Below are 51153 nucleotides of genomic sequence, written 5' to 3'. Positions count from 1 at the left end.
AGGCGTAGATCTTGCCCTTGTAGTGGTTCATCACGCCGTTGATGTGGTTGATCATCGCCTGGCGCAGCGCGTTGCCCTCCATCGACCGCATCCAGTTCGGCTGCTGGTTGTGCCAGGCCAGCGTGTGGCCGCGCACCCGCTTGCCGTTCTGCACCGCCCAGTTGTAGACCCGGTCGCCGCCGGAGAAGTTGAACTGGTTCTGGTTGGGCTCGGTGGCGTCGATCTTCATCTCGTTCTCGGCCGTGATCATGTCGAACTCACGGTTGGCGATCGTCGTGTACTGCGAGTCGCCGAGCTTGCCGGCGCTGATCGCGGTGCCGAAGTAGCGCCCGCTCTGCTGGGCCGCCGCGCCGAGCGTGGACGCCGCGGCACCGGCGGAAGCGGCACCGGCGGAGACCTGGCCGGTCACCGCCGTGAGCGTGCCGAGCACGAGGGTGCCGAGGGCGCCGGCGACCAGGGCACGGCGAAGGCCGCCGAGAGGTCGCCGGGTGCCGGGCGGGGGTATGGCGTTTGTGCCCATGCCTGAGCCTCCATAACTGCGTCACGGGAAAGCGGGAACGCGGGGGACGGCCCCGCGAACTCGACGCCGCGCCCATTGCCGGGGAGGCACACCACCGGGGCGTCGCAGACGACGGCCCTGCTGCGTACCACCGGCCCGGCCGTAGGAGGACGCCTTGGGGACTCAGTGTGGAAACCTCCCCGAAATACGTCAAGGTCGCCCAGAAACTTTCGGTTGACCCATCGGGGCATGCAAACCCGGCACATGTCCCAACCTTTGTCCCTGCCTCCTGAAACCTTGCGGGATCATCGCACCGGGGCGAGCCATGCCCGATGTAAGTTTCAGCACCGTGCCCGCACCGATCAGGGGGTGGGGATCCCCGACGGCACCGGATGGGCCGTGCTCGGCCGAACGCACTCTCAGCGTCCCGGGCGCCGGAGCCCTGACGGCACCCGCGGCCTCACAGCGGGTCGGGGGAGGCGGGTCAGGAGCGGGTGCCGGCGAGCAGCCGTTCACAGGAGTCGAGCAGGCGCTGCCGCAGCGGCCTCGCCCGCTCGGCGAACCCCCGCTGCTCGGCGGCGTACTCGGCCCGCCCCTCGGGCGTCTCGATCCGGATCGCCCGTTGACCGAGCGAGCTCAGGTCGTACGGGCTGGCTCGCATGTCCACGGCGCGGATGTCGCGGGCCAGCGTGAAGCAGTCGGCGACCAGCTCACCGCTCACCAGCGGTGACAGCTTGTACGCCCACTTGTACAGGTCCATGTTGGCGTGCAGGCAACCCGGCTGTTCCAGCTCCGGCTGCCGCTCCCGCGTCGGCTGCAGCACGTTGAGCGGGCGCGCCTCGGGGGTGAAGAAGCGGAACGCGTCGAAATGGCCGCATCGCACCCCCCGCTGCTCCACGACCTCCGCGATCTCCTCCCCGCTGAGCCGCAGCGGCCAGGCCTCGTGCCGCACCTCCTCGGCCTTGTAGACCATCGCCCACTCGTGCAGGCCGAAGCAGCCGAAATATCCCGGCCGTGCCGCGGTGGCGGCCAGCAACCGCATGATCCACTCGATGGAGGACCCGCGCCTGTCCAACAGCGCCGCGGTGTCGAGCGTGGCCCCCTCCGGAGTGTCGAGGTAGTCGCGGCCGAAGTCGCGCGCCCCTTTCAAGGTCACTCCGGCCCCCGGATGCCACTTCCGCAGCCGCGCCGGCCGGTGCCCGTAGTAGGTGAACAGGAAGTCCTCGATGGGGTGGGCCTCGCCCCGCGCCCTGCGCGCCAGGTGCGGCTCCGCCCACACCTCGACCCGGCGCCGGTGGGCCTCCGCCCGCGCCCGCCACTCCTCCGGTTCCAGAACCTCCACCGCTGAATGGTACGCGCGGGCCGGTGGTGCCCGGCGGGCGGCCCGCACGCCCGCTCCCGGAGGATCGCCTCGGTCCCGCCGCCCTCGGAGGGCCGTCGCCGGATGAGGAAAGGCCGTCGCCGGGCGGGAGGAGGTGAGAGAGCCGTCGGCGAATGTCGAGAACCCGGCGAGGGCTCCGACTCCCGGGTGACAGCGCGCTCCGAGAGCGCGAGAGATCCATAGAGACGGGACGTCATCATGGGCGAGCTCATCCACTTCGTACACCAGTCCCTTGACGGTTTCATCGAGGGGCCGAACGGCGAGTTCGACTGGCCGCGGATGAGTCCGGAGCTGTCCGCCTACTCGCGGGAGCTGACCGGCGGCGACACGGTTTTCCTCTACGGACGTGTGGTGTGGGAGATGATGTCGGACTTCTGGCCGCAGGCCGAGCAGCACACGACGCACGAGCATGACCTGGCCTTCGCCCCGGTATGGCGTGAGGCGTCCAAGATCGTGGTCTCCCGCACGGTGGAGAAGGCCGGCTGGAACACCCGGGTGATCTCCGAGAACGTCGTCGAGGAGCTGACCGCGCTCAAGGAGTCCGGCGCCACGCTGCTGCTGTTCGGCGGGTCCGTGCTGGCCTCCCACCTCACCGAGCACGGCGTGATCGACGAGTACCGGGTCTTCGTCCACCCTGTGATCCTGGGCGGCGGCAAGCCGCTCTTCCAGGAGCAGAGCCACCGGGTCGGTCTCGAACTCGTCGAGTCGCGGACGTTCGACTCCCAGGTTGTGCTGCTCCGGCACCGGCGCGCGGACGCGCGGGGGTGATCGCCGCCCGGCGCGGACGCGGGAAAATCCCCGCGCGTTCGCGGGAGAACTTTCGCGTCGCCTCCGGACCGGCCTCGACGGGTTCCCACCTGGGAGAACGGCGTTCCGGCCGGGCGGAGGACCGGGTCCTCGGGGTCTCCGAACGAACTGGGCGCTTGACTGCACCTTTCTCCGGGCGTAAAAGTGCGAAAAGAGTTGGATAGCGCTTTCCCACCCTTCGTCCCAGAGCGTCGTGACGGGTCTGCTCGGCGTACTCCGCCGCAGGTCAGCCATGCCCACAGTCCCCAGCCAGGGGATCGTGGGCGGGCTCGCACGCCGCCCGACGGACATCGTTCGCCGGGACCCCGGCGACGTCGGCGCGTGACCGCGGAACGCGGCACGCTCGCGTCGCCGGTCCGGTCCCGGCGCGAGGCCATGGCCGACCGGACCGGGAGCACGGCCGGTCGGTACTGACGGAACTTGGAGGTTCCACGGTGCGAAGAAGGAAAGGGCTCGGCGGCTCGCCGTTCACCGCGCTCGCGACGACGCTCGCTCTCGCGGTGATCGGGGCGCTGGTGCTCGTGGCGATGCCCAGCGCGCTCGCCGCGTCGTTGTTCGGCGACAACTTCGAGGACGGCAACTCCAACGGCTGGTCGAAGTCCGGGGGAAGCTGGTCGGTGGTGGCCGACGGCTCCCAGGTGTACCGGCAGTCCGGCACCGGCGCGGACGCCAGGACGGTGGCCGGTACCGGCTGGTCGGGCCAGGCGGTGCAGGCGCGGGTGAAGCCGATCGCGTTCAACGGCGGCGGGCGGTACGTCGCGGTGCTGGCCAGGGCGCAGAGCACCAGCAACTACTACTTCCTCGGGCTGAGCAACTCGGGCTCGGTCGTCCTGGGCAAGCGGACCGGCGGCGCCCCCACGACCCTCGGCTCGGCCGCGGCGACGGTGACCCCGGGCACCTGGTACACCCTCAGGCTCGAGGCGTTCGGCACGACGCTGCGCGGCTTCGTGAACAACGTGGAGGTCGTGTCGGCGACGGACTCCACCTTCTCCTCCGGCAAAGTGGGCCTCGCCGGTTACTACGCGAGCGCGTCGTTCGACGACGTGCAGGTGACCGACGTCGGCGGGCCGAGCGAGCCGCCGGTCACGCCCACGGTCACCCCCACCGTGTCACCGCCCCCGGGCTCCTGCCCCACCTCGGGGACGCCCGTCGGGTTCGCCTCGGTGAACGCCTGGGGCCGTAACGGGACCACGGGCGGGGCGGGCGGGCCGACCGTCGAGGTCGACACCGCGAGCGAGCTGATCTCCGCCATCGGCCAGAGCGGGCCCCTGAACATCTGCGTACGCGGGATGATCACGGTTCCGGCCGGTATGCACAACGTCACCTCGAACAAGTCGATCGTGGGCATCGGCTCCACCGGCGGCATCAGCGGCGGCGGCCTCAACATCGGCCTCCCCCTCGACAACTCGGTCACCTCGCCGCCCGCGAACGCCGTGAACAACGTCATCATCCGCAACCTGTCGTTCCGGAACGCCAGCGACGACTCGATCAACGTGCAGATGTTCTCCCACCACGTCTGGATCGACCACAACGACCTGGCCGACGGGTACGACGGGCTCATCGACATCAAGCGCGGCTCGTCGTACGTCACCGTGTCGTGGAACCACACGCACGACCACACCAAGAACATGCTGCTCGGCCACGACGACGGCAACAGCGCACAGGACGTCGGACGGCTGAAGGTGAGCTATCACCACAACTGGTTCAACCAGACCCCGCAGCGCAACCCGCGGGTGCGGTTCGGCGAGCCGGTGCACGTGTTCAACAACTACTACGTCTACAACACCGACGTCGGGGTGGCCTGCCAGCTGAACGCCGGGTGCCTGATCGAGGGCAACTACTTCGAGCGGGTCGAGGTCCCGGCGACGAACACCTACGCCGGCACCGCCGGCAGGTGCGTCGCGCGGAACAACGTGCTCGACGACTCCGGCCCGCCCGAGTGCAGCGGCAGCGTGCAGGAGGCGAGCTCGTATTACGGCTACACCTTGGACGACCCGAACTCCGTGAAGGCGATCGTCAGCGCGGGGGCCGGGGTCGGCAAGATCGGCGGCTGATCTCCCGGAGTCCCTGGAAAACCCCTGGGCCGGGTTCCGGCGGGCGGCTCACTCCGTCGCCCGCCGGGACCCGGCCCCCGTCCCGTGTGGCGTGCTGGAAATCTCCGCCGGAACGCCGGTGGGAGGCGTCGCTCCTTCCGCCTCCCACCGGCCGGCGTCGAACTCGTGACGTTCACCGGCGGGGGCGCGACCCGCCTCCCGCGTCCCCGCCGCGGAACAGGACCTGGCCGAGGCGTACGGTGACCGTGTTCGAGCCGCCGCCCCGGCCCGCCAGACGTCCGAAGGTGAGCGTGAGGCCCGCGCCGGTCGTGGCGCCCGACAGGAGGGGATGCCCGCGGAGCACCTCGGTCACCGGCCGGTTCCAGGTGACGGTCAGCTCGTCCAGGTCGCGCCGGGGATCCGACACGGTCAACGTGGCCGTACCGTCGCCGCCCTCCCTGACGAGGACCGCGCACGGGGCGGAGGCGGCGAGGTCCCCGGCGGCTCCGTCGTTCCAGAAGTTGACGGCGGTGATCCCGAGTGACGGTACCCGGACACCCTGCTGCCGGGCGGTGTTGGCGAGCACGCGCGCCCAGCCGGGGTCGGCGGCGCGGGCCCGGGTCTCCGCGAGGCTCGCGCCCGGCAGCAGCAGGTAGACGTAGCCCGCCGAGACGGGATCGACACCGTGGTCGAGCCAGAGGGTCACGTAGCTCCGGGTCACCGGGTCCCGTCCGCCGGCGCGTTCCTCGCGCAGCGTGCGCAGGCGGGTGCCGCAGGGCAGGACGTAGCCGCCGTGCCCCTCCAGGTGCGCCCAGCCCTTCCCGTCGTCCACGGTGAGAAGCGCGCCGGTCCTGCGGTTGTCCACGATGGTCTCGACGGGTACGCCGTCCTCGGCGGTGATCCCGGCACCGAGGCAGACCACCGCGTCGTCGAGGAAGAACCACGACTTGAAGGCGTCCAGGGTGCTCTCGAAGCCGTTCAGGTGCTGGCCGGCCGTCGCGTACACGCCGTCGGTGGCGCCACCCACCCAGCGGCACGGCGGGCAGGTGTCGCCCCACGCCTCACCGGCGCCGTCGGCCAGCCGCCGGGTGGAGACGGTCGTGCCCGGCAGGCGGTAGGGGTCGACGGTGGTCCAGAAGGAGTCGGAGTACTGGTCGCCGTGGCCGCCGGCCCACCAGTAGAGCATCCCCGAGCCGGTGTGCCAGCCGCGGAGGTTCTCGCCGTTGCCGTGCTCGTAGTGGCCGACGCGGTGGGAGGCCATGCTGAGGCCCGCGCACCAGCCCGGCCCGCGGTGCACGGCGCGGGCGCTCATCGCCAGCAGCCGGTGCCCGGCGGGTTCCTCGGCCGCGGGTACGGCGTCGTCGTCCAGGATCGCGGCGAGGCGGGCGTGGAATCCCAGGTCGTCGTCCTCGGCCGCGTCGAGCATGGGCCGGTGGGTGTCCCGCAGCGCCCACCCCTTGACCATGCCCTGCCAGCGGGACCGCTCGGCGGCGGAGGCCGTCTCCCCGAGCAGCAGGATCGCGGAGGCGATCGCGCGCCCCCTCCGGTGGTCGCCGTACGGCTGCCTGCCGATCGCCCGGCCGCTGACCAGGTCCATGCAGAAGCCGTCGTGGACGACCGGCGCGAACGTCCTCTCGACGCTGTCGAGGACGACCTGCCGGTTCGGATCGGTGACCTCCCACGGCGAGCCGCGCAACACCGCGAACAGCGTCGCGAGACCGGACAGCAGCGTCGCTCCGTACGTGCCCTGGTAGGGGACGGTCGTGTGCTGGACGAAGGAGCCGTCCCGGTAGAACCCGTCGCCCTCGGAGACATGGGGGAAGACCGGGGAGAGCGCGGAGACGGCCAGCGCGGCCTTCGCCGGGTCGGAGCCGAGGATCGCCCGCAGCAGTGTCACCACGCACAGGTCCACCCGGTTGGCCCCGGTGCTGGTCCCGCTGTAGTCGTCCAGGCGGCACTCGGGCAGGAAGTGGTCCACCGCCTCCCGCAGCGCCCCGCTCTGCCGCTCCGTCAGGTGCGGGCCGATCAGCAGGGCCGCGTCGAGGAGGTTCCTGGGGGTGCCGATCTGCCAGTACCACCAGTTGCCGACCTCGTCGGCGTCCGCGGCGTACACCCGCCGCCGGTAGTGGTCGATGCCACCCGCGACGGCCGCGGCCAGGCTCGCGTCGCCGGTCAGGCCGGTCCCCGGCAGGGCGTACGCGCGGGCCATGGTCCGCAGCCGGGCCGGGGTGGCGCCGAGCGAGGGGAACGCCAGGTCGGGCCAGAGCGACGCGTCGGCCGGCGCCATGGCGTCCCGGTACCCGGCCGCCCTCCTCCCCAGCATCGCCAGCCGGGTCCGGTACGGCTCGGCCGTCGCGTCGAACCCCGACCCCGCCGTCACGTCCCGCCACCGGTGGCGCAGCGGGGCGAGGGGGTCGGCCGGCGTGCGCGGCGTGGTTTCCGGGTGTGCGGTTCCGATGTGCGCCTCCGCCTGCGCGGTCTGCGTATACGCGACATGCGCCGGGATCAGCGCCCCCGTCGCGGCGACACCGCCGAGCTGAAGAAACGATCTCCGGGAATGTCGGTTCACGCCTAGATTGTCAGGTGGAAATCGTCCTCACCGCGGATACCACGCCGCATCGCTCCCGTGTGACCGGCCCGCCGCGGCCGCCGGGGAGGCCGGCTTCCCCGGCCGGGCGGGAGCGGCGACCGTCCTCGGGGATCAGAGATCCACGTCGCGGGAGGCGACCACGCGGACCCCCTCGGGCTCGTGACCCGCCGGGGTGACCACGACCCGCCTTCCCTCGTCCTCGTAGCCGTGCTCGGTCAGCCACAGCAGGGTGTACGGGTCGAGCCGGCTGAAGTCGACCGGGGAGGCGGGCGAGAAGATGTCGTCGCCGGACGAGACGTCATCGGTGTCGCCTTCGACGATCGACAGGGTGTACGCGGTCATGGCAGCCTCCGGGCCGTGGTCTTCCTCGGAGACGTCCATACCCCCGGGGACGACCGCACTCCCCTGACCTGGCGATACCCGCAGGCGCACGCCGTCGCCCGGCCCGGCCTCCGGAACGATCAAGGGGGTCCGGCCTCCCGGGGGCGGGGAGCCGTGCGGGCTCCCGTCCGTCCTCTCCGCGGGCGCCGGCCTCCTCCCCGGGAATCCGGCCGGCACCGCATGTGCCAAAAGTCATTGTGCCGGCGGCAACGTCTTCCTAATCTCGGATGCATGGCTCAGGGCGGCGTGCCGGACGGTCGACGCATTCATGAGATCGACGCGGTGCGCGGATTCGCTCTCGCGGGCATCCTGGCCGTGAACATCGAGTTCTTCGGCGACCCCGGGCTGCTGGCGGCGATGGGCGGCGAGGGCGGGGTCGGGGGCGGGGAGCACGGGCCGGTGCGGTTCGTCGTGCAGGCCCTGCTCGAGCTGAAGTTCTACGTCATCTTCTCCTTCCTCTTCGGTTACTCCTTCACCCTGCAGATGCGCTCGGCGGAACGCGCCGGGGCGAGTGTCAGGGCGAGGACCCTCAGGAGATGCCTGGGCCTGTTCGTGATCGGCGTGCTGCACGGGCTGCTGCTGTGGGTGGGTGACATCCTCACCCTGTACGCCGCGCTGGGCCTGGTGCTGCTGGCGGCACGGAACATCGGCGCGCGGGCCGCCACGATCGCCGCGATCGTGCTCATCTCTCTGACGTCGGCCGTCTTCCTGCTTCTGGCCGGTCTGACCGTCCTCCTCCCCGGGGCACCCGCCGCGGGCACGGGCACGGGTACGGACACCGCGGAGGCCGCGGAGGCCGCGCGGATCCTCGCCGCCACCACCGGCGGTCCTCTCGACTACCTGAGTCTGCACCTGACGCAGTACCCGCGGATAGCGATCATGATCTGGCTGCTGCAGGGGCCGATGGCGATGGCCCTGTTCCTGCTCGGCCTGGCGGCCGGCAAGGCGCGGCTGTTCGAAGAGCCGGACCGGTGGGCCCACCTGCTCGCGAGGGTTCAGTGGATCGGCTTCGGCCTCGGCCTGCCCGCGGGAGTGTTCTACGCGGTGACCTCCGGCCGGCGCAACACGGCGGAGCTGGTGGCGGTGGCGCTCACCATCGCGACCTCGGTGCTTCTCGGCGCCGCCTACGTGGCCACCCTGCTCCGCCTGATCAGGCGGTTTCCCTCGGTGGCGGGCGTGCTCGCTCCCGCCGGCCGGATGGCGGCGTCCAACTACGTCGGCCAGTCCGTGCTGCTCTGCCTGGTCTTCACCGGTTACGGCCTGGGCTTGATGGGCCGGATCCCGCCCCTCGGGGTGATGGGCATCGCCGTCGTGATCTACGCGGCGCTGCTCGCGCTGAGCGCGTGGTGGCTGCGCGGCCACCGTTACGGTCCCGTGGAGTACGGTCTGCGCCGCCTGACGAACTGGAGATGACGACCAGGGGTCGTCCGGGACGCGGCCCGGCCCGTTCACAGGGAACGGCTCGGCGATGCGGGGAAAGGCGCGGTGAGGGCGTACCGGCCGGCGGCTGCCTGTAACACGCATCACACAGAAATACGACGAAAGCCGCATAAGGTATGTAGCGGACAAATCTCCCCAATGAAGGGCTTCCTCCCAAGGCGCGTACGGCCGGTCGCGAAGAGCGGCTCGTCCCCGGCGGAGGCGAGTCCCTCCCCGGTACCGCCCGGAGGCCCCGCCTTCTCTCCGGGCCCCCTCTCCGGCGCGCCCGCCGGCCGACCGGAAAGTCATGCGATGAACCAGGACGGCACCAGCCCGCACACCGACTTCGAGATCGACCTCACCCTTGAGGAGACTCGCCGCCGCGCCGCGGTCATCGCGGCGCTGGAGCCGGGCTGGGACCCGGTGGCGGTCATGCGGGGCGAGGAGGAGGCGTACGACCTCCTCTACTCCGGTCTCGACGAGCGGCAGCAGGAGACCTACGACATGCTCGTGGCCGCCGGCGTGCTCCCCCGGAGGAGGCCCGGCCGTGCTGCCACTTGATCCACACGCCGACCTCGGGCGCAGGGCGTGGGTGCCCTGTCCCTCCTGCCGGGACCACCGCGACTGCGACGACTGCCTCGGCGGGCGCAACTGCGGGGAGCACTGGCGCTACCTCCTGGGCAACGCCGGAAGCCTGCTGCACCTGCAGTGCCCGGGATGCGCCCACCTGTGGAACCACGAGACGGGTTTCGGCGCGGGCGGCGGAGCCGCGCCCCACTGACTTCCCGAAGGCGCCGACCGGGCGCGCCGGCCCGCCGAAGGCGCCGACCGGACGAGTCCCGGCGGGGATCGCCTCGGACGCCCCGCGGCCCCTGGACGGCGGCGTACCCGTTCGTCCTCGTCCCGGGCGATCGCGCGCCCGCACGTCCCGCCGGGCGGCTCCCCGAGGGCGGAAGGCCGCCGTCCGCGCACCCCTGGAAAAGCGGGGGTTCCAATTACCCGAACGCGGGCCGGGAGCCGAACCGCCAAACAGAGGAAACGCATACATATCAAGTTGCTATGACGGCTTGCACCAATCCGGAGTGGGAAACGGTATCGCGATCTTCCTGTGCGCGACGAGGGCGCGGGCGACCGCCGGAAAACCGAACAGGAGACGAACGCCCGGCCCGCGTCAGGGAAATGGCAGTTCAACAAGAAACGTGAAGGATCATCCGAAACCTCGGTGAGGCCGTACTTCTCTAGAGAACCGGTGGCACGGTCCACCCGCAGGATGGCAGCAGGTGGGGGCATTGCCGGTTTCGGACGGGCCGTATATCTACTTAGGTGTTATTTATAATCCAATAACCATAAGTGGCAATTACTGAGCCCTTTACCTTCCAAATAGATCACGGTCAGTCTAATATTTGGACCTATGTCATGGCGTGCATCAGATTTCCCAGATGGACAGGCTGGGTCCTCTGGCCGTGGCAGTGGTTCCTCTAGGCACGATTCCGAACACGCATCCGACTGGCATCCCGAACGCCTCCTGTCATTCGATTGGCGGAAGGTTATTCTGTTCACGGCCGTATTAGCGATCATCGCCGTGGCGGTGTTCTGGCTCGCGACCAGAGCACCCTCCGGTTCGTCCCTGGCGGCGAACCCCACCCCCGACCCTTCGGACACCGGCTGGGAGAAGGCTCCTTCCTCGCCTTCACCGACGCCGACCCCCGCCCGCTCCACTCCCAAATCGACCCCGAAACCCGCCGGAAGCGGCACGGCCACGTCCCCCCGCCCCGAGGCCACCCCCACGAGGCGGCCACGGACCGAGACCAGGACCACCCCGCCGCCCGCCGACCCGCCGGCCGGATCCCGCTCGCCCCAGCTCACCGCCAAGGAGGCGTACGGCATCCACGGCCGCTACCAGCGGGGGTTGTCGGTGGCCCAGGCCAGGAAGGACCAGGCGGCCATGGCGAAGCTGGAGCACGGGCTCGCGCTGGAGATGACGAGGGCGGGTTTCAAGACCGCCGAGATGCAGGGAACCTCACTCGCGACGGGGATATGGCCCAACCCCCAGGTGTGGATCCCGCGTCATGTCGAGGGCGCCGCCGACTGGTTCGTGGCGGTCTCGTACGAGCCCGGCGTCGCGCGGATCGTCGACGTGATGAGCTCGGCCCCCGGCGGCTGGCGGCTCGTCGCCTCGGCCGCCGACACGCGCGCCACCCCGGCGCGGTTCCCCAAGATAGCGACCGACGGCGAGGGGTACGCGACGAGCCTCCCGGAGAACGCCACCGGGCTGAGCTCGACCCCTCGCCAGATCGCCCGCGCGCATCTGGCGAGCCTGGAGAACGCCGAGGTCGACCCGCGGTTCGACGAGGGGCCGTGGACCAGCGAGGCCGCGTTGTTCTGGCAGCAGGAACGCGTCCGGCTTGAGCAGGCCGACTGGAAGATCACGCTGTCGTACCGGCTTGAGGGACCGGTACGCGCGCTCAGAACCAGTGACGGGGGCGCTCTGGTCTGGTACGGAGCCCGATCCACCGAGCTCCGCGAGGCGGTTCGGGAAGGGGCGAAGGTCAAGCTGAAGGGCTCGGCCGCCGTCCGCACCCGCGACAAGGCCTTCGCCCACTCGGTGAGCGCCACATACGGCCGCATGTATGTGACACATGTCCCCCCCGCCGGCTCGAACGAGCCCGCTCGCGTGCTGGGCGAGTGGAGCGACGTCCTGGAGAGCCACGGCGACTGACGTTTTCACCGGAAGAAAAGGAACATTCTAATGACACCCTCACGTAAGCCATCGCGCGCGACGGTGATCACTGCGAGTGTCGCGATCGGTGTCTTCGGCGCCGGCGCCGGGCTGGGAACCGTCATCGCCATGCGCCCCGATCCCGGCGAAGGGCAGGTGATGCGGCTGGCCGCGGGCACGTACCTCCTCGACGACCAGGCGGGAGCCTGGACGTCGAGCGCGGCACCCGGCGGCGACCAGCCGCTCCCGCTCTCCGGCGCCGACGCGGGCAGCACGATCGCGGACGGTGCCAGGCGGGCCGCCGCCGCCGGGGACCAGCGGGTCTGCCTGACCGCCACCACCGACGGGCACGCGCTCGGGGGCTCCGCGGAGGGCTGTGTCGCCCTCCCCGTCCTGGGCGTGGCAGCCGCCGCGGTGGCGCCCCTTCAGCGGCCGGGAAACCCCAAGAGCACGCCGACCCCGCCTTCGGCTCCCAAGACGACCGCGCCGACGAAACCCTCGACGCCCAAGAAGGCCGACCCGCCGCCCAAGCCCGATCCGGCACCGGTGCAGCCCGCTCCCAACCCCGGGCCGGTGCAACCCCCCGCTCAGCCCCCGCCGGCGAACAACCAGCCCGTCCAGCCTCCCCCTCCACCGCCTCCGACCCCGACGAAGAAGATCAGCGGCAACATCTCGGAGAGCGAGAACGAGAGCGGCAGCGTCATCCAGCGCCCCGTGGAGAAGAAGATCGAGCTCGTCCCGCCGCCCAAGCCGGCTCCCGAGTCCGGCGGGACGAGGTCCTCGGGCCCGTCGCGGCCGTCGCAGCCCAACGGGGGGAACGGGCGGTCGCAGCCCCCGGCCACCAACGGCGACAGGCAGCAGCCTCCGGCGACCAACGGCGACAGGCAGCAGCAGCCCCGGCCCACCGGCGGTCTCAAGCCCACGCAGCCCCAGCCCACCGGCGGGAACAGGCAGCAGCCCCAGCCCACCGGTGACGTCAGGCCCCCGCAGCCCGGGGACGACGCCAGGAACCCCCGGCCGACGGGCACCCTGAAGCCGGCGATCCGGTCGGGCCCCGGCCGGCCGCTCGTGCCCTCGGGCGAGATCATCCTCCCCACGGCGCCTCCCGAGATCAGGCCGACCGGCGACGCGCCCTCGGCGCCGCCGGCCTCGGTGGCACCGACCGCGCGCGGCGGCCAGGGTCCGGCCCAGCCGCCCGGTGGCCAGAAGCGCTCGCAGGCGCCCAGCCCGTCGCGGAGACTTCCCTCGGCCGGGCCGTCCCGGCCCGTCCAGCCGCAGCCGTCCGTCGGCCCCGGTGAGAACGCGTCGCAGGGTCCCGACGGGACCGTGCTCATGCCGGCCGACCCGCGGCTTCCCGGCGGCGGCCCGGACGGCGGCGTCTCGCTGCCGGTCTTCGAGAACCCCGAGCTCCTGCGGCGCGCCTACGAGGCCCTCGGGCTGGACAGGGGCATGCGCTACACGGACGAGAACGGCGTGTGGGACCTCAACATCGCCCCGCCCGGCACCCCGCCGTGCCGCAACTACACCACCGAGGAGATCCAGGCGCTCAGCGCGTCCCAGGGCCCGAGCCCGTCCCCGGGCGCCCAGGCGATGATCCCCCGCGACTCGTGCCTGTGGCCCGCCTTCATCCGCTGGCTCTACGCGGAGCCCGCACCCGGTCAGATCAGCAACTGGACCAAGTTCACCGGGCTGCCCCAGCGGAACCTGGAGCTCGTGGTGACCGATGCCCCGCCCGTCCCGCTTCCCAGCCCGATCCCCAGCGAGAGCGTCGTCCCGCAGCCCGACCAGGGACGGCCCGACCAGCGGCAGGGCGTCCCCGGCGAGGAGGAGCCCTGGCAGCCGGACACGGGCGGGCTGGACCCCGCCCAGCCGGGACCCGAGGACGCCGTGGCCCCCAGAGACCCCGGAGACGGCGGAGACGACGTCCCCGAGCAGTGGCCGGGCGAGAACACCGCGCCCTCCCAGTCCGACCAGGGCCGGCCCGACCAAGGCCAGGTCGAGCCGGACCCGGTCGAGTACGACGGCCGATGAGCACACCCACCGGAACCGGGCGTCTCACGCCCGGCCCCGGCCAGGGGGCGGCCTGGGTGCGCGAGCACGGCGCGCACCTGATGGACTACGCCGCCTCCCACCTCGAATCCGGCCGGGCGCGCGCGGCGGTCGTCGCCGCGCTGGCGGCCGGCCGGGTCGAGGCCGCTCCCGGGGACGTCACGGCCCGGGGGCGGCTGCTGGCCGCACTGCGACGTGACTGCCGCACCTCTCCGGGGTACCGGGAGCGGTACGTGCCGGGTTCGGGGCCCGGCATGCCCGACGCCTCGCTGATCGAGCGGGTGTGGACGATCGTCGACCCCCTGGGCACGGAGACGCTCAGGCTGACGTACCGCCACGCGCTCGGCATGGAGGACCTCTCCCATGTGCTGGCGATGCCCGTCGACGAGGTCGGCAGGCTCGCCACCCGCACCCAGGACCTGATCGAGACCCTGGTGAGCGGGCTGGACGCGCTCGCCCACGGGCGGCGTACCTGCCCGGAGCTCGCCCCGCTGGTGGAGACCGTCTTTCCCGGCGTCTTCCCCGCCGGTCTCCCCGAGGGCCCGGCGGGCGGGCGGGCGGCGTCCCCTCCCGCCGACCCGGAGAGCGCCCAGGCGCGCCTGCTCTCCCACATGATCAGGTGTTCCGTGTGCACGCGGCCGATCAACATCCGCTACACGGTGCCGCAGATGATCTCCCATCCCCCGGTCGCGCCGCTCTCCGCGGAGGAGCGGCAGCGGCTCACGGACGCGCTGCCTCCCGAGGTCTCCGCCGAGGCGTCCGCGGAGGCGGCCCCCGAGGCGGCCCCCGAGGCGGCCCCCGAGGTGATCCCGCCCGCGCGTCCGGCCCGGGACGGGTCTCCTCTCCTGTCCGCTCCTCCGGGCGGGGGGCGGTCCCCGGTCCTTCCCGCGCCCCCGCCGGGGGGCCGGACCCCCGCCCCACCCGGGCACCAGTCCATCGCCCCACCCGGGCACCGGTCTCCCGCCTCGCCCGCCTCGCCCGCCTCCCCGCCACCGTCGGCCGCGGCGGCGTCCACGCCCACGCCCAGGGTCCGCATGCCTCCCTACCCGCCGGTGGCCTCGAAGCCGTCCGCGAAGCCACCGGCCGCGACGCCGTCGAGTACGGCGCCGGGTGCGGCGTCACCGGTCACGGCACCGGGAGACGGGCCCGCGACGGGCTCCTCCGATCCCGCCAACCCCTCGGGACTGCCCCCGCTGCCCGCCCTGCCGCCTCGCAGGACCCGGCCGGCCCGCCCGCCGTCCGCGCCACCCGTACCCGGGCACGACACCCCGCTCTACGACGCCCTGCTCACCCAGGCGTGGGCGCGCGAGGTCCTCGCCCAGAGCGAGGAGCTCACCGGCACCATCCCCAGGCAGGCGCCGCCCGCTCCCGAACCCGTCGTCAAGCCCGAACCCGTCGTCATCGCCGGGCAGGCCTCCGTCGAGATGCGCGACACCGCGACACGCGAGATCGCGAGACGCGAGACCGGTGTACGCGAGACCGGCGTACGCGACGCCGCGACACGCGAGATCGGGGTGCGCAACCGCGAGACCGGGCTGCGCGACGACGCCCAGGTTCCCGCGCTGCGCTTCCACACCGAACCCGACGACCGCCCCGACGAGGAGCGGATCGAGATGGGGATCCGCGTGCTGGAGGCGCTCAGCTGGGCGGGCGCCCGGATCAGGAACACCACGATCAAGCTCGTCATCATCGTCGTGGCGGGCGCGGCGGGCACCCTGACCGGGATGAACCTGCTCGGCCCCGCGATCGAGTCCGAGGAGCCCGCGAGCTCGCTGCAGGCGTCCACCAGCCAGGCCACCCGGTCTCCGCCTCCCACGGCCGGCGCGCCGGCGCGGCAGGACGGGCTCGCCTCGCGCCTGCGGGTCCCGCCCGTGGTGACGCTGGACGAGTTCGGCCTGGGAAGCATGGTCCTCACCATCTCGGGAGAGCCGCTGAAATGGCGGATATCGGCTCCCGGCCTGGCGGTGACCCCTTCCAGCGGCACGCTGCGGGAAGGGGTCACGCAGGTGATCAACCTGCGCGCCCACCGGGTCCGCAACTGGTGCGGCGCCCCCGCCTCGGTCACCGCCCCGATGACCGTTCACGGCCTCGACGACTCGGTCAGCACGACGGTGCGCTGGCGGACCTGCTGACCTTCCATCCCCCCAAGATCGCTTTTCGAGAAAGGACCAGGGCAATGACGGATACCTCTCCCCACATCCAGACATCGCCGCCCACCCCGCCCGAGCAGTTCCACGAAACGGTCCCGCTCACCGCGGAGCACCTGCTCACCAACCGCCGCCCCGAGCCCGCCGGAGGATGGCGCCGTCTGGTCTGGCAGCTCTCCGGCAAGCGCATCATCCCCGCGGAGTCGGCGGCGGAACTGGAACGGCGCACGCTGATGGCGCAGGCGCAGACCCCTGTCGCGAGCGGTCACCACCGGATCGCGGTCATGAGCCTCAAGGGCGGGGTCGGCAAGACCACGACGACCGTCGCCCTCGGCAACACGCTCGCCTCCCTGCGCGGCGACCGGGTGATCGCGATCGACGCCAACCCCGACCGCGGGACCCTCGGCATCAAGGTGAAGTCCGAGACGGCCGCGACCATCCGCACCATGCTGGCCGAGGCCCCCCACATCCTGCGCTACGCCGACGCCCGCGCCTTCACCTCCCAGTCGCCGGCCCGGCTGGAGGTCCTCGCCTCCGACACCGACCCGGCCGTGAGCGAGGCGTTCAACGCCGAGGACTACCGCACGGTCGCCGGGCTCATCGAGCGCTACTACTCCATCTGCATCACCGACTGCGGGACCGGCCTGCTCCACGGGGCCATGGGCGCGACGCTCGAACTGGCCGACCAGATCGTGCTGGTCAGCCTGGTCGCGGTGGACGGGGCGAGTTCGGCCGCCGCGACGCTGGACTGGCTGACCGCCCACGGCCACGCCGACCTCGTCAAGAACGCCATCGTCGTGCTGAACGCCGTGGAACCCAAGTCCGACGTGGACCTGGGCCTGCTGGAGCGCCACTTCACCTCCCGCTGCCGCGCGGTGATCCGCATTCCCTACGACCCGCACCTCAAGGAGGGCGCCGAGGTGGACCTGGTCCGCCTGCGGCCCACGACGCGGGGCGCGTATCTCCGCCTGGCCGCGGCGGCCGGGCAGACCTTCGGGCAGCGTCCCGACCGGAGCCACTAGTGCGGCCGGTCGCCGACGATCCCACGTTGAACTGGGATCTGGGCCCGCCGCCGAGCGCCCGGCGGCGGATGCTCATCGTGGTCGTCTCGATCGTGGGGACGATCCTGCTGGCGGCCGGGGCATGGCAGCTCCTTCGAACCGACTCCACCCCCGTGAACGTCTCCGCGCCGAAGGCCGTCGGGGACACCGTTCTCCTCGCCCCGCCCTCCGGCTACGAGGGCGCGGCCGGTTACCCCGTCGGGTTCCCCCGCACCGAGCTGGGCGCGGCCTCGGCCGCCGCCGCGGCGCTGGAGGCGGCGTGGACCCTGGACGCCGAGCAGGCCGAGCAGGCCGCGGTGCTGTACGCGCGGCCCGAGCAGCACGACGCGGCACGGGCCGGCGCCCGCGAGGCCGTCGCGGGATGGCGGGAGATCCTCGGCCTTCCCAAGGACGGGGCACTCCCCGACGGCGCCGCCATGCGGACGCGGACGATCGGCGTCCAGTGGAAAGCCCGCGCCCAGGATCAGGTGCTGGTCTCGGTCCTGGTCCAGGTGACCGCGACCAAGGGCGTCGGCGACACCGATCCCACCTATGCGAGCCCGTACGCCATGAGCCTGCTCATGGTCTGGCAGCCCGGCATGCGCGGTGCGAACCAGGGGGACTGGGTCAACGTCCCCGACCCCCTCGCCACCTCCGTGCCGCAGGTCGCCCTCCCGGGCACCCCGGAATTCACCGCCGCGGGCTGGAAACCCATCTCCGGCCCAGAGCCCACCCCATAGATCCAGGAAGAGCGATCAATGCCCCCACGCAGCTCGTCCCGGCGTGTCACCTTACTCTCCGGCCTTCTGCTGGCCGCGGTATCCGCGACGACAAGCGCGGTCATCGCCCAGCCGTGGGCCGCCCTGGCGGATCCCGGCGTGAGTTCGGGCTCACCGTCGCAGGAGTTCGCCGTCCCCCCCGCTCCCCCCGCCGCCCCGCCCCCCGCACGAGAGGAGTCCCCTCCGGAGACCACCGTCCCCGAGACCGGGAACACCTCCGGGCCGGACGAGAGGCCTCCCTCGAACCACGACTCCGGCTCGACGCCGGACGGGAACCCGCCCGCGGAGGGCGGCTCCCCCTCCGGCCCCGACCGGAGCCCGCCCGCGGAGAACGCGTCACCTCCCGAGACCCGCAGTTCCCCTCCCGCGTCCCGTAGCCGTCCCGGCCAGCGAACCACCGCCCCCCGCACGGAGGAGAACGTTCCCGCCGAACAGTTCTCCGCGCCTTCGCGGGAGAACGTGCGGACCAGGAACGCGGTGCCGACGAACCCGCCGTCGAGGAGGGCACGCCCCACCGAGGAACCGCCCGTGAACACCAGGTCCACCCAGGCCCCACCCGCGGCCCCGAGGAACACCGAGCCCACCGCCGAAGCGCCTCCGGAGACCAGGAGGGCCACCGAGGCACCCCGGAAGAACACGGCGCCCACGAACGCGCCCCCGGAGACCAGGAAGGCCACCCAGGCACCGCCCGAGAACACGGCGCCCGCCCCGGCGCCGCCCGGTAACACGAAGCCGTCGGCGACCTCCGCCCCGAACACCCCGGCGCCGTCGGCCAGCGCCACCGCCTCGTCCACGGCGACCGGGAGGCCGCAACCGCCGAAGGCGACGCCCAAACCCCCCGGCCCCGAACCCTCCGACAGGGCCACCAAGCCCGCGCCGAACCCGGCGCCCACGCACCCGGGTCCCAGGCCCCCGGCCCCCCGCGCGACGGCGACGGCGACCAAGCCGGCGCCGACCACCACCGCCGCGCCCAAGCCCACCCGGTCGACGTCCCAGAGGCCCACCACCCCTCAGAAGGGGACGCCGAAGCCCCCGGCGAGCCCGACCTCCAGCCTCACCGCCCCGCCGCGCACCGGTCCGCCGAGCTGGGCGACCAACGCGCCACGGCCCGCGCCCACGCGGACCGGCGCCTACGAGCCCTCCCTCCTGACCGAACCGGTCCAGAGCACCCGATCCCCGATGGCCGCCCCGTCCCCGGCGCCCTCGATCCCCACCGTCCTGCCCCTGCCCCCGCTCAAGCGCTCCACCTCCGACTTCTGTAAGCCGGAGGACATCGCCTCGTGCTGGAGCCTCGCGCCCTGGCGGGGCCGTACCTCGGAATCCCCCGTCCTGCTGATCGCGAACCAGGAGCCGGCGGGCGCACCGCGCTGGGTGTTCGGGCCGCCGGCCTCACCCGCCCAGCCGCTGCCGAGCCCGACCGCGTCGTCGATCCCCAGCCCGACGAGCACCGGCTGCTGGAGCTTCAGCCCCTCCACACTCTGCGCCAGATCCTGGGAGGAGTAATCATGATCACCAGATCCCACGTGCGGGTGGCCGTACTCAGCATGGTGGCCGCGCTGACGGTGAGCACTCTCAGCGCGGCCCAGGGAGAGGTGGTCTCGGCGGCACCCTGCGCCCCCGCCGCCACCGGCGAGGCCAGCGCCGCGCAAGCCCTCAACTGGGGCGCACCGTCCTGGTGCGCGGAGTTCGACGACTACCTCGACGAGTCCGACTGGGTGTTCTACGACTCGGCCGGGCACGCCGGCAACGGCCGCCGCTCCCCGCAGCAGCTCTACCTCGGCAACGGGGCGCTCTACCTGTACGGCCGCGAGGACGGGACCACGGCCGGTCTGGCCGCCCGTCACGACCAGGCCTACGGGCGCTGGGAGACGCGTATCCGCCTGTACCCGGGCGCCGGGTCGTACCACCCCGTCGCCCTGCTGTGGCCGAAGGAGGGCGGCGGCAACGTGCGGAGCTCCACCGGTGAGGAGATCGACTTCCTCGAGGTCATCGACGATCCGCAGAGGCAGCGGCCGAACTTCTTCCTGCACACCCCTCAGGGGCAGGAGCAGGCCCACGCCAACATCGACATGACCACCTGGCACACCTACGCCGTGGAGGTCACCCCCGACAGCGTCGTCGGCTACATCGACGGGCAGGAGTGGTTCCGCTCCGGCAACGCCACCCGCAGCTCGATGTCGGTCTGCCTGCAGCTGGACTGGTTCCCCGGCCAGGGCAGCTCGGGAGAGGCGTGGATGGAGGTCGACTGGCTCCGCATCTACCCGGCCTCGACGGGCACCGCGGGCTGAGTCCACCCGGCAGGACAGGAGGGTGCGGGATCCGTGGGAACGGGTCCCGCACCCTCCTCGCGTCTCCGGCTTCCGAGGCTTCCTCGGTCGGAGAAATCAGCCTGGGAACCCGGCCTGGGACCTCCTTCAGGCGAGCTGGGCGCCCTGCAGTCCGGCGTAGGCGCCGCGCAGCCGCATCAGCTCCTCGTGGGTGCCCACCTCCTCGATCCCGCCGTCGCGCATGACCACGATGCGGTCGGCGCCTCGGATGGTCGACAGCCTGTGGGCGACGACGAGGACCGTACGCCCGGCGACCAGGCGGGTCAGCGCCTCCTGGATGAGCGCCTCGGAGCGGGTGTCCAGGGCGGAGGTGGCCTCGTCCAGGATCAGCACGCGCGGGTCGCGGATCAGGGCGCGGGCGATGGCCAGGCGCTGGCGCTGCCCGCCCGACAGCCGGGCGCCCCGCTCCCCGACGACCGTGTCGAGGCCGTCGGGGAACCGGTCGATGAACTCCAGCGCGTTGGCGTCCCTGAGCGCCCGCCGTACCCGCTCCTCGGAGACGTCGGCCATGCCGTAGGTGACGTTCTCCCTGATGCTGCCCTCGAACAGGATCGACTCCTGCGGCACGACGGACAGGAACCTGCGGTAGGTCCGCAGGTCCAGCGTCTCCATGTCGCGCCCGTCCAGCAGGATCCGGCCGGAGGTGGGCCGAAGGAAACCGATGACGAGGTTGAGCACGGTCGACTTACCGGCTCCCGAGGGGCCGACCAGCGCGATCGTCTCGCCGGGGGTCACCGTGAGGTCGAACCCGGTGATCGCGGCCTCCTCGCCGTAGGAGAACCCGACGTCGCGGAACGCGATCTCGCCGCGGACGGAGGCGACCTCCTCCTTGCCCGCGTTGTGCTCCAGGTCCGGCGCCTGGAGCACCTCCCCGATGGACCGTACGGACGCCAGCCCCTTGCTGATCATCGGAGTGAGGGTGAGCAGGGAGGTGACGGCGGCGGTGAGGGTGGCGAAGAAACTCGTGAGCATGACCACGTCGCCCGCGGTGATGGGGATGACCTGGTAGTAGGCGACGAGCGCGGAACCGGTGAGGAAGGCGACGCCGAGCGCGTTGAGCAGGATCCAGGCCAGCGAGCCGAAGCTGCCGTTGAGCAGGTCGAGCCGGAGACCCTTGCGCAGGACCTTGGTCAGCGTGCCGTCGACGCGGTGCAGGGCGTCCTGCTCCAGGCCGTGCGCGCGGGTGATCGGGATGAGCGTGGTCATCTCGCTGACCCGGCTGGACAGCTGCTCGACCTCGCGGCGGAAGCTCTCGTTGTCGTCGCGCAGCCGGGTGCGCATGTGCATCACGAGCAGGGCCGCGGCGGGTACGACCACCAGGAAGACGGGGATCGCGGCGGGCACCTGCACGGCGATCACCACCAGACCCCCGGCCAGCATGGTGAGCGCGGACAGTCCCATGTCGGCCGCCTGCTGGCTGGTCTGCTCCACGCTCTCGACGTCCCGGATGACCTTGGTCTGGAGTACGGCGGCGCTGACCCGCGCGTGGTAGCCGATGGAGAGTTGCTGCATGCGGCGGCAGAGCGCGGAACGCAGGTTCGTCCCCATCCGGCGGATGGCGCCGTGCGTGCAGCGGACGTAGAGCAGGTGGAGGGGGTAGTTGAGGAGCAGCAGGGCGAGCAGCACACCCGCGTTGACCCACAGGTGGGCGATCGGGGCGCGGGTGACCACGATGTCGACGACGTTGGCGGTGATCAGCGGCAACAGCCAGGTCGGGCTGTGCTTGACCAGGAAGGCGAGCATCCCCGCGAACAGCCTGAGACGGTCCTCCCGGAAAAGGTAGGCGAGCGTGCGGACCGGGTGCTCACCGCGATAGCGGTGATCGAGAGCGCCAACCACAAATCCCCCAAGCAGCGGCAAATCTCCGGCAATACTCTCGTACCAAGATTTCGCGCGCGTGACGTGCCCCGGTGAATCGACACGTGACGCCCCGCCGCGTGACCGCTCCCGGCACGACCCGCTCGACACGGGCCACGCGGCACGGCACCGCTCGGCACGGGCCGCGTAGCACGGGCCGCCCGGCGCGGATCGTTCAGCCCGTGGCGGCGGGAAGCCTCGCCTCCAGGATCTGGCCCGGCCAGTCTCCGACCTTGAAACTCTCGGTCCTGGTGAAGCCCCGGCTCTCGTAGTACGCCACCAGCCGGCCGTCGTCGCCGGCGTAGCAGTCGACCCGCACCAGCGCGACCCCCAGCCAGGCGGCCTCCGCGCGGGCGCGCTCCAGCAGGACGGCCCCGACCCCCCGGCCGTGGTGCCTCCGGTCGACGACCAGCCCCTGGACGTACAGTTCCGGCTCGGAGGCGGGAGGGACGTAGGGCATCGCGGTCCCCACCACCAGGCAGCCCGCGGGCCGGCCGTCGAGTTCGGCGATGCGCATCCCGCCGGACATCGCCCACGCGGTGATCCCCTCGACGCGGGCCGCGTTGAGGGAGAACGGTTCGCTGCCCCACTGGCCGGTGCGGCCCAGGGAGGACAGCCACGCCACCGCGCCGTCGAACATCGCCAGAACGGCCGGTACGTCGCCGAGATACCCGTGACGGATAATCACCGGCGGATCGTAACAGGGATGCGTACCTCCACACAGGACAGGTGTATGTACCCTCACGCAGGGCAGACCCGCCCCGGACCAGCCGTACCGGGAGGTTAGTAAACTCTGCGACGGCCGGAATACGGCTCCTCGGTCACGGGCGCACGCCGTGGCCGCTTTCCCCCCCGGGAGTCACGTGAGCAGCGGGTTGATCGACGCGTTCCCCGAACCGCCCCCCGAGCCGCCGGCACCGCCCGCCCGGCGCTCGTGGCGGCCGGGCCGCAGGTGGTTGTGGTGGCTGGTGGCCGCCGTCACCGCCGTGGTGCTCGTGGCCGCGGGGACGGTGGCCGGCGCGTACGTCAAGCTGAGCGGCAACGTCAAGCACGTCGAGGTCTCGGCGGAGGACCTCGGGCGGCGCCCGGTCAAGGCGGCGGGCAAGGCGATGAACGTCCTGGTCGTCGGCTCGGACCAGCGGGGCGGCAAGAACGCGCGGTACGGCCGGGTGGCGGGCGAGCGGACCGACACGATCATGCTCGCGCACATCTCGCCGAAGCGGGACAACGCGATGGTCGTCAGCTTCCCGCGCGACTCGATGGTCCAGCTTCCCGCCTGCCGGGCCAAGCAGGGGCTGCCCGGGCAGCGACCGCACGTGGGCATGATCAACGAGTCGTTCAACTCCGGCGGCATCACCTGCACCTGGAAGACCGTCGAGTCGCTCACCGGCATCCACATCGACCACTTCGTGAAGGTCGACTTCACCGGCTTCAAGGGCATGGTCGACGCGGTCGGCGGCGTGGAGGTCTGCGTACCGGAGGCGATCAACGACAAGAAGGCCCTGCTCCACCTGGCCGCCGGGCGCCAGAACCTCGGGGGCGAGCAGGCCCTGGGCTACGTCCGGGCCCGCTACAGCCTGGGCGACGGATCGGACATCGGGCGCATCCAGCGCCAGCAGATGTTCATCGCCTCCATGGTCAAGAAGGTCATGAGCGGCGAGACGCTCACCGACCCCACCCGGCTCTTCGGCTTCCTCGACGCGGCGACGAAGTCGGTCACCACCGATCCCGGCCTCACTCCGGGCGTCATGCGGGACCTGGCGACCAGCGCGCAGGGGCTCGCCGCGGGGCAGATCCACTTCATCACCACCCCGTGGCGCTACTCGCTGGTCCACCCCGGCCGGGTGGAGTGGGTCCAGCCGCAGAGCGGCAGGCTGTTCAAGATCGTCGCGACGGACCGGGCGATCAGCGGCTCCGGGGTCAAGGGCGGCCAGAGCAGGGTGCCCCGGTCGAAGATCCAGGTCGAGGTGCGCAACGGGACCCTGCGATCCGGCCTGGCCACCCTGGTGGCCGTCCAGCTGGAGGAGCGCGGCTACCACGTCGCCAGGATCGGCGACGCGTCGCGCAAGCCGTACCCGACGACCACGATCGCCTACTCGCCGAACGGCGCCGCCAAGGCGCCCACCCTCAGCCGCGACCTGCTCGCCGCCAGGCCGCTGCCCGTCCGCCGGGCGACCACGGGCAGGCTCGTCCTGACGATCGGCGACGACTGGAAAGGTCTGAAGCCGCTTCCCCGCGACGACAACGAGAGCCTGAAGGGATTCGACGCGACCCACGACTCGTGCGCCGGCGCCTGATCGTCCTGCCGGGAGACTTCGCGGCGACCAGCGGGGGAACGGGCGTCCTGCCGCGGGGCCGGAGGCCGCGACGGTACCTTCCCGGCCCCGGGCTCGTGGAAACCATTGCCTTCGCCGCCGAACGGGCATGAGAACTTGGCCGCGTTTTGCTTCGGGATTAATACTTGCCACCTATAAATGGTTAAAAGCGTCTTTAGGGAAGGAAAGCCGCTTTTTTGGGGGGTATACGTATTGCGACGTCCGCGTTCGATCCGGGGTCGGGTGACCCTCATAGCGATCGTCGTGTTCGCCCTGGCCCTGGGAACGGGCGCGTTCGCGACGTGGCAGATCGCGCAGAACAGGCTGGTGGCCGACCTCGTCGGCGCGACGGCCGTGGCGGCCAGGAAGACGGGCCTGGACATCCAGAGGGGACGCCCGAACACCGTCATCCTCCCGATCAACCGCATCGACCGCATCCAGGTCGTCGCGAACGACGGCCGGGTGGTCGCCGCCAGTCCCGCCATGCTCGGCTCGCCCCCGATCAGCCGGATGCGCCCGGTCGGCGGCGACATCCGCGTGGACGGGACGTCGTGCGTGGGCTCCTCGGCGGTGAAACGGGAGTGCTACATCACCGTGGGTCTCCGGATGGCCCACACCGTCTACGGCGACGTCATGGTCTACGCGGCGGCACCGGAGCCCCCGGTCCTCCGCACCAACTCCCTTGAGATCGCGCTGGCACTCTTCTCCCTGGGGCTTCTCGCGCTGCTCGGCTGGGGCGCCTGGCATCTCGCCGGCCGTACGCTCGCGCCGGTGGGACGGATCCGTGCCGAGATGGCCGAGATCACCGCCTCCGACCTCAGCCGCCGGATGCCCGTTCCCGCCTCCGGGGACGAGATGGCGCAGCTCACCGAGACCATCAACGCGACCCTCGAAAGGCTGGAGCGGGCCGTGGAGAACCAGCGCCGCTTCGCCTCCGACGCCTCCCACGAACTTCGCACCCCCCTGACCGGGCTGCGCACCAAACTCGAACTGGCGATCTCCGATCCCGAGGCGGAGAACCCGGTGGAGACGATGCGCTCCACGCTGGCGGACGTGGAACGGCTCCAGGCCATCATCGAGGACCTGCTGCTGCTCGCCCGCCTCAACGCCGGCGTACCAGGCCCGCCGGAGCCGGTCGACCTCGCCGAGCTGGTCACCTGCGAGGTGAAGCGCCATTCGTCCCGGCACGAGCTGCTGCTGGAGCGCGACCCCGGCGTCATGGTGTGGGGCAGCAGGCTCCAGCTGGGCCGGCTGCTGACCAACCTGCTGGCCAACGCCGACCGGCACGCGGTGAGCGAGGTGCGGGTCCGGGTCCGGAGCGAGCGGGGCGAGGCCGTTCTGGAGGTCACCGACGACGGGCTCGGCATCCCTGCGGAAGAGCGGGAGCGGGTCTTCCAGCGGTTCACCCGCCTGGACCCGGCGCGCAGCCGCGACGCCGGGGGAACCGGCCTGGGCCTGCCCATCGCCAGGGACATCGCCGTGGCGCACTACGGCCGGCTCTACGCCGCCGACAGCACCACCGGCCGCGGCGCCCGGCTCGTCCTCCGCCTGCCGCTGTCGACCGCGACCCACTCCTGAGCCCGCCGCACGGCGGGGGCGGACACACCGCGACGACCCGCGGAAGGCGGTCCTGACGAAGATGGCCTTTATCTTTCATGTGTAAGAATCGGGCCATGCACAGGATCGTCACGCTCGCCCTGGACGGTGTGATCCCCTTCGAGCTGGGCATCCCGCCGCGCATCTTCGGCGGCGCCGAGGGCCCGGACGGCAGACCGCTCTACGAGGTGCTCACCTGCACCGTCGACGGCGCCCCCGTACGCACCGACGCCGACTTCTCGATCGCGGTGGAGCACGGGGCGGAGGCCCTGGAGGGCGCGGACACCGTGGTGATCCCGGCCACCCACGCCCTCGGCACGACCTCCGGCGAGGGACGGCTCCCCGAGCCCCTGGCCGCGGCGATCGCGCGTATCCGGCCGGGCACCCGCCTGGTCTCGATCTGCACCGCCGCCTACGTGCTCGCGGCGGCCGGGCTGCTCGACGGTCGTCCCGCGACCACCCACTGGAGCAGCGCCGACCACTTCCAGAAGCTGTTCCCCAAGGTCAAGGTGAACCCGAGCGTGCTGTTCGTGGACGACGGGGACGTGCTCACCTCGGCCGGGGTGGCCGCGGGAATCGATCTCTGCCTGCACATCGTCCGGCGTGACCACGGCACCGAGGTGGCCAACCGCGTGGCCAGGCGATGCGTCGTCCCTCCGTGGCGCGACGGCGGCCAGGCCCAGTTCATCGAGCACCCGCTTCCCGCCCCGACCGCCGCGACGACCGCGGCGACCAGGGCCTGGGCGCTGGAGCGGCTGCACGAGCCGCTCCCCCTCAGCGAGCTCGCCGCCCACGCCCGGATGAGCCGCCGTACCTTCACCCGGCGTTTCCGCGACGAGATGGGCCTCAGCCCGGGGCAGTGGCTCATCCTGCAGCGGATCGAGCTGGCCCGGCGGCTCCTGGAGACCAGCGACCTGCCGGTGGACGGCGTCGCCCTGCGCTCGGGGTTCGGCACCGCCGCCTCGCTCCGCCAGCACCTGCAGGTGGCCATCGGTGTCTCACCGATGGCCTACCGCCGCACCTTCCGGCTCGTGGACGCCTGATCCGGCCACTGCGGGAGAGCCACGGAAGAGAGGCCGTCGCCGGCCGTACCGGGAAACCGTCACTGGCCGCGGGCCCATTCCTTCTGCAGGCGGTCGGCCGCCTTCTTCGCGGTGGTCCGGCCATGGGCGACATCGAGGATGACATCACCCTCGGCGCGCTCCAGGAAGACCTCGTCGGGGACGTTCAGGGAACCGCCGTCCCTGATGAGGTCCTGGATCGCGGCGTAGCCGTCCTTGCCCTCCGGGGTGGCGAAGGCGGACGAGTTCATCCGGAAGTCCTCGCGGGAGGGGACCATCGTCAGGTCTCCGGCCCAGCCGGAGACGCCCTCGCCCGCGGTCAGGAACTCGATCAGCGTGGCCGCCTCGGCCACGTGCTTGGAACTCCTGGGGACGGCCAGGCCCACTTCGACCGTGCTGCGGACGGCGGGCTCGGCACCGGGCAGGATGGTCGGGAAGGGACCCGCGCCGACCTTCTTGACGGAGGCCTTCGTGGTCTCGCGGTAGGACGCGGACAGCATGGGGCTCCGGTCCGAGCCGTCCACCAGGAACAGGGCCTTGCCGGCGCGGAAGAGCTCGGCCGGGCGGTCGCCCTCGAGGGTCAGCGCCGACCTCGCCAGCACGCCCCGGTCGAACAACGATCTGTAGGCCGTCAGGGCCGAGACCGTCTCGGGGCCGTTCCACGGCTTGTCACCGGCCAGCAGGTCGTCGGAGAGGGTCGGCTGGGTCTGGCCCGCGATGGTGAACAGCAGTTCCTCCTGCCGGCGCGGCTCCCCGGAGAAGACGACCGGCCGGAGGCCGGGGATCTCCTTCTTGACCCGCATGACGATGGACTCCAGATCGGCGGCCGTCTCGGGGAAGGACTCCCCGAGCTCGAACAGGAGGTTGGCGTTGTAGTACATGACCGCGCCGCCGCTGGACCCCATCGGGACGGAGTAGAGCTCGCCGTTCTTGGCGGCCTTCCTCGTCTGCTCCACCGCGCTCTCGTCGAGCTCCTCGACCCAGCCGCCGGAGACCTTGTCCTTCCAGTCGTCGACCGGGCGAAGCCGGTCGGCGATCGCGCGGGTCATCGTCGGGACCTGGACGCCGACGACGTCGAGTGCCTCGTCACCGTCGAGCGCCTTGGGCAGCCGCTTGCGGTAGTCGGCCTCGTCGAAGGTGCGCAGCTCGACCTCGATGCCGGGGTTCGCCCGCTCGAACGCGGTGATCGCCCTCTTCAGCGCGGCCGCGGGCGGGGCGAAGGTCCAGTACTTCAGGGTGACGGGTCCGGCCGGCTTCCCGGGTTTCCCGGTCTCCTCACCGGCCTTGGGGACGGACTGCGCGACCGGCCGGCCGTCGACCGGCCCGCCCGCGCTACAGGCGGTCAGCCCGAGGGCGAGGGCCGCGGTGGTCATGGCGAACGCACGAGCTGTACCACGCATGCATACCTCCAGCAGAATCACGGTGCGGGTGACGGTGTTCAGCCCGGCGAGGTCGATCACGGTCAATCCGGTCGATCACGAAAAATGATCTTATGTGGCCCTCTGCCGCGACAGAGAGCCGCCAAACTCCCCCGACAGAGCAGCGTCCCTCAGCCGGCCGCGATCCTCAGCCGACCGCGGTGCTCAGGCGGAGACGGTCCTCGGTCGGAGACGGTCCTCAGTCGGCCGCGGTGCTCAGTGGCTCGGCGATGTCCTCCAGGCCCCTGCCCTCGGCCTTGACCCCGAGGAAGAGCTCCACCAGCCCGGCGGCGACCATGAGAGTCGCGCCGATGCAGAAGGCCAGCGCGGTGTCACCGGGCCTGCCGCTCTCGACGAGGCCGGCGAAGATCAGTGGCCCGGACACGCCGCCGACGAAGGTGCCGATCGCGTAGAAGAACGCGATCGCCATGGCCCGGGTCTCCATCGGGAAGATCTCGCTGACGGTCAGGTAGGCCGAGCTCGCCCCGGCGGAGGCGAAGAAGAGCACGACGCACCAGCAGGCGGTGAGCGTGGTCGCGGTCAGCACCTCCTGGTTGAACAGCCAGGCCGTGCCGAAAAGGAGCACCCCGGACAGGATGTAGGTGCCGGAGATCATCGGGATGCGGCCGATCGTGTCGAAGAACCGCCCGAGCAGGAGCGGACCGAGGAAGTTGCCGATCGCGATGACGGCGAAGTAGTAGCCGGTCTCGGTCTCGATGCCGAAGAAGGTCGACAGGATCTGCGCGTACCCGAAGGTGACGGCGTTGTAGAGGAACGCCTGGCCGATGAAGAGCGACAGGCCGAGGACGGTGCGCTTGGGATAGCGGGCGACCATGGTGTGCGCGATCCGGCCGAACCCGATGGACTTGCGCTGGTGGATGGTCATCGACCGCTCGGGCTCGTCGAGCTTGACGCCCTTCTCCCGCTCGATCTGCTTCTCCACCCCGTCGACCAGCCCCTCGGCCTCCTCGTCACGGCCGTGGATGAACAGCCAGCGTGGACTTTCCGGCACGTTCCTGCGCACCAGCAGGATGGCCAGGCCGAGCACCACGCCCATGCCGAACGCGACGCGCCAGCCGATGTTCAGCGGCAGGTTGTTGAGCAGCGGCACCGTCAGCAGCGCGCCGCCCGCGGCGCCGAGCCAGAAGCTGCCGTTGATGATGATGTCGATCCTGCCCCGGTGCCGGCTCGGGATGAGCTCGTCGATGGCCGAGTTGATGGCGGCGTACTCGCCGCCGATGCCGAACCCGGTCAGGAACCGGAACAGGAAGAACCACCAGGCGGAGAACGAGAACGCCGTCGCGGCGGTGGCGACCAGGTAGACGACCATCGTGATGATGAACATCTTCTTGCGGCCGAACCTGTCGGTGAGCCAGCCGAAGAACAGCGCCCCCAAGCACGCTCCGGCCACGTAGAGGGCGGCGGCGGTACCCGCGACCTGGGCCTGGGTGATCGCCAGGCCGCTGCCCTCCTTGGCCAGCTGGGCGGAGAGGTTTCCGACGATCGTCACTTCGAGACCGTCGAGGATCCAGACGGTGCCGAGTCCGATGACGACCATCCAGTGCCACCGTGACCATGGCAACCGGTCCAACCGCGCGGGGACCTTCGTGGTCACCGGTCCCGTTCGAACGTCGCTCATGGCGGCACCTGCTACCCCCTCACGGCCGGCTCATACCGGAGTGAGTTCCGTCGTTTTGGTGTTCTCCTCCCTCCCATTTGCCCGCTTCACCTCCCCGCGATCAGGACAAATCACCGTGTTTTAGATACATTGCGCGAGCATGGGGAGACTTGACGCTGTTCAGGGAGATCAATGAAAGCCCGGATCACGGGCGTCGCGACGTATCTGCCGGAGCGGACCGTGTCCAGCGCGGACGTCGAACGGCGGATCGAGGGCTACGTGCCCCACGGAGGCGTCGTCGAGCGGCTGACGGGAATCCGGCGCCGTCACGTGGCCCGCGACGACCAGCAGGCGTCGGACCTCGCCGCGGAGGCGGCCCGTGAGCTCGACCACTCCGACGTCGACCTGCTCGTCTTCGCGTCGGCCTCCCAGGACATGGTCGAGCCCGCCACCGCGCACATCGTCGCGGCCAAGCTGGGACTCTCGTGCCCGGTGTTCGACGTCAAGAACGCCTGCAACAGCATGCTCAACGGGATCCAGATCGCCGAGGCGCTGATCCTGACCGGCGCGCACCGCAAGGTGCTGGTCTGCTCGGGTGAGATCCCGTCGCGGGCGATCCGGTGGCGGGTCAGGGACCGCGCGCAGTTCGTCGACTCGTTCGCGGGCTACACGCTGTCGGACACCGGGGCCGCGGTCACGGTCGCCGCCGACATGGAACGTGGCATTTTCTACCGCGACTTCGCGGCCGACTCCACGGCCTGGGCGGTCGGCACCCTGCCCGGAGGCGGTTCGGCGCACCCCCGCGACCCCGAGTACTCCTACTTCCGCGGCGACGGGCGCCGGCTGAAGGAGGCCTTCGAGGCGATCGGCCCGGACATCTTCCTCAACGCGCTCAAGCGCACCGGCCTGACCTGGGACGACTTCGCCATCGTGGCGGTGCACCAGGTGGCGATGCCCTACCTGCGCTTCCTGGCCGAGGTGCTCGACATCCCCGAGGACAGGCTCGTGGTCAGCCTGCCCGAGCACGGCAACTGCGCCTCGACGACGCTGCCGCTCCAGCTCGCGCTGGGCGGCTGGCGGCCGGGTGACCGGGTGGCGCTGCTCGGGCTGGGCGGCGGGATCAGCACCGGCGTGATGCTGGCGGAGATGTGATGGACCTCTGGGTGATCGTCCCCGCCTACAACGAGGCCCCCGGCATCGAGGCGACGCTGCGGGCGCTGGCCGAGCAGGACGACCGGGACTTCACGCTGCTCGTGGTGGACAACGCGAGCACCGACGGCACCGCCGAGGTCGTACGGCGGCACGGCGTCCGGGTGGTCGTCGAGACGAGGAAGGGCACGGGCGCCGCCTCCGACACCGGCATGCGCCACGCCATCGCGCACGGGGCGACCCACCTGGCCAGGACCGACGCGGACTGCCTGCCCCGCCCCGACTGGGTGCGCAACATCCGGCGGGCCTTCGGCGACGGGCTGGAGATGGTCGGCGGGCAGTTGCGGCCCCGGACCGACGAGTTCCGGCTGAAGTTCTGGGAGCGCCACCTCATCCCGTTCGTGGTGGAGGTGGCGGCGACCTTCGGCCGGTTCCGGCCCGGCAACAGGGACCCGCGCTACCGCGGCCCGTACGTGATGATGCCCGGCGCCACCCTGGCCATCACCGCGGACCTCTACGAGCGCGCGGGCGGCTTCCCCAGGACCGCGATCGAGGAGGTCCACGAGGACCGCGCCCTGGTCAACCGGGTGCGTACCCTCACCCCCGCGTACGCCTCGCGTCGCGACGTGGTGGTCTTCGGCTCCGTGCGCAGGCTGCGGGCCTACGGTCTCGCGGGCACCCTCGCCTGGTACGCCGACCACCACTACCGGCCCGAAGTGATCGACGTCCGGTGAGGCACGAGACCCGCCTCCACCTGGCCGCCCACCCCTTCGCCTACCCGCTCATGCGGCTGCTGGCCCGGCTCGGGCCCGTGGTGCGCGTCCCCGGGCTGGGTGTCGTGGTCAACGACGCCGCCGTCGCGCGGGCCGTGCTGATGGACGAGCGGTTCCGCAAGGACGGCCCCGGATCCCCCGGCGACCTGTGGACACCCGTGCTCGGCCCCTCCGTGCTGCTCAACATGGAGGGACCCGGCCATCTCGCGCTCCGCAGGAAACTGATGCCGCTGTTCACCACCGGCTACGTGTCCGCGCTGGTGGACGACGTGCTCCGCGGGCCGCTCGACGATCTCTCCGCGCGCCTGGAGCGGGGCGAGACGGTCGACCTGGTGGACGCCATGCGGCTGATGGCCGGGGCGGTGATCTGCCGGGTGATCGGGCTGGGCGAGGTCTCCGAGGCGCGGGCCAGGGAGCTGTTCGCGGACGGGGAGCGGGTCGTCTCGATGGTCTCGTTGCGCTCGCGGCGGCTGTCGGACCGGCAGGTGGCCGTCGCCAGGCGGGTGCTCGACCGGATCGGGGACATCGCGCAGGCCGCCTACGAGGCCGGGGACGAGTCCACGGTCATGGGCCGGATGCGGGCGCAGGGGCTGTCCGCGGCCGAGGCCAGGGGCGCGGCCGGGGCGTTCTTCCTGACCGGCACCGAGACCGTCGCCACGTTCGTCCCCCGGCTCGTCGCCCTCCTGCACGACCACCGGACTCCGGTCGGCGACCTGGACGTGGTCATCGAGGAGGCCATGCGGGTCACCACGCCGACCCCGCTGATGCTGCGCTCGGTGGCCGCTCCGGCGCGCGTCGGCGGGACGCGGGTGCGCCCCGGCGACCGGGTGCTGATCGTCACCCACAACTGCGCCAGGGCGTACGGCCCGTTCGACCCCTCCCGCGCCCACCCGCCCGAGCTGCGCAGGCTCTGGTTCGGCGCGGGGCCGCACTTCTGCATCGGCTACCCGCTGGCCCTGGCGGAGATCCGGGCGGTGGCCTCGGTCCTGCTCTCCCACCCGCTTCGCGTCGTACGGCGACGCGCGGCCAGGGGGGTCCTCATCCCGACCTACGAGCACCTGTGGGTCGGCCGGGCCGGTGCCGCGTGAACGACATCGTCAGCGGGATCATGGCGGTCGCCGCCCGGGAGCCGGGGCGGACCGCCATCGTCGACGGCCGGAGCCGCGAGATCACCTACGGTGAGCTGGCCCGCCGGGTGTCGGCGGTCCGCGACGCGATGGGCGGGCCGGCGCCGGAGGGCCGAGGACGTCCGGGAGCCGGGGCGGGCCCGGAGGGCGGGGCGCGGGTGGAGGGCCGGACGCTGCGGGACGCCGGGGCGGGTCCGGAGAACGGGGAGCGAGCGGAGGGCCGGACGCGTCCGGGAGCCGGGATGCGGCCGGGGGACGGGGTGCTGTTCGCGGTGCGGCCCGGGGTCGACGCGGTGGCGCTGGCACTGGGGGCGGTGGCGGCGGGCGGGACGCTCGTCCTCGCGGACCCCGGTCTGGCGCCCGACGTGCTCGCGGCCCGGATGGCCGCGACCCGGCCCACGTGGGTGGTCAGCGAGTCCCTGCTCTACACCCTGAGCGGTCCGCTCAGAAGTCTGGCCCGCCGCCGGGGCCTGCTCCTTCCGGACCTCGCGAACCCGCTTCCCGGCCACCCCGTCCGCCACCTGTACGCGGGCCCGTGGCTGCCGGGAGTTCCCCGGGGGGCGCTGCGGCTCTCCCGGATCCTCCGGTCGTCCGGCGGCCCCACCGGCCCGGCCGGTCGGGACGGCGAGGCCGTCCGCCGGGAGACCGCTCCCGCGACCGGTCCGGCGGCGTACGGGACAGACCCGGACCAACCAGCGGCAGTGATCTTCACTTCGGGCACCACGGCACGCCCCCGAGGGGTGGTGCACACCCGGGGGTCCCTCGCGGCCGGGCTGGAGATGTTCCGGAGCGTGTTCCCGCTGGGTCCCGGTGACGTCGTGCACACCGACCAGCTGATGCTCGGACTCCCCGCCCTGCTCGCCGGGGCGACCTGGTCCCTGCCCGGGGGCGGTGGCCTCGCCGCGGAACTGGCCGCGCGGCGGGCCACCCACACCTTCGCCGTCCCGGTCCACCTGGACAGGCTGCTGCGCGAGACCCCCAGGCTCCCCGCGACCCTCCGCTACCTCCTGCTCGGCGCCGCCCCGGCCCCGCCGGGCGTGCTCCGCCGGGCGATCGAGGCCGGGCCCGAGGTCCTGTCGGTCTACGCGATGACCGAGGCGCTCCCCATCGCGATCGCGTCCGCCCGGGAGAAGCTGGCCCAGACCGGGGGAGATCTGCTCGGGGCGCCCCTGCCGGGCGTCGGCGTCCGGATCGCCGAGGACGGCGAGCTGTTCGTCTCCGGCCCCCACCTCGCCCGGCGCTATCTCGGCGAGGAGCCGCTGCGGGAGATCGCCACCGGCGACCTGGTCCGGCTCGAGGGAGACCGGCTGGTGCTGCTCGGCCGGAAGAAGGACATGATCCTCCGCGACGGGGTCAACATCTACCCGGGCCTGTACGAGTCCGGTGTCGCGGCGCTGCCCGGGGTGGCCGAGGCCGCGATCGTCGGGCTCCCCGACCCCGAGACCGGGGACGAGGAGGTCGTGCTGGCCGTCGTTCCCGCGGACGGCTACGACGAGGGCCTGCTGCGCAGGGCGCTTCCCGAGATCGTGGACGCCGCGGCCCTGCCCGACCGGATCGAGCCGCTCGACGCCTTCCCCCGCTCGGGCCGGGCCGACAAACTCGACCGGGCCGCCCTGCGTGACCTGGTCGCCCGCCGTGCCTGAGCGGGCCGTGCCTGAGCGGCCCGCCGGGCCCGCCGTGCCTGGCGGGCCCACCGGCCGGGGACCGAGGATCGCGGTGACGGGCGCCTCCGGATTCGTGGGGGGCGCGGTCTGCCGCGCGGCCGTGGCACGGGGCTGGACGGTGTCGGCCTTCGGCAGGCGGCCCCGGGTGGGCGGCGGGCACGTCGGCGGCGCTCCGTACACGTCGTGGGATCTTCTCGGCCCCCGGCCCGTGACGTTCCCGGGGGAGGTGGACGTGGTGATCCACTGCGCCGGGAGCGTCACGGACTGGGGGCCGCCGCGTGACATCTGGGCCGCCAACGTGGACGGCACCCGCAACGCCGCCGCCGCCTTCCCCGGCGCCAGGTTCGTGCACGTCAGCACGGCGAGCGTCTACGACCCGTTCCTGCCGACCGTGATGGCCGCCGAGGACGCCGCCCCGGTCGGGCGGTACGCCAACGCGTACGGCGCCTCGAAGGCCGCCGCGGAGCGGTGCCTGGAGCGGGCGGTCATCCTGCGGCCGCACGCGGTCTACGGCAGGGGGGACACCACGCTGCTCCCCCGGGTCCTCGGCGCGGTCCGGGGCGGCAGGCTGCTCGCGGTGGGCGACGGACGCCAGCGGGTCAGCCTGACCTCGGTGGACAACCTGGTCCAGGCCTGTCTGCTCGCCGCCGAGGGCCCGGTCGACCACGGCGTCTTCAACGTGACCGACGCCGAGCCCGTCGTGCTCGACGACGCCCTGCGCGCGATCCTCGGGCAACGCGGCATCGACGCCGAACCGTACTACCTGCCGCTCACGCTGGTGGACCCCCTCGCCGCCGTCGCCGAGACCGTGTCACGGCTGCTCCGGCGCCCGCGCCCGCCCCGGCTGACCCGCTACGCCGCGGGCCACCTGGCCGTCGAGCGGACCCTCGACATCACCGCCGCGCGCACCCGGCTCGGCTATCACCCCTCGGGAACGTCCTTCGAGGGTTCCGCGGCCTGGTGAGCGCGGGCCTCGAACGCCGCCGCCGCGAGCCTGGAACGGACGAGCCTGCCCCTGACGAAGAAGGTCGCCGCCGCCATGAGCAGGCCCAGCGTGAAGATCATCCGAAGGCCGTTCCTCAGGAAGGCGGTCAGCGCGTCGAATATCGCGACCACGGCGGCGTACGACAGGCCACCGGCGACGACACCGGGCAGGTAGACGTTGCGAACCGCGGACATGGCGATCGCCAGCGCGAGCATGCTCGCGGCCAGGCCGAGCCCGGCGCCGATCAGCGCGGTGCACCGGTCACGGGCCAGGGCCACCCCCGCGACGATCAGGGCCGGCGACAGGCCCAGCAGGACCCATCTCAGCGAGATGAGCTCGTCGTAGACCTTGTCGATCGTGATCATGGCGGAGGCGGGCAGCAGCAGGGTGACGGGGTGCGCCTCGGGCAGGCGCGAGGCGTCCCCCATGCCGGCGACCTGCAACCTCCGCTTGACCAGCTCGTACACCGGGGCCAGGTCGTAGCCGACACCGTCTTCCTGCACGCCGGCGTCCGGGGAGTGACCCAGGATCGCGAGGAACCGACGGTGCGTCAGCTTGTTGATGTCCACCCAGGCGACGGCGAAGTCGTCGTTGACGCCGGCCTTCACCGTCTCGCGGATGAGCTCCCCGCCGACCGAGAGCCCCAGCCCGCGCAACCGCACGACGATCTCGTCGGTGACGCGATTCGTGACGGCGCTCTTGACGGCCGGGTGAGCGGCCAGCGGGGTCACGTTGCGGAGGTAACGGTCGGGGTCCGCGATCTCGTTCGCCGCCCAGTGGGCGGTGAGGGCGAAGGGAGCGAGGAGGCATCCGAGCGCGATCAAAATCGAACCGATCACTCTACGCACGGGGCCCCCTAACCGCTTTACCTGGGAATCCCCGCGTTTGCCGGGCAAAACCGGTTACGGACTCTTTTTGACGCGAACTTGGGGATCAGCGTCATCGCGACGGCGAGATCTGGTTTACAAACCTTGACCCACCACCCCCAGCGCGTCGAACAACCACATAGCCGATTCAACCGAAAACCGTTACTAACCTGCGACGTATTGGGCTGACGGACAGGAGATGTCACGGCTATGGCAGGCAATACGGGGCGAACAGGCGTCGGATCGAGCCTGGCACTGACGCTGGGATCGGCCGTTCTCTGGGGCCTGGCCCACATCTGGGTGGGCCGCCGCCTGACCGGCGCCTTCCTGATGGGCATCGAGCTCACCCTCGCCGGAGCCGCCGCGACCGCCGTGCTGACCGCCGGCCCCTCCCTGCTCTCCCTCGCCGTGCAACCGGCCTGGCTCTGGGTCTTCGCGCTCACCGCGATGCTGGTCGCCACGGTGGCCGTCGCCGTGATCATCCGTTCCTACCTGCTGGTACGGCCGGAGACGGCGCCCCCCGCGGCCAAGTACCTCTCGGCCGCCGCCATCGGCGTGCTGTGCGTGCTGGTGATCTCTCCCATGGTCTACGCGGCCCGGCTGGCCTACGTCTCCCACAACGTGGTGACCTCGGTGTTCGCCGAAAGCGCCACGCCGATCTCGGTGGAGGACCCGTGGAAGGGCATGGACCGGCTCAACATCCTGCTCGTCGGCGCGGACGCGGCGGCCAACCGGGTCGGCGTACGCACCGACAGCATGACCGTGGCCAGCGTCGACCCCCGGACCGGCGACACCGTGCTGTTCGGCCTGCCCAGGAACCTGGAGGACGTCCCGATGCCGCCCGGCCCGGCCCGCGACCGCTTCCCCTACGGCTTCCAGGGCGAGCCGCCGTACACGCCGGGCCTGCTCAACGAGGTCTACCAGTACGCCGAGGACTACCCCGAGATGGTTCCCCGGCAGAACAAGCGGCACCGCGGCCCGACACTCCTGAAAAGGACGATCAGCGGCATCCTCGGGCTCGACATCCCCTATTACGCGATGGTCGACATGAGGGGTTTCGTGGAAATCGTCGACGCGATAGGCGGCGTGCGGGTCCGCATCAAGGACCCCATCGTGTACGGCAGGCAGAACGAGGGCCTCATCGAGGCGGGCAGGCGGAAACTCTCGGGCGAGGAGGCGCTCTGGTACGGCAGGTCCCGCACCGACAGCGACGACTACGTGCGGATGGGCCGCCAGAAGTGCCTGCTGAACGCCGTCGCCAAACAGGCCGATCCGATGGCGGTCTTCCAGAGCTTCGAGAAACTGGCCACCGCCGCCGTCGACGCGATCTCCACCGACATCCCGCGGCAGCTGCTGCCCGACCTGGTCGAGCTGGCGGAGAAGGTGAAGGACTCCAGGATCAGGAGTCTCCAGTTCGTCCCCCCGCTGATCTACTCGGGTGCGCCCGACTACCACCTGATCAGACGCGAGGTCATCTCCACTCTGGCGGCGCCGCCCGCCCCACCCCGCTCCGTGCCCGCGCTGCAGGCCGGAAACCGGAGGAACGCGGGCGAACGCGCCGAGACGAACGCCGTCATCCTCGACTCCGCCTGCCACTGACGACCCGGCGGGCCGACGAACCGACGGGCTGACGACCCGACAGGCCGGTGAACCGGCGGACCGGCGGACCGGCGGACAACACGCTCGGCGCGTCCGGCGCGTTGAGAGCGCCCACGAGGGTCGGAATGCTGTTATGGAGTGATTACTTAGCGTCATCATGGAGGTTCGAGGATGAAACGTCATCTGGCGAGCGTGGGTCTGCTCGCCGCAATCGCCGCACCCACTCTTGGATGGCCCCTCGCCTGGGCCGATCCGGTCCCCTCGGTCTCCATCTCCCTCGACGACGGGGCGAGGGAGACCGCTCCGGGCGCGGAGAACACGTACACACTCCGCATCAGCAACCAGGGGACCGCCCAGCTGAGGCGCGTCCTCCTGGTGCAGTCCCTGCCGCCGTCGATGACCTTCGTGAAGGCCGACGCCGGAGGGCGGGTGAAGCAGGGCAAGGTGGCGTGGACGGTGAACGTCCCGCCCCAGAAGGACGCCGTCGTCCATGTGAGCGCCCGGGTCGGCGCGGTCGCGGGAGCAGCGGTGCAGAACCTGGCGACGACGGCCTGCGCCCGCAGGAGCGCCACCGGACCTGTGCTGGTCTGCGCCACGGACATCAACACCGTGGCCGCGCCGGAGAAGACGGCCGACTGGGTCCTGCCGGTCTCGCTGGCCTCCGCCGTCGTCGCGGGACTGGTCACCGGCGCGTTCCTGCTCCGTCGTCGCCGTCGGGTCCGGCCGGTCTGATCCGCCCGCGCCGAGAGCCCGGCTATGGCCTCCCTCGCCGGGCACGCAGCCGCGGGGCCAGACCGAGGCCGAAGAGCAGGAGTCCCGCCAGGACCGGCCAGAACGGCAGGCCCGTGAACGGCAGCGAGGGGCCGGCCTGTTCCACGCGAGACCAACCGGCGGGGCAGGGGACCGAGAAGGACCGTCCCCGCCCCGGCACGCACGACGGGTCGGAGGGCGGCTCCGGCACCCGCGCGGGCACCGGCGTCCGCTCCGGGCCGGGAGCAGGCGTTCCCTCCGAGGGGGAGGCGGACGCCTGTGCCGGACCGGGAACCGGGGCGGGCTCGGGTACCGAGCCGGGAGCGGGAATCGGCGCGGAATCCGGGTCGGACGCCGTGTCGGATGCCGGGCCGGGGACGGTCTCGGATGCCGGGGAGGAGCCGTCGGCGGTCGCCGGGGCGGGGGCGGTCTCCACCGGCCGCCTCTCGCAGCCGGGGCCGGACGACCCCGCCGGGCAGTCGGATCCGGGCTTCGCGTCCACCGCGACGTCACCCGGCTCGGACGCCTCGGGTGCGAGCGCCCCGGTGCTCGTCGTCCCCTCGACGGCGACCCGCTGCGCGCAGCCGAGACCCGCGCCGGGAACGGGAGCGGCGAGCCTGGCGGACCACGGTGCCGGGTGCGGGCAGTTCGTCCCGCCCCCGGGGGCCTGGACGGCGCTGTCCAACACCCCGTCCCCGGTGGCCGGGGCGTCGACGGTCACGCTGTAGGTGATCGTGACCGTCTCGGCCACCGGGATGTCGCCGGTCCAGGCCAGCCTCGGCGCGCCGTACGAGATCGTGCCTCTCGTGACCCGCGCGTCGCCGTTGTAGGCCGCGTCGTCGAGGACCCGGGAGAGTTCCCCGGTGAGCGTGGCCCCCGGATAGACGGCGTTGCCGACGTTGCCGACGGTGATCGTGTAGGTGACCACCTGGCCGGGAGCCGCGGTCTCCCTGTCGGCGGTCATGAGGACGTACAGCAGCGGCAGGCCGGGCGCGCCGAGGTTCCCGCAGGCGGGATCGGCGGAACCGGCCGCGCAGTTGGACCCCTCGGGGCCGACCAGCTCGCCGGAGAGGCGCAGGTCCCCCGCCGGAGGGTCGTCCACCGTGACGCCGTAGGTGACCGTCACCGTCTGACCGGCGGCCACGTCACCGGTCCAGGTCACCTCGGGCGCGGTGAAGGAGACCGTCCCCGAGGTGGCCGACTGGTCGTGGTCGAAGCGCGCGTCGTCGAGCAGGCCCGACAGGTCGTCGGTGAAGGTGAAGTTCGATCGACCGGTATCACCGGCGTTGCGAAGTCTGACGGTGTAGGTGACCTTCTGGCCGGGTTTGGCGAGGACGGGCGAGGCCGTCTTGGTGATCTCGACCTCCGACTCACCACCCGCCGATTCCTCGACCTCCGAGTCCCCGGCCCTTGCCGTCGCACGGCTCTCGTCGTCGGCGGCGCCCCGCGCGACCCGTTTTCCCGTCACGGACGCGGGCGAGGACTTCCCCTTTTTCGTCACCGTCGTCGTCACCGCCGAAGGTTTCCCCCTGACCACCGCCGTGGGCGAAGACCTCCCCCTCACCACTGGAACCGACGGGGACTTTCCGTCCGCGGCCGTCGTCGAGGGAGTTTCGGCCTTCGTCCGGACGGACGGCGAGGGCAGCGAGGACGGCGAGGACGGCGAGGACGCCTCCGCCCCACCCGTCCCGGATGCGGCGAGAACGGGCGCCGGCGTCACGAGCACCGCGAGCGCGATCCCGCACGCGGCGAACCCACCGGCTCGCCGTCCGGAGACCAACCACCAGGAAAGCCGCCGATCGGGGACCCACCGCGCGGGAAACCGCCGTCCGGAGACCCTTCGCCCGGAAAACCGCTGTTCAGGAACCCGCCGCGCGAAAACGCGACGCGACCAGGTACCGATACGTACCACCAAAGCCCCTTGCTGACCCTTGTCCACGATCTTGCAGGGGGAGTCAAGATCAACCGACTCGGGGTGGGATACCCGGACCGGCCGGATCTCACCGGCGCCGACGGTAAACATCCACCCCGCCGATCCCCAAGAGGATTGCCGAGTCCGCACAGGAGACCCCGAAGCGGTAACAGCGGATCTTTGGCACCGGTCATGACATGGCAGGTGTTTTCCCTCGCCCCTTTCACCCCTATCTGTCATGGGAGATCACTCTCATCCGCGTTCGCAACGCAAGAGCGTCTGCTCTTCTCCTCGCGATACGCACCCCGCACCCCCGCCCTCCGTGGCATGATGGGCCCCCAGAAGGCTTGAAATGATTTTCATAATCAGATTGGATCGTCGTTATGAGGGTGGCGTTCGTTGGCAAGGGCGGCAGCGGCAAGACGACCCTGTCGGCTCTTTTCGCGAGATACACCGCGAGCCGGGGCGGCCCCGTCGTGGCCGTCGACGCCGACATCAACCAGCACCTGGGCATGGCGCTGGGGATGAGCGAGGGTGCGCTGCCGAGGCCGATGGGCTCGCACCTGACCGAGATCAAGGAATACCTGCGGGGCGACAACCCCCGCATCTCATCGGCTTCCGCGATGGTCAAGACCACCCCGCCGGGGTCCGGCTCGCGGCTGCTCCGCCTCGACGAGCAGGACGACCCGATCCACACCCGATTCTCCGCCGCCACGCCCGAGGGGCCCCGGCTCATGGTCACCGGGCCGTTCAGCGAGGACGACCTGGGAGTGGCGTGCTACCACTCCAAGGTCGGCGCCGTGGAGCTCTATCTGAACCACCTGCTCGACGGCGCGGGCGAGTACGTCGTGGTCGACATGACGGCCGGGGCCGACTCCTTCGCCTCGGGGTTGTTCACCCGCTTCGACATGACCTTCCTGGTGGCCGAGCCGACCCGCCAGGGCGTGAGCGTCTACCGGCAGTACCGCGACTACGCCGCCGACTACGGCGTGCCGGTCGCGGTGGTCGGCAACAAGATCCACGGTCCGGGAGACGTGGCATTCCTGCGCGACCAGGTCGGCGACGACCTGCTGGTCTGCCTGGAGCACTCCGCGGCGATCCGCGCGATGGAGCAGGGCCGTCCCTTCACCCTCCAGGACCTCGAACCGGCCAACTCCCGGGCTCTGAGCATGATTCTCGACCATCTCGACGCCCAGGAGAAGGACTGGTTCCGCTTCGGGCGCCAGGCCGTGCAGTTCCACCTCCGCAACGCGGAGGCCTGGGCGAACAGGGCCACCGGTGAGGATCTGGCGGCCCAGATCGATCCCGGCTTCGTCTTCGGGCCAACGCGAGTGTCGCTCTCCCGCTAGATGGAGCGATCCGTAGGCCCGACCTAGTGTCTGATGAATCCCCTTCTGTGAGGAGAACGCAGCATGTCGCTGACCGTTTCGAACGATCTTCTCGACCAGGCCAAGGCCGGTGAGGTGGAAGACGCGGCATTCGTCACCTGTGTCAGAGACTCCCTTCCATACGCCTGGTCGCTCATCAGCGACCTGGTCAAGGAGCGCGAGCACACCGGTGCCGAGTTCGCCGACAACACGGTGCCCCCGCCGGACGAGGCCGCTCGTGGCCAACTCCTGCGCGCTCTCGCCAGCGACGCCATGCGCGGTGCCCTGGAGCGCCACTTCGGGGTGAGGCTGGCCTTCCAGAACTGCCACCGGGTCGCCGTCTTCGACCCGTCCGCCACCGGCGCCCACGCGGAGTTCGTCACCGCCAGGTCGCAGATCCTCAACCAGACGCCCGAGCTGGTCGACTGCTGACGGCCTCGTTCCGAGGCGGATCACCTCCCCGGCCGGACGTTCCCGGAGAGCAGGGCGCCCCGCTCCCGGAGAGCGGAGCGCCCCGTTCCCGGAGAGCGGGGCGCCCCCCGAAGAAAGGCGTGTCTACCCGAAGAGCCCGAGCTGACCCTCTCCGGCCAGCGGGTTGCGATGCCTCTTGAGGTGGCGCCACCGGGGGAGGTCGTCCAGATAGGACCAGGACAGGCGGTGATGCTCCGTCGGGCCGAGGGCGGCCAGCGCCGCCTGATGGACCGGTGAGGGGTAGCCCGCGTTGTCGGCGAACCCGTACTCCTCGAAACCCAGCGAGGCCATGTAGGTGTCCCGCCGAACCTTGGCGATCACGGAGGCCGCGGCCACCGAGACGCAGGAAAGATCGCCCTTGACCTCGCACCTGACCGGCCAGGGCGCGCCCAGATAGTCGTGTTTCCCGTCCAGAACGACCACGTCGGGCCGGACGGGAAGCCCGGCCAGCGCCCTCCTGGCCGCCCGGCGCAGGGCCTCGGTCATCCCGAGCGCGTCGATCTCCTCGTGGGACGCCTCGCCGTACCCGATCCCGGCCGCCCAGGCGGTGATCTCGGAGACCATGGCGGCGCGGCGGGCGGGGGTGAGCAGTTTCGAGTCGGTGAGCCCGGCGGGCGGTTCCGACAGGTCGGTGACCACGGCGCAGACCGCCACCGGACCGGCCCAGGCCCCGCGCCCGACCTCGTCCACCCCGGCGACCAGTTTGGAACCGCCGTCGTTCAGCAACCGCTCGAGCGCGTAGGTGGGAGGCACGTGCCGACGTTACCGGGCCGCGAGCCTCCGGACGCCATCCCGATGGAACACCACCCCGGTCAGGCGTCGTCATCCCGATGCGGGCCTTCGGCCGTCACCTCATCCGGGGCTTCGAGCCCCGGCTGGGCCTCCGGGCGTTCCCGGGAGGCCGGTTCGACCCCCTCCAGGTCGGCGGCGAGGAGCCGGGCGGCGACGTGGACGGCCCGGAGGGTGACGGAGACGGCGGGGCGGTGGACGCTGGACGATCGGGCGACGGCGTACACGACCCGGCCCACCGGTGGCCCGGGGAACCGGCGGACGGCGATGCCGCGGACCCCGCTGGCCAGTGCCAGGGCGGGGACGGCCGCGATGCCGATGCCCTTGGCGACCAGGCCGATGATCGTGCCCAGTCCCTCGAACTCCCAGGGCACCGGCCGGTGACCGCCGACGTCGGCCATCAGCCGGTCCACCGCCAGCCGGGAGGGCTCGCCGTCCGGGGTGGCCATCCAGGGCTCGTCGCGCAGCTCCCACAGGTCGACCGGGACGTCGGGGGAGGCGAGCCGGTGCCTGCGCGGCACCACGAGCACCAGCGGGTCGTGCAGCAGCGGGAAGACCCGCACGGTGTCGGGCTCGCGCATCCGGCCGTACCAGTCGTCGACCAGGGCGATGTCCACCTCGCCCGACTGCACCTCGCGCATCCCGCGTCCCGAGCGGCCCTGTCCCATCCGCAGGGTGAGCTCACCGTGCCGGCGCAGCGTCCTGGCCAGCGCGGGCGCGAAGGCCACCGCGGCGGTCGGGAAGGCGGTCACGGTGACCCGCCCCGAGGGGGTCGCGACCTGGGCCGACAGGTCGGACTCGGCGCTCTCCACCATGGCCAGGATGCGCTCGGCGTGCTCGACCAGGCGCCGCCCCGCGTCGGTCAGCTCCGCGCTCCTGGAGGTCCTGTCGATCAGCACGGCGCCCGCCTGGCGCTCCAGCGCGGCCAGCTGCTGCGAGACCGCCGAGGGGCTGTAACCGAGGGAGGTCGCGGTGGCCGCGATGCTGCCCCGGCGAGCGAACTCACAGATCAGGACGAGTCTCCGTAAATCAAGCATCAGTTTTCCTTACGCCCACCCACGACAACCGAAGCTTGTCCTGATGCCTCCATCCCACCAGGCTGGAAGGCGTTCCACAACGGCCCGCACCGTTCCGTGGCGGTCCGTCCCGCCCGCGAACGGTCCGCACTTCTCCCCGGCACATTCCGCACCTCCCCACAGCACATTCCGCACTTTCCACGACGAGGTAGGGATCCCGCGATGAGCGTCACACTCTCCGCCACCCTGGCGGCCAACGAGGACATCGAGCGAAGACGGCGCGCCGGTGAGCGCGTGCTGCACCTGGCCTTCGGCGAGGCCGGCCTGCCCGTGCATCCGGCCCTGAGCGAGCGACTGGGCGCGGCGTCCGGGCTCAACGGCTACGGACCCGTCGCCGGCGCGCCCGCGCTGCGCGAGGCGGCCTCCGGCTACTGGTCGCGGCGCGACCTGCCCACCGACCCCGACCTGGTGGTCTGCGGCCCCGGGAGCAAGCCCCTGCTGTACGGCCTGCTGCCGGCGATCGGCGGCGACATCGTGCTGCCGATGCCGAGCTGGGTCAGCTACGCCGCCCAGGCCGAGCTGGTCGGGGCGCGCTCCCTGCTCGTTCCGACGCCCCCCGGCGAGGGTGGGGTGCCGGATCCCGAGCGCGTGGTGGCGGCGGTCAGGCGCGCCCGCGCCCAGGGGCGCGACGTGCGCTCGCTGCTGGTCACGCTTCCCGACAACCCCAGCGGCACGCTGGCCGGGGCGGCCACGATCCGGCGGATCGCCGAGGTCGCCCGTGAACTCGACCTGACGATCATCTCCGATGAGATCTACCGCGACCTGGTCCACTCCCCGGACACCGGTTTCCTCAGTCCCGCCGACGTGGCTCCCGAGCGAACCGTGATCACCAGCGGGCTCAGCAAGAGCCTCGCCCTGGGCGGCTGGCGGATCGGCGTGGCCCGGCTCCCGTCGCCGGCCCTGCGCGACCGGCTCCTGGCGGTGGCGAGCGAGATCTGGTCCAGCCCCGCCGCGCCGGTCCAGCAGGCGGCGGCGTACGCCTACACCGAGCCGCCGGAGCTCGTCGAGCGGGTGAGCCGGAGCCGCGAGCTGCACGGTGCGGTGGCGCGGGCGGTGTACGAGCGATTCGTCCGCGCGGGCGTGCGGGTGGACGCGCCGCGGGGTGGTTTCTACCTCTACCCCGACTTCACCGGGCTCGGCTTCGCGTCCTCCGCCGACCTGACCGCCTGCCTGCTCGACCGGCACGGCGTCGGGGTGCTCCCCGGCCACGCCTTCGGCGACGACCCGGCGGCCCTGCGGGTGCGGGTGGCGACCAGCCTCCTGTACGGCGAGACGACGCGGCTGCGGCTGGCCGCGCTCGACGCTCCCGACCCCCTGGCGCTGCCCTGGATCTCGGCCTCGCTGGACCATCTGAGCGAGGCGCTGACCGGCCTGCTCGCGGAGCGGTGAGCACCCGCGGCCCCCGCACGCGTCCCGCCCGTCGCGGGCCCTGCGGCGGGGTGATCGCACCCCGTGGGGCCCGCTCGGGAGATGAAGGTCTCTGGGGTGGCGTCAACTGCCCTGACCTGGTATTTCTTACCCCGAAGACCCACGGGCCACCTGCGTTCCTCGATGCTCACCAAGATGTCTCGTGTCGTTTGGTATCAAGCAGGGGAAAGAGCCCTCATTATGTGCTCATGCCCGCTTTTGTCACCCTGTCCGGGCGCCTCGTGCGCCTGGAACCGCTCAGCCTCGCGGTCGTCGACGATCTCGTCGCCGCGGCGAGTGAAGACCGTTCTACCTACGCCTTCACTCGCGTCCCCCATGGCCGGGACGAGATGGTCTCCTACGTGGAGGCCGCTCTGGCTGAGCAGGCGGAGGGCCGCACGATGCCCTTCGCCATCCGGTGGCTTCACACCGATCGCGTGGTCGGTGCCACCCGTCTCATGAACCTGGAGTACTGGCAGGGCCCCATGCCCTGGCCGCCGGGCGCCCGTGGGGCGGTGGGCGATGTCCCGTCCGTGGCGGACATCGGTTACACCTGGCTCTCCGCCTCCGCGCAGGGAACCGGCGTCAACCGCGAGAGCAAGTATCTGATGCTCTCCCTCGCCTTCGAGACCTGGCAGGTCCACCGCATCACCCTCAAGGCCGATATACGGAACGTACGCTCCCGGGCCGCCATCGAAGCCCTCGGCGCACACCTCGACGGTGTGCGGCGGGCGGAGAGCCGAGGCGCCGACGACACGGTCCGAGATACCGCGTACTACTCCATCCTGAGTGACGAATGGCCGGTCGTCCGAGAACGGATGCACGCGCGGATGGGCCTGGTCGAGGCCGCGTGAGACGGACACCCTACGTGCGGTAATACGAGGAGCGGTGAACGACCAAAAGGATAAATAGCTAGAAATTACACAGAAAGCACATAGCGTCAAAAACGGTATTTTAATTACTTAATGGAACAAAAGGCCCGCCCGAAATTTCGGGCGGGCCCGGTGTTCGTCCGATGTCGCACGCGAATCGCGGCTCGCGTGGTCAGCGGGTCGAACGGAGATCGCGGGTGAGGGGAGGGTGTTCGTCCACCGGCACAACCGGTACGGCTGCCGGACGGATCCACCGGGACCCGGGGTCACTCCTCGTCGGACTCGACCTCGTAGATGTAGCGCCACTTGCCGCACAGCGTCTTCTTGGCGTGGTGCCTGTCCCAGTAGCAGACCCTGACCTGCAGGTTGTCGATCTCGTCCGCGACGTAGTGGAAGCGCTGGTAGCCGCTGGTGCCGCACTTGCGGGCCCAGGTGTAGTCCTCGTCGCCGTCGTGGGTCTCGAATTTGAACTGGACGTAGCCGCAGAGCCGGCCCGGCGAGTACTTGTCGTAGAGCCTGCCCTGGACGTGGAGGCGGTCGTCCTCGTCGAGTGACACGGTGCCCCTGGCAGCGGCGCGGGAGTCGTCGTAGTACTTGGAGTAGTAGTAGCCCCAGGGCTCCTCGTCGTACCCGCTCGAGGCGGTGAGGGTGGCGGCGGAGGCGGGAGTGGCGAGGGCGGGGACACCGATCGCGATGACGGCGGTGGCGGCGGCGAGACCGAGAAGTTTGGTGATCGAGCGGCGCATGGTGGTTCTCTCCTTGAGGGGTGCGGCTCCCGGCTTCCGAAGGAGCCATGGCTCATTGATAGGCCCGGGTGCCTGCATCACACTTACCGCGCCTTTATCCACGCCTGCAATCCACTGACATGTCGGGCATGGCCGCCCCCGTATGGGGCCATGCCCGACGACACCAGCATTGGGGGCACGGCTCAACAGCCGATTGACGTGCAATCAACGTCTCGGCGAACAAGCAAGCCTCTACCTACGGGGTAAGCAAGGGAGGATCTATCATTTGGCCATAAAACTTCCCATTGGGCGGAGATTCAAGAAATGGCTGTTCAGGGCAGCGAAGACGGACTGCGGTTCGCGGTGCTCGGTCCTGTCCAGGCATGGCGCGACGGTTCCGAGCTCGATCTGGGCACCCCGCTGCAACGTTCAATCCTGGCGATGCTCCTGCTGAGGGAGGGCCGGGCGGTCACGCCGGCCGAGATGATCGACGCGATCTGGGGGGAGGACGCCCCGCCCCGCGCGCTCGGCGCCCTGCGTACCTACGTCTCCCGGCTGCGCGCCGTACTGGAGCCCGGCAGGTCGCCGCGCACCCGTCCCGAGCTGCTCACCTCCGTGGGCAGGGGGTACGCGCTGCGGCTGAACGGCGGCTCCCTCGACCTGCTTGTCTTCGAGCGCGGCCTTCAGGAGGCGGAGACCGCGCGCCGCGAGGGCGATCTGGCCCGGGCCGCGGAAAGCCTGCGCGCGAGCCTGGCGCTCCACACCGGCGAGCCGCTCGCCGGGGCCGTCGGCCCGTACGCCGAACACCAGCGCGGGCGGCTCTCCGAGCGCCGGATGAGCGTGATCGAGGTCCTGATGGACCTGGACCTGGAGCTGGGCAGGCACGCCGACGTCCTGTCCGAGCTGATCGCGCTGACCGGCGACCACCCGCTGCGCGAGCGGCTCCGAGCCCAGCTGATGCTGGCCTACTACCGGTGCGGGCGCAGGGCGGAGGCGCTGGCGGCCTTCGCCGACACCCGCGCCACGCTGATCGAGGAGCTGGGCATCGAGCCGGGCTCCGACCTGACGAGCATGCACCAGCGCATCCTCACCGGCGACCCGGCCCTCACGCCGGCCCCGGTCGGCCCACCGTCGCGGCCCGCGCCCGCCGCGCCCGCCGGGGTCGGCAGGGCCGCCGAGGCCGCGGAGACGGCCGCGCGGGAGGGCTCCGAGGCGAAACCGCCCCCGGAGGCGGACCCGGAGGCCGCGAGGGCGCCGGAGGCGCGGGCGACGGCGACGAGCCCGGAGCTGCCGCGACCGGCGCAGCTTCCCGCCGCCGTGAACGACTTCACCGGCCGCCGCCAGATCATCGCGCGGCTGCGCACGCTGCTGTCGGCCCAGGACGGCTCCGAGGGCGTGCCGGTGGCGGCCATCTCCGGTATCGGCGGCGTGGGCAAGACGGCCCTGGCCGTACACGTCGCCCATGCCATGCACGACCTGTTCCCCGACGGCCAGCTCTACGCCGACCTGCGCGGGTACGGCGAGGAACCGACCGCGCCCGAGTCGGCGCTGGCGGCCTTCCTGCGCGGTCTCGGCCTGCCCGCCGACGCCATCCCCGACGGCCTGGCCGAGCGGTCGGCGCTGTTCCGCTCGCTCCTGGCCGACCGGCGGATGCTCGTGCTGCTGGACAACGCCCGCGACGCCGCCCAGGTGAGCCAGCTGCTCCCCGGCTCGGCCGGGTGCGCGGCGATCGTGACCAGCCGGGGCAAGCTCGCCGACCTGGCCTCGGCCAGGCTGATCGACCTGGACGTGATGGAGCCGGACGAGGCCCTCGTGCTGTTCGGCATCGTCGCCGGAGTGGAGAGGGTGGAGGCCGAGCGCGCCGCCGCCATGGACGTGGTCGCCGCCTGCGGTTTCCTGCCGCTCGCGGTGCGGATCGTGGCGGCGCGCCTGGCCGCCAGGCCGGCCTGGACGGTCGCCTCCCTGGTGCCCCGGCTGGCCGACGAGCGCCGCCGCCTGGACGAGATGCGCGTGGGCAACCTCGCGGTGGAGGCGACCTTCGCCCTCGGGTACGGCCAGCTCAACCCCGCCCAGGCCCGCGCGTTCCGGCTGCTCTCCCTGCCCGGGGGTCCGGACATCTCGATCGGGGCCGCCGCCGCGCTGCTCGCGCTGGACCCGATGGACACCGAGGACGTCCTCGAGTCCCTGGTGGACACCAGCCTGCTCGAAGCCCCCGCTCCCGGCCGTTACCGCTTCCACGACCTGCTCAAGCTCTTCGCCCGCCGTGTCGCGGAACGGACCGAGAACGCGACGGAGGAGAGCTGCGCCGAGGGCGAGACGAAGCGGGGAGAGCGGCGCGGGTCCGGTGTGAGCGTGACCATCGGCGGGGAGGGCGAGGCGGCACTGCGCCGGTTGCTCGACTTCTACCTGGCGTCCGCGCGCTCGGCGCACCGCCTCGCCTACGAGGGCAGCACGATGGCCGACCGGCTGGGAGTCACCGGGACCGGTCACACCTTCGCCTCCGCCGACGAGGCGGTGGCCTGGCTCTCGGTGGAGGCGGAGTCGCTGTTCGCGTCGATCGCCCAGGTGACCTGCGCGGACAAGGCCGACGAGCTGCTGCCGGGAGCCGACCTGCTGCTCGCCATGGAGCCGCTGCTGGAGTCGGGGAGCCACGTCCGCGAGTTCGAGAGCCGGACGCGGGAGATGCTGGCCGTCGCGCGGCGGATCGGCGCCGTCTCCAGCGAGCTGCGCTGCCGCTACGTGCTCGGGCGGGTGCTGTTCGGCGCCAACCGGCTGGCCGAGGCGGAGGAGGAGTTCCGTACGTCGCTGGAGCTGTCGGCCGGAGGCGACCGCATCGTCACCGGCGAGGTGCTCAACGCGCTGGCCGTCGTGGCCGGGCGGCGGCGCCGCCACGAGGAGGCCCTGGCCTGGTTCGGCGCGGCGCGCGAGGCGTTCAGGGAGGTCGGGGCGCGGGGCGGGGAGGCCCTGACGCTCAGCTACTCCGCCCGCGACCACCTGTTCCTGGAGCAGCCGAAGGAGGCGATCGCCGCCGCCGAGCAGGGGCTGGCCCTGTTCATCGAGATGGGCTCCAGCGCGGGAACCGCCAGGGCCCGCTACCACCTGGGGATGATCCTGTCGCGGGTCGGCCGGTTGAACGAGGCGGTCCACCACCACGCCGAGTGCCTCGCCTTCTTCAGGGCGAGCAGGCAGCGGGTCTGGGAGCAGCGGGTCTGCTCCCGGCTGGCCGAGACGTTCATCAACGCGGGACGCTTCACGGACGCGGCCCGTCACGCGGAACAGGCTCTCACCGTGAGCCGGGAGATCAGCCACCCGTACGGCGAGGCGCAGGCGCTGTGGGTGTTAGGCAAGGCGCTCAACGGTCTCGGCAGGGTCGGGCGTGGCAGGGACTGCCTCGAGCGTGCCCACGACCTGTTCGGCAGGCTCGGAGCGCCCGAGGCCGAGGATCTGCGTCTTCTGCTGGAGCGCGACCAGGTCGACAGCTGATCCCAGGCCGTCGTACAGGTCGTCGTCGAGACGCGTCATCCAGACGTGGTTGATCACCGGCGTTCCCCTCGAAGTCGGGCCCCGTGGCTCGGGATGGGTGTG

The 51153-nt window shown here is 71.8% G+C and carries 40 protein-coding genes; 25 read left to right on the top strand and 15 right to left on the bottom strand.

The window, feature by feature from the left end:
* Together ACTOQ3_RS35740 and ACTOQ3_RS35735 are read right to left on the bottom strand one after the other, a co-directional pair.
* Positions 1 to 520, bottom strand: a 520-nt coding sequence (locus tag ACTOQ3_RS35740; protein ID WP_440087890.1) for an endo-1,4-beta-xylanase, incomplete at its 3' end; no start/stop codon positions are given.
* 463 nt (positions 521 to 983) lie between these two features.
* Complete coding sequence (locus tag ACTOQ3_RS35735; protein WP_440087889.1) at positions 984 to 1841, bottom strand: 3-methyladenine DNA glycosylase; 858 nt, start codon at positions 1839 to 1841, stop codon at positions 984 to 986.
* A 237-nt stretch (positions 1842 to 2078) separates the two neighbouring features.
* On the opposite strand from ACTOQ3_RS35735, the gene ACTOQ3_RS35730 reads away from it, so the two are divergent.
* Both ACTOQ3_RS35730 and ACTOQ3_RS35725 read left to right on the top strand, forming a co-directional pair.
* Positions 2079 to 2648 carry a dihydrofolate reductase family protein gene (locus ACTOQ3_RS35730; protein WP_440087888.1) on the top strand — a complete coding sequence of 190 codons (570 nt, stop codon included), beginning with the start codon at positions 2079 to 2081 and terminating at the stop codon, positions 2646 to 2648.
* 473 nt (positions 2649 to 3121) lie between these two features.
* Positions 3122 to 4741 carry a pectate lyase family protein gene (locus tag ACTOQ3_RS35725; protein ID WP_440087887.1) on the top strand — a complete coding sequence of 540 codons (1620 nt, stop codon included), beginning with the start codon at positions 3122 to 3124 and terminating at the stop codon, positions 4739 to 4741.
* 172 nt (positions 4742 to 4913) lie between these two features.
* On the opposite strand, the gene ACTOQ3_RS35720 is transcribed toward ACTOQ3_RS35725, so the two are convergent.
* Together ACTOQ3_RS35720 and ACTOQ3_RS35715 are read right to left on the bottom strand one after the other, a co-directional pair.
* Positions 4914 to 7289, bottom strand: coding sequence for a polysaccharide lyase 8 family protein (locus ACTOQ3_RS35720; RefSeq protein ID WP_440087886.1), 2376 nt, complete (start codon positions 7287 to 7289; stop codon positions 4914 to 4916).
* A gap of 132 nt (positions 7290 to 7421) precedes the next feature.
* Positions 7422 to 7652 carry a hypothetical protein gene (locus ACTOQ3_RS35715; RefSeq protein ID WP_440070578.1) on the bottom strand — a complete coding sequence of 77 codons (231 nt, stop codon included), beginning with the start codon at positions 7650 to 7652 and terminating at the stop codon, positions 7422 to 7424.
* 321 nt (positions 7653 to 7973) lie between these two features.
* Between ACTOQ3_RS35715 and ACTOQ3_RS35710 the strand changes: the two genes are divergently transcribed.
* The 7 genes from ACTOQ3_RS35710 to ACTOQ3_RS35680 all read left to right on the top strand — a co-directional run bounded on the left by ACTOQ3_RS35710 (position 7974) and on the right by ACTOQ3_RS35680 (position 17047).
* Positions 7974 to 9104 (top strand): DUF418 domain-containing protein, encoded by a 1131-nt coding sequence (locus ACTOQ3_RS35710; protein ID WP_440087885.1) that lies wholly within the window; start codon positions 7974 to 7976, stop codon positions 9102 to 9104.
* Positions 9105 to 9422: 318 nt separating this feature from the next.
* A complete protein-coding gene (locus ACTOQ3_RS35705; RefSeq protein WP_440087884.1) occupies positions 9423 to 9671 on the top strand; it encodes a DUF6400 family protein in 249 nt (82 codons plus the stop codon).
* Positions 9658 to 9891: a hypothetical protein gene (locus ACTOQ3_RS35700; RefSeq protein ID WP_440087883.1), complete on the top strand. Its 234-nt coding sequence runs from the start codon at positions 9658 to 9660 to the stop codon at positions 9889 to 9891. The genes ACTOQ3_RS35705 and ACTOQ3_RS35700 overlap by 14 nt, the downstream gene beginning before the upstream one ends.
* A gap of 807 nt (positions 9892 to 10698) precedes the next feature.
* A complete protein-coding gene (locus ACTOQ3_RS35695; RefSeq protein ID WP_440087882.1) occupies positions 10699 to 11829 on the top strand; it encodes a hypothetical protein in 1131 nt (376 codons plus the stop codon).
* A gap of 63 nt (positions 11830 to 11892) precedes the next feature.
* A complete protein-coding gene (locus ACTOQ3_RS35690) occupies positions 11893 to 13860 on the top strand; it encodes a hypothetical protein (protein ID WP_440087881.1) in 1968 nt (655 codons plus the stop codon).
* Positions 13857 to 16010, top strand: a complete 2154-nt coding sequence (locus ACTOQ3_RS35685) for a hypothetical protein (RefSeq protein ID WP_440087880.1) — start codon at positions 13857 to 13859, stop codon at positions 16008 to 16010. Before ACTOQ3_RS35690 ends, ACTOQ3_RS35685 begins: the two co-directional genes overlap by 4 nt.
* Before the next feature lie 44 nt (positions 16011 to 16054).
* A complete protein-coding gene (locus ACTOQ3_RS35680; protein WP_440087879.1) occupies positions 16055 to 17047 on the top strand; it encodes a nucleotide-binding protein in 993 nt (330 codons plus the stop codon).
* 568 nt (positions 17048 to 17615) lie between these two features.
* Here the strand turns inward: ACTOQ3_RS35680 and ACTOQ3_RS35675 are convergent.
* Together ACTOQ3_RS35675 and ACTOQ3_RS35670 are read right to left on the bottom strand one after the other, a co-directional pair.
* On the bottom strand, positions 17616 to 18851 hold the full coding sequence (locus tag ACTOQ3_RS35675; RefSeq protein WP_440087878.1) for a hypothetical protein: 1236 nt from the start codon (positions 18849 to 18851) through the stop codon (positions 17616 to 17618).
* Positions 18852 to 18974: 123 nt separating this feature from the next.
* Positions 18975 to 19319 (bottom strand): hypothetical protein, encoded by a 345-nt coding sequence (locus ACTOQ3_RS35670; protein ID WP_440087877.1) that lies wholly within the window; start codon positions 19317 to 19319, stop codon positions 18975 to 18977.
* Between the two features lie 30 nt (positions 19320 to 19349).
* Between ACTOQ3_RS35670 and ACTOQ3_RS35665 the strand changes: the two genes are divergently transcribed.
* Positions 19350 to 20132, top strand: a complete 783-nt coding sequence (locus ACTOQ3_RS35665; RefSeq protein ID WP_440070587.1) for a glycoside hydrolase family 16 protein — start codon at positions 19350 to 19352, stop codon at positions 20130 to 20132.
* Positions 20133 to 20258: 126 nt separating this feature from the next.
* Here ACTOQ3_RS35665 and ACTOQ3_RS35660 read toward each other — a convergent pair whose 3' ends face one another.
* Both ACTOQ3_RS35660 and ACTOQ3_RS35655 read right to left on the bottom strand, forming a co-directional pair.
* Positions 20259 to 22010 (bottom strand): ABC transporter ATP-binding protein, encoded by a 1752-nt coding sequence (locus ACTOQ3_RS35660; protein WP_440087876.1) that lies wholly within the window; start codon positions 22008 to 22010, stop codon positions 20259 to 20261.
* A 193-nt stretch (positions 22011 to 22203) separates the two neighbouring features.
* Entirely contained in the window at positions 22204 to 22716 is a 513-nt protein-coding gene (locus ACTOQ3_RS35655; protein ID WP_440087875.1) for a GNAT family N-acetyltransferase, read from the bottom strand.
* A gap of 175 nt (positions 22717 to 22891) precedes the next feature.
* Here ACTOQ3_RS35655 and ACTOQ3_RS35650 point away from each other — a divergent pair, with 175 nt between their 5' ends.
* The 3 genes from ACTOQ3_RS35650 to ACTOQ3_RS35640 all read left to right on the top strand — a co-directional run bounded on the left by ACTOQ3_RS35650 (position 22892) and on the right by ACTOQ3_RS35640 (position 26982).
* Positions 22892 to 24325 (top strand): LCP family protein, encoded by a 1434-nt coding sequence (locus ACTOQ3_RS35650; RefSeq protein ID WP_440087874.1) that lies wholly within the window; start codon positions 22892 to 22894, stop codon positions 24323 to 24325.
* Between the two features lie 261 nt (positions 24326 to 24586).
* Positions 24587 to 25921, top strand: a complete 1335-nt coding sequence (locus ACTOQ3_RS35645) for a sensor histidine kinase (RefSeq protein ID WP_440087873.1) — start codon at positions 24587 to 24589, stop codon at positions 25919 to 25921.
* 95 nt (positions 25922 to 26016) lie between these two features.
* The gene (locus ACTOQ3_RS35640; RefSeq protein ID WP_440087872.1) at positions 26017 to 26982 is read left to right on the top strand and encodes a GlxA family transcriptional regulator; all 966 of its coding nucleotides are present in this window, start codon (positions 26017 to 26019) and stop codon (positions 26980 to 26982) included.
* Positions 26983 to 27041: 59 nt separating this feature from the next.
* On the opposite strand, the gene ACTOQ3_RS35635 is transcribed toward ACTOQ3_RS35640, so the two are convergent.
* Positions 27042 to 28460, bottom strand: coding sequence for an ABC transporter substrate-binding protein (locus ACTOQ3_RS35635; protein ID WP_440087871.1), 1419 nt, complete (start codon positions 28458 to 28460; stop codon positions 27042 to 27044).
* Positions 28461 to 28617: 157 nt separating this feature from the next.
* Positions 28618 to 30057, bottom strand: coding sequence for an MFS transporter (locus ACTOQ3_RS35630; RefSeq protein ID WP_440087869.1), 1440 nt, complete (start codon positions 30055 to 30057; stop codon positions 28618 to 28620).
* A 171-nt stretch (positions 30058 to 30228) separates the two neighbouring features.
* Between ACTOQ3_RS35630 and ACTOQ3_RS35625 the strand changes: the two genes are divergently transcribed.
* The 5 genes from ACTOQ3_RS35625 to ACTOQ3_RS35605 all read left to right on the top strand — a co-directional run bounded on the left by ACTOQ3_RS35625 (position 30229) and on the right by ACTOQ3_RS35605 (position 35713).
* Positions 30229 to 31188 carry a 3-oxoacyl-ACP synthase III family protein gene (locus ACTOQ3_RS35625; RefSeq protein WP_440087868.1) on the top strand — a complete coding sequence of 320 codons (960 nt, stop codon included), beginning with the start codon at positions 30229 to 30231 and terminating at the stop codon, positions 31186 to 31188.
* Positions 31188 to 31919 (top strand): glycosyltransferase, encoded by a 732-nt coding sequence (locus ACTOQ3_RS35620; RefSeq protein WP_440087867.1) that lies wholly within the window; start codon positions 31188 to 31190, stop codon positions 31917 to 31919. The genes ACTOQ3_RS35625 and ACTOQ3_RS35620 overlap by 1 nt, the downstream gene beginning before the upstream one ends.
* Positions 31916 to 33046: a cytochrome P450 gene (locus tag ACTOQ3_RS35615; protein ID WP_440087866.1), complete on the top strand. Its 1131-nt coding sequence runs from the start codon at positions 31916 to 31918 to the stop codon at positions 33044 to 33046. Before ACTOQ3_RS35620 ends, ACTOQ3_RS35615 begins: the two co-directional genes overlap by 4 nt.
* Entirely contained in the window at positions 33043 to 34728 is a 1686-nt protein-coding gene (locus ACTOQ3_RS35610) for an AMP-binding protein (RefSeq protein WP_440087865.1), read from the top strand. The genes ACTOQ3_RS35615 and ACTOQ3_RS35610 overlap by 4 nt, the downstream gene beginning before the upstream one ends.
* Before the next feature lie 73 nt (positions 34729 to 34801).
* Positions 34802 to 35713 (top strand): NAD-dependent epimerase/dehydratase family protein, encoded by a 912-nt coding sequence (locus tag ACTOQ3_RS35605; RefSeq protein ID WP_440087864.1) that lies wholly within the window; start codon positions 34802 to 34804, stop codon positions 35711 to 35713.
* Here the strand turns inward: ACTOQ3_RS35605 and ACTOQ3_RS35600 are convergent.
* The gene (locus ACTOQ3_RS35600; RefSeq protein ID WP_440087863.1) at positions 35671 to 36582 is read right to left on the bottom strand and encodes a hypothetical protein; all 912 of its coding nucleotides are present in this window, start codon (positions 36580 to 36582) and stop codon (positions 35671 to 35673) included. The genes ACTOQ3_RS35605 and ACTOQ3_RS35600 overlap by 43 nt on opposite strands.
* A 228-nt stretch (positions 36583 to 36810) precedes the next feature.
* Between ACTOQ3_RS35600 and ACTOQ3_RS35595 the strand changes: the two genes are divergently transcribed.
* Both ACTOQ3_RS35595 and ACTOQ3_RS35590 read left to right on the top strand, forming a co-directional pair.
* On the top strand, positions 36811 to 38199 hold the full coding sequence (locus ACTOQ3_RS35595) for an LCP family protein (RefSeq protein WP_440087862.1): 1389 nt from the start codon (positions 36811 to 36813) through the stop codon (positions 38197 to 38199).
* A gap of 171 nt (positions 38200 to 38370) precedes the next feature.
* The gene (locus ACTOQ3_RS35590) at positions 38371 to 38931 is read left to right on the top strand and encodes a hypothetical protein (protein WP_440087861.1); all 561 of its coding nucleotides are present in this window, start codon (positions 38371 to 38373) and stop codon (positions 38929 to 38931) included.
* 22 nt (positions 38932 to 38953) lie between these two features.
* Here the strand turns inward: ACTOQ3_RS35590 and ACTOQ3_RS35585 are convergent, their stop codons facing one another.
* Positions 38954 to 40462, bottom strand: coding sequence for a hypothetical protein (locus tag ACTOQ3_RS35585; protein ID WP_440087860.1), 1509 nt, complete (start codon positions 40460 to 40462; stop codon positions 38954 to 38956).
* Between the two features lie 782 nt (positions 40463 to 41244).
* Between ACTOQ3_RS35585 and ACTOQ3_RS35580 the strand changes: the two genes are divergently transcribed.
* Positions 41245 to 42210 carry a nucleotide-binding protein gene (locus tag ACTOQ3_RS35580; RefSeq protein ID WP_440087859.1) on the top strand — a complete coding sequence of 322 codons (966 nt, stop codon included), beginning with the start codon at positions 41245 to 41247 and terminating at the stop codon, positions 42208 to 42210.
* 63 nt (positions 42211 to 42273) lie between these two features.
* Positions 42274 to 42660, top strand: a complete 387-nt coding sequence (locus ACTOQ3_RS35575; protein WP_362687966.1) for an SCO5389 family protein — start codon at positions 42274 to 42276, stop codon at positions 42658 to 42660.
* Positions 42661 to 42783: 123 nt separating this feature from the next.
* Here ACTOQ3_RS35575 and ACTOQ3_RS35570 read toward each other — a convergent pair whose 3' ends face one another.
* Complete coding sequence (locus tag ACTOQ3_RS35570) at positions 42784 to 43452, bottom strand: ribonuclease HII (protein WP_440087858.1); 669 nt, start codon at positions 43450 to 43452, stop codon at positions 42784 to 42786.
* A 59-nt stretch (positions 43453 to 43511) separates the two neighbouring features.
* Positions 43512 to 44525 carry a LysR family transcriptional regulator gene (locus ACTOQ3_RS35565; protein ID WP_440087857.1) on the bottom strand — a complete coding sequence of 338 codons (1014 nt, stop codon included), beginning with the start codon at positions 44523 to 44525 and terminating at the stop codon, positions 43512 to 43514.
* Positions 44526 to 44726: 201 nt separating this feature from the next.
* Between ACTOQ3_RS35565 and ACTOQ3_RS35560 the strand changes: the two genes are divergently transcribed.
* Together ACTOQ3_RS35560 and ACTOQ3_RS35555 are read left to right on the top strand one after the other, a co-directional pair.
* Complete coding sequence (locus ACTOQ3_RS35560) at positions 44727 to 45953, top strand: pyridoxal phosphate-dependent aminotransferase (RefSeq protein ID WP_440087856.1); 1227 nt, start codon at positions 44727 to 44729, stop codon at positions 45951 to 45953.
* Positions 45954 to 46180: 227 nt separating this feature from the next.
* Positions 46181 to 46825: a GNAT family N-acetyltransferase gene (locus tag ACTOQ3_RS35555; protein ID WP_440087855.1), complete on the top strand. Its 645-nt coding sequence runs from the start codon at positions 46181 to 46183 to the stop codon at positions 46823 to 46825.
* Between the two features lie 284 nt (positions 46826 to 47109).
* Here ACTOQ3_RS35555 and ACTOQ3_RS35550 read toward each other — a convergent pair whose 3' ends face one another.
* Complete coding sequence (locus ACTOQ3_RS35550) at positions 47110 to 47589, bottom strand: hypothetical protein (protein WP_440087854.1); 480 nt, start codon at positions 47587 to 47589, stop codon at positions 47110 to 47112.
* Between the two features lie 303 nt (positions 47590 to 47892).
* Here ACTOQ3_RS35550 and ACTOQ3_RS35545 point away from each other — a divergent pair, with 303 nt between their 5' ends.
* A complete protein-coding gene (locus ACTOQ3_RS35545) occupies positions 47893 to 51051 on the top strand; it encodes an AfsR/SARP family transcriptional regulator (protein WP_440087853.1) in 3159 nt (1052 codons plus the stop codon).
* Positions 51052 to 51153 lie beyond the last annotated feature (102 nt).

The organism is Streptosporangium sp. LJ11 (genome assembly GCF_051918945.1).
GTDB lineage: Bacteria > Actinomycetota > Actinomycetes > Streptosporangiales > Streptosporangiaceae > Streptosporangium.
This window is presented reverse-complemented; position numbering and strand designations above follow the sequence as displayed.

What these genes read in the sequence shown, in the direction of transcription:
- ACTOQ3_RS35680 (WP_440087879.1), top strand. Translation starts at nt 16,055, where the DNA reads ATGACGGATACCTCTCCCCACATCCAGACATCGCCGCCCACCCCGCCC.
- ACTOQ3_RS35665 (WP_440070587.1), top strand. Translation starts at nt 19,350, where the DNA reads ATGATCACCAGATCCCACGTGCGGGTGGCCGTACTCAGCATGGTGGCC.
- ACTOQ3_RS35685 (WP_440087880.1), top strand. Translation starts at nt 13,857, where the DNA reads ATGAGCACACCCACCGGAACCGGGCGTCTCACGCCCGGCCCCGGCCAG.
- ACTOQ3_RS35580 (WP_440087859.1), top strand. Translation starts at nt 41,245, where the DNA reads ATGAGGGTGGCGTTCGTTGGCAAGGGCGGCAGCGGCAAGACGACCCTG.
- ACTOQ3_RS35630 (WP_440087869.1), bottom strand. Translation starts at nt 30,057, where the DNA reads ATGAGCGACGTTCGAACGGGACCGGTGACCACGAAGGTCCCCGCGCGG.
- ACTOQ3_RS35625 (WP_440087868.1), top strand. Translation starts at nt 30,229, where the DNA reads ATGAAAGCCCGGATCACGGGCGTCGCGACGTATCTGCCGGAGCGGACC.
- ACTOQ3_RS35705 (WP_440087884.1), top strand. Translation starts at nt 9,423, where the DNA reads ATGAACCAGGACGGCACCAGCCCGCACACCGACTTCGAGATCGACCTC.
- ACTOQ3_RS35565 (WP_440087857.1), bottom strand. Translation starts at nt 44,525, where the DNA reads ATGCTTGATTTACGGAGACTCGTCCTGATCTGTGAGTTCGCTCGCCGG.
- ACTOQ3_RS35545 (WP_440087853.1), top strand. Translation starts at nt 47,893, where the DNA reads ATGGCTGTTCAGGGCAGCGAAGACGGACTGCGGTTCGCGGTGCTCGGT.
- ACTOQ3_RS35550 (WP_440087854.1), bottom strand. Translation starts at nt 47,589, where the DNA reads ATGCGCCGCTCGATCACCAAACTTCTCGGTCTCGCCGCCGCCACCGCC.
- ACTOQ3_RS35575 (WP_362687966.1), top strand. Translation starts at nt 42,274, where the DNA reads ATGTCGCTGACCGTTTCGAACGATCTTCTCGACCAGGCCAAGGCCGGT.
- ACTOQ3_RS35730 (WP_440087888.1), top strand. Translation starts at nt 2,079, where the DNA reads ATGGGCGAGCTCATCCACTTCGTACACCAGTCCCTTGACGGTTTCATC.
- ACTOQ3_RS35620 (WP_440087867.1), top strand. Translation starts at nt 31,188, where the DNA reads ATGGACCTCTGGGTGATCGTCCCCGCCTACAACGAGGCCCCCGGCATC.
- ACTOQ3_RS35640 (WP_440087872.1), top strand. Translation starts at nt 26,017, where the DNA reads ATGCACAGGATCGTCACGCTCGCCCTGGACGGTGTGATCCCCTTCGAG.
- ACTOQ3_RS35560 (WP_440087856.1), top strand. Translation starts at nt 44,727, where the DNA reads ATGAGCGTCACACTCTCCGCCACCCTGGCGGCCAACGAGGACATCGAG.
- ACTOQ3_RS35590 (WP_440087861.1), top strand. Translation starts at nt 38,371, where the DNA reads ATGAAACGTCATCTGGCGAGCGTGGGTCTGCTCGCCGCAATCGCCGCA.
- ACTOQ3_RS35555 (WP_440087855.1), top strand. Translation starts at nt 46,181, where the DNA reads ATGCCCGCTTTTGTCACCCTGTCCGGGCGCCTCGTGCGCCTGGAACCG.
- ACTOQ3_RS35595 (WP_440087862.1), top strand. Translation starts at nt 36,811, where the DNA reads ATGGCAGGCAATACGGGGCGAACAGGCGTCGGATCGAGCCTGGCACTG.
- ACTOQ3_RS35715 (WP_440070578.1), bottom strand. Translation starts at nt 7,652, where the DNA reads ATGACCGCGTACACCCTGTCGATCGTCGAAGGCGACACCGATGACGTC.